Here is a 54334-nt window from a genome sequence, read left to right on the forward strand (position 1 = left end):
CCGCCCCAGCATCTTGCGGTCCGGTTGCGGCTCCGTCGCGAATCCGCTATAGTCCAAGTCCCGTGATGCTGGGGCGCGCGCGCCCCGAATCCAGCAAACATTCGAGCATTAGTCACGGGAGACTCCAGCCACATGGCACGCTTCATTTTCATCACGGGCGGGGTTGTGTCGTCGCTGGGCAAGGGCCTGGCTTCGGCCGCGCTGGGGGCTCTGCTGCAGGCCCGCGGCTTTACCGTCCGGCTGCGCAAGCTGGACCCCTACCTGAACGTCGACCCCGGCACGATGAGCCCGTTCGAACATGGCGAGGTCTTCGTCACCGATGACGGGGCCGAGACAGACCTCGATCTGGGGCATTACGAACGCTTCACCGGGGTCGCCGCGCGATCCACGGACTCGATCTCGTCGGGGCGGATCTATTCCAACGTGCTGGAGAAAGAGCGCCGCGGCGACTATCTGGGCAAGACCATTCAGGTCATTCCGCACGTCACCAACGAAATCAAGGACTTCATCGCCGCCGGCGAGGACGAGGTCGATTTCATGCTGTGCGAGATCGGCGGCACGGTCGGCGATATCGAGGGGCTGCCCTTCTTCGAGGCGATCCGCCAGTTCAGCCAGGACAAGCCGCGCGGCCAGTGCATCTTCATGCATCTGACGCTGTTGCCCTACATCAAGGCCAGCGGCGAGCTGAAGACCAAGCCGACCCAGCACTCGGTCAAGGAGTTGCGCTCGATCGGCATTGCGCCCGATGTGCTGGTCTGCCGCTCGGAAGGCCCAATCCCTGCGAAGGAACGCGAAAAGCTGGCGCTGTTCTGCAACGTGCGCCCCGACAGCGTGATCGCGGCGCAGGATCTCAAGTCGATCTACGAGGCGCCGCTGGCCTATCACCGCGAGGGGCTGGACCAGGCGGTGCTGGATGCCTTCCAGATCAACCCGGCGCCGAAGCCCGATCTTTCGAAATGGGAAGACGTCTCCGACCGGATCTTCAACGCCGAGGGCGAGGTACGGGTCGCCATCGTCGGCAAGTATACCCAGCTGGAAGACGCCTACAAATCCATCGCCGAGGCGCTGACCCATGGCGGCATGGCGAACCGGGTCCGGGTCAAGGCCGAATGGATCGACGCCGAGATCTTCGAACGCGAGGACCCGGGTCCCTGGCTGGAGGGCTTCCACGCGATCCTGGTGCCCGGCGGCTTCGGCGAGCGCGGCACCGAGGGCAAGATGAAGGCCGCCCAGTTCGCCCGCACCCGCGGTGTGCCCTATCTGGGGATCTGCCTCGGCATGCAGATGGCGGTGATCGAGGCAGCCCGGAACGTCGCCGAGCTGTCCGATGCGGGGTCGGAGGAGTTCGACCACGAGGCCGGCAAGAAGCGGTTCACCCCCGTCGTCTACCACCTCAAGGAATGGGTGCAGGGCAATGCGATGGTGAAACGCAAGCTTGGCGACGACAAGGGCGGCACCATGCGGCTGGGCGCCTATACCGCGCATCTGCTGAAGGGCTCGAAGGTGGCCGAGATCTACGGCTCGACCGTGATCGAGGAGCGCCACCGCCACCGCTACGAGGTCGACATCAAGTACCGCAAGCAGCTCGAGGCCTGCGGGATGGTGTTCTCGGGCATGTCGCCCGACGGCCGCCTGCCCGAGATCGTCGAGTGGAAGGACCATCCCTGGTTCATCGGCGTGCAGTTCCACCCCGAGCTGAAATCGAAGCCCTTCGCGCCGCATCCGCTGTTTGCCGATTTCGTGCGCGCCGCGGTCGAGGTCTCGCGCCTGGTCTGAGGACCGCGCGCGGGGCCGCCACGCCATGCTGTCCTATCAGCATATCTATCACGCGGGAAACCTCGCCGATGTGCACAAGCACGCGCTGCTGTGCGCGATGCTCGACTACCTCACCCGCAAGGACAAGCCGCTGAGCTATATCGAGACCCATGCCGGGCGGGGCCTTTACGATCTGGCCGCGGCGGAGGCGGTCCGGACCGGCGAGGCGGCCGCGGGCATCGGCGTGATGGAGCGGCGCTTGCCCGAGGCCCATCCCTACCGGCAACGGCTGGCCGAGGTCCGCGAACGCTTCGGCGCCACGGCCTATCCGGGCTCGCCCCTGCTGGCGGCGCTGTCGCTGAGGCCCGGCGACGCGCTCCATCTGGCCGAGCTGCACCCGCAGGAGCGCGCCGCACTGGAAGCCGCGATGGCCCCGTTCGGCGCGCATGTGCTGGCCCGGGACGGATTCGAGACGGCGCAGGCGCTGACCCCGCCCACGCCCCGGCGGGGCCTGATGCTGATCGACCCAAGCTACGAGGTGAAGGCCGATTACGCGGCAATCCCTCGGCATATGGCGGCGCTTCACCGCAAATGGAACGTAGGCACGCTGGCGCTGTGGTATCCGATCCTGCCCGCGGGCGCCCATGCGCCGATGACGGCGGCCTTGCGCGCGGCCTTCCCCGAGGCGCTTTGCCACGAGGTGCGGTTTCCACCCGCGCGCGACGGTCACGGGCTGATCGGTTCGGGGCTTTTCGTGGTCAACCCGCCCTGGGGGCTCGACGCCGAGGCGGCGACCCTCGGACGGCTGTTTTCGGCGCTCTCCGGCACGACCGGCTGAACCGCAGGGCCCCGACCGGGTGCAAAACGCCTTTCCCGGCGCGCGACACAGGCCTATATCCCCCCCATGTTCGCAGACTTCCTCAACCGCCTGATCGGCCCCGACCCCGACCGGCTCGACGATCCCGACGCCCGGCTGGCGCTGGCGGCCCTTCTGGTGCGAATCGCGCGGACCGATGGCGACTATGCCCGCGAGGAGGCCGCGCGGATCTCGCGCATTCTCGCGGCGCGCTATACGCTGAGCCCCGACCAGGCGCTGGAGCTGCGCAGCCGTGCCGAAACGCTGGAGGCGCAGGCCCCCGATACCGTCCGCTTTACCCGCGCGATCAAGGACGCCGTGCCCTACGAGCACCGCGAAGGCGTGGTCGAAGCACTGTGGGAAGTGGTTCTGGCCGACGGTGTGCGCGACGACGAGGAGGACGGCCTGCTGCGGCTGGTGGCAAGCCTTCTCGGCGTCAACGACCGCGACAGCGCGCTGGCCCGCCAGCGGGCCGAGGCGAAACACGCCGACTGACACCCGTTCCCGGCGCGACGCGCGACAGGCGCACCGCCACCACAACCCCTATGCGCGAACGGCCGGGACACATTGCCCAAATCCTGTGCGTTCGCCTCTCGGGGCGCCGTTTCCCCGTTGCAATCAGGTCCGAATTGCGCCCTACTCCGAGCCCGTACAATGACAAGGCAGCTGTTTTCGCGTGACTGAACCTACCCCGCCCGTTCTCGACATTCGCGATCTGCGCAAGAGCTATGGCGATCTTGAGGTCCTGAAAGGCGTGTCGATCAGCGCGCCGAAAGGGCATGTGGTCTCGCTGATCGGGTCCTCGGGTTCGGGCAAATCGACGCTTCTGCGCTGCGCCAATCTTCTGGAAGACAGCCAGCAGGGCGAGATCCTCTTCGAGGGCGAACCGGTCAAGTGGCGCGGCACCGGCCCCGCGCGCCATCCCGCCGACCGCCACCAGGTGATCCGCATCCGCACCAACCTGTCGATGGTGTTCCAGCAATTCAATCTCTGGTCCCACATGACGATCCTGCAGAACGTGATGGAGGCCCCCGTCACCGTCCTGGGCGAGGACCGGCACGAGGTCGAGGGCCGCGCGCGGTCTTTGCTCGACAAGGTCGGCATCGGCGACAAATGCGACGCCTTTCCCGCCCAGCTTTCGGGCGGCCAGCAGCAGCGCGCCGCCATCGCCCGGGCGCTGGCGATGCAACCCCGCGCGCTGCTGTTCGATGAACCCACCTCGGCGCTCGATCCCGAGTTGCAACAGGAAGTCGTGCGGGTCATCAAGGTGCTGGCGGAAGAGGGGCGCACGATGATCCTTGTGACCCATGACATGCGGCTCGCGGCCGATGTCTCGGACCACGTCGTCTTCCTCCATCAGGGCCTGATCGAGGAACAGGGTCCGCCCCAGAAGGTGTTCGGCGCGCCGTCCTCGACCCGCCTTCAGCAATTCCTGAGTGCAACGGCCGCCTGAACGGCCTCACGTAAGACAACATGGGAGATATCCGATGAAAAAGCTGATCCTTGGCACCGCCGCCCTGGCCCTTTCGGTCGGCATGGCGCTGGCGCAGGACGTGGTGCGTCTGGGCACCGAGGGCGCCTACCCTCCCTACAACTTCATCAACGATGCGGGCGAGGTCGACGGCCTCGAGCGCGAGCTGGGCGACGAGCTTTGCAAACGCGCCGAACTGACCTGCACCTGGGTCACCAATGACTGGGATTCGATCATTCCGAACCTTGTCTCGGGCAATTACGACAGCATCATCGCCGGCATGAGCATCACGCCCGAGCGCGAGGAAGTCGTCGCCTTCACCCAGCCCTACACGCCCCCCTCGATGTCGTCCTATGCGGCGCTGAGCGACGATGTCGATCTTGAAGGCGGCGTGATCTCGGCCCAGACCGGCACGATCCAGGCCAACCACGTGGTCGATACCGGCGCGACGCTGCTGGAATACCCCACCTCCGACGAATGCATCGCCGCGGTGCGCAACGGCGAGGCCGATGCGGTCCTGGCCGACAAGGACGTGCTGGTGCCGGTCGTGAACGAGGGCGACATGGTCTTCGTCGGCGAGGACACTCCGCTTGGCAACGGCATCGGCATGGCCTTCCGCAAGTCCGACCCCGAGATGAAGGACAAGTTCGACGCCGCGATCCAGTCCATGAAGGATGACGGCACCATGAACGCGCTCATCATCAAGTGGATGGGCGAAGACTCGCCCCGCTGGTAAGACAGATGCGGGCGGGGCGGCCGTTTCGCCCCGCCTCGCCAGTCCCAAATGTTCGCGTCCTGCGCAGATCCCTCCACCCTCGAAGGTCTAAACTGGCTTGCCTGCTATCTCACCAGCGGCAAGCACATGGCGTTCTACCAGTCCTTCCTGGTCGTGCTCGCCCTGCTGGCGATCACCGCCCCGGCAGCCCTGCTGTTCGGTTTCGGCGGCGCCATGGCCGCGCGCTCGCGGATCTGGCCCCTGCGGATGGTCGGGCGGGCCTATACCGCGATGGTCCGGGGCATTCCCGATATCGTCTTCTTCCTCTTCGTCCCGGTCGCGATGGATCAGGGGTTCGAGTGGCTGCGCCACAAGATCAAATGCCCCGACTGGACCGATCCGGTCCGGCAGGGCAGCGATTTCGTGGTCTGCCCGGCGGCCAAGCTGCCGCTGTCGACCAGCCCGCAATGGGCGCATGAAACCTACGGTTTCGCGCTGGCGGTGCTGGCCTTTGCCGTGGTCTTCGGCGCCTTCGCCGCCAATGTGCTTTACGGCGCGATGCGCGCGGTGCCGCGCGCCCAGATCGAGACCGCCGAGGCCTATGGCATGACCCTGCGCCAGTCCTTCTGGCGGGTCCTGGTGCCGCAGATGTGGATCTATGCGCTGCCGGGCCTGTCAAACCTCTGGATGATCCTGATCAAGGCCACGCCGCTGCTGTTCCTGCTGGGCGTGCAGGACATTGTCTACTGGGCGCGAGAGCTGGGCGGCTCGAAGACCTCGATCTTCGCCTATCCGCATCCCGACTGGCGGCTCTACTACTTCCTCGGCCTGCTGATCTTCTACCTGATGCTGACCCGGGTCTCCGAGGCGGTGCTGAGCAGGCTGACGGCGCGGCTTTCGCATGGCCAGGCGACGCTGGCGGGCGAAGCCCAGCGAAAGGCCGCGCAATGAGCTGCGTGCAGACATTCCAGGATTACGCCTTCCGCTCGCTCGGCTATGGCGAGCGGCTGCTGCCGCGATCGGACTTCACCCTGTGCGAGCAGTTCACCCTGATCGGCTCGGGGCTGGTCTGGAACATCTATTTCGGGGCGCTTGCGCTGTTCTTCGGCTTCTTTCTCGCAACCGCGGTCGCGGTGGCGCGCAACAGTGGCGCCTGGGTCGTCCGCAAGCCCGCCGAATGGTTCATCTTCGTCTTCCGCGGCTCGCCGCTCTTCATCCAGTTCTTCCTGGCCTACCAGGCCTTCGTGCTGCTGCCGAGGAACGGGATCGAGCTGAACCTGATCTTCACCCACATCACCGCCGAGACGGGCTGGCTGACCCGCGCCTGGGCGGGCGCGCTGGTCGTGCTGTTCCTGAACACCGCCGCCTATTCCGGCGAGATCTTCTACGGCGCGCTTCGCTCGGTGCCCAAGGGCGATATCGAGGCCGCCGATGCCTATGGCATGGCGGGCTGGACCAGGTTCCGGCGGATCGTCTGGCCGACCATGCTGCGGCTGGCCTGGCCCGCCTATACCAACGAGGCGATCTTTCTGTTCCATGCCACGACGCTGGTTTACTTTTCCGGCTTTCCGGCCTGGCAGCAGAAGGGCGACGCGCTCTATTATGCGAACTACTTCGCCGACAAGACCTTCAACCCCTTCATCCCCTATCCCATCGTGGCCTTCTATTTCATCCTCGTGACCCTTGCGATCATCGGCCTCTTCGGGCTGATCAACCGCCGCCTGAACCGCCACATGCCGTCCGAAAACCGGCCGCGCCTGAGGATCCGCCCGCAGGTCATCCGATGAGCCCCTGGCTTCGCGACAATCCCGAGATCCGCACCATCCGGATGGCCGCCTGCGACCTGAACGGTCAGGCGCGCGGCAAGCGTGTGCCCTCGCGCTTTGCGGGAAAGATCGAGGAGGAAGGCACCCGCTTTCCGCTGTCGGTGCTGAATCTCGACATCTGGGGCGAGGATATCGAGGGCAGCCCGCTCGTCTTCGAAACCGGCGATGCCGATGGCGTGCTGCGCCCGACCGGGCGCGGCTTCGTGCCGATGCCCTGGCTCGACGCGCCGACCGCGCTTTTGCCCTTGTGGATGTTCGACGAACAGGGCCGGCCCTTCGAGGGTTGTCCGCGCCATGCGCTGGCGGTGGTGCTTGACGAATACGAGCGCCGGGGCTGGGCACCGCAGGTGGCGACCGAGCTTGAATTCTACCTGATCGACGACAGCGACGAGGTGCTGCACCCGCCGCGCTCGCCGCGCTCGGGCAAGCGCCGCGAGGCGGGCGAGATCCTGTCGCTGCGCACGCTCGACGCCTTCGACGCCTTCTTCACCGATCTTTACGACGCCTGCGAGGCGATGGACATTCCCGCCGATGCCGCGATCTCGGAGGCCGGGACCGGCCAGTTCGAGATCAACATGATGCACGGCCCCGCGATGAAGGCCGCCGACGACGCCTGGCTGTTCAAGCTGCTGGTGCGCGGCATGGCCCGGCGCCACGGCTTTGCCGCCAGCTTCATGGCCAAGCCCTATGCCGATGATGTCGGCAACGGGTTGCATACCCATTTCTCCGTACTCGACGCGCGCGGCAACAACATCTTCGACGATGCCAGCCCCGAGGGCTCGGGGTTTCTGCGCCAGTCCGTGGCGGGCTGTCTTGCCGCCCTGCCCGACATGACGCTGATCCTCGCGCCCCATGCCAACAGCTATGACCGGCTGGTGCCCGGCAACCACGCCCCCACCGGCATCTGCTGGGCGCATGAGAACCGCACCGCCGCCATCCGCATTCCCGGCGGCAGCCCCCGCGCCCGCCGGATCGAGCACCGCGTCGCGGGCGGCGACATCAACCCCTATCTGATGATCGCGGCGATCCTCGGCGCGGCGTTGCAGGGCGTCGAGGAACAGCTTGAACCGCCGCCGCCTATCACCGGCAATGCCTATGAACTCGACCTGCCGCAGATCCCGACCTGCTGGCAGGGCGCGATCGACGCCTTCGAACATAGCCCGCGCATGGCTCGGATCTTCCGCCGCGGGCTGATCCGCAACCTGACCATGACCAAGCGGCAGGAAGCGCGCCGTATCGCCGGGCTCGACGAGGACGCGCAGATGGCGCTTTATCTCGACACTGTCTGAGCCCGGTCCGGGCGCGGCGGGGGGCTTGCCCGCCGCACGCGGCAAGACTACGTTAAGCGCACATAATCAAGAGACTCCCATGCAGATCGGTATCCTGCAGACAGGCCACGCGCCCGACGCGCTTCGCGCGGCGCATGGCGACTATCCCGACATGTTCGTGCGGCTGCTCGAAGGCCACGGCTTCACCTTCCACACCTGGCCCGTGCTCGACATGCAGTTCCCGCCCTCGATCCACGCCGCCGAAGGCTGGCTGATCACCGGGTCGCGCTTTGGCGCCTATGAGGATCACGCCTTCATCCACCCGCTGGAAGAGTTCATCCGGCAGGCCTATTCGGGCGGCGTGCCGCTGGTCGGCATCTGTTTCGGCCACCAGATCATCGCCCAGGCGCTGGGCGGCCGGGTCGAGAAATTCGCGGGCGGCTGGTCGGTCGGCCCGCGCGATTACCGGATCGAGGGGCAGGACTACCGGCTGAACGCCTGGCACCAGGACCAGGTGGTCGAGCCGCCGCATGACGCCGAAACGGTCGGCAGCGCGCCCGGCTGCGCCCATGCCGCGCTGATCTATGGCGAGCATGCCTATACGGTGCAGCCGCATCCGGAATTCGCCCCGGCCTTCGAGAAGGGCCTGATCGAAGAGCGCGGCCCCGGCGTGGTGCCCGACGAGACCCTGGCCGAGGCCCGCGCCCGGCTGGACCTGCCCACCGACTCGGCCGCGATGGCCGCGCGGATCGCCCGTTTCTTCACCGAAAGGCGCTGAGCCATGAAAGACTGGCGCGACCAGCTTCCCGAGGCCGCCCGCGCGTATCTCGAGGGGCGCCGCCTCGACGAGGTCGAGTGCATCGTGGCCGATCTCGCGGGCGTCGCCCGCGGCAAGGCCATGCCCGCGGGCAAGTTCGTGACGCAGACCCGGTTCTATCTGCCCAACTCGATCTTCCAGCAGACCATCACCGGCGACTGGGCCGATATCGAGGGCCGGGCCTTCACCGAGCCCGACATGATCCTGACGCCGGATTTCAGCACCGCTTCGGCCGCGCCCTGGGCCGCCGACTGTTCGCTGCAGGTCATTCACGACGTCTTCGACCAGCAGGGCGAGATGGTGCCGACGGCGCCCCGCAACGTGCTGAAACGGATCGTCAAACTGTACAACGACCGTGGCTGGATGCCGATCGTGGCGCCCGAGATGGAGTTCTTCCTCGTCGCCCGCAACACCAACCCGTCGGAACCGGTGCAGCCGCCGATGGGCCGCTCGGGCCGGCGCGCGGCGGGGCGTCAGGCCTATTCGCTGAGCGCGGTCGACGAATACGGCCCCGTCATCGACGACATCTACGATTTCGCCGAGGCGCAGGGGCTGGAAATCGACGGCATCCTGCAGGAAGGCGGCGCGGGGCAGGTGGAACTGAACCTGCGCCATGGCGACCCGGTGAAGCTCGCTGACGAGATCTTCTATTTCAAGCGGCTGATCCGCGAGGCGGCGATGCGGCATGACTGCTACGCCACCTTCATGGCCAAGCCCATCGAGGACGAGCCCGGCTCGGCCATGCATATCCACCATTCGGTGGTCGATGCGCGGACCGGGCTGAACATCTTCTCGAACGCCGATGGCAGCGAAAGCCCGGCCTTCCTGCATTTCATCGCAGGCATGCAGACCCACATGCCCTCGGTGATCGCGCTGCTGGCGCCCTATGTGAACAGCTATCGCCGCTACGTCCCGGACTTCGCGGCCCCCATCAATTTGCTTTGGGGGCGCGACAACCGCACCACCGGGCTGAGGGTCCCGGTCGCCGAACCCGAGGCGCGGCGGGTCGAGAACCGGCTGGCGGGGATGGATTGCAACCCCTATCTGGGCATCGCGGCCTCGCTCGCCTGCGGCTATCTGGGGCTCGTCGAAGAGCTGCTGCCCCGGCCGGAATTCACCGGCGACGCCTATTCGGGCGACGAGGACATTCCCCGCAACGTGGCCGAGGCGCTCGATCTCTTCGAGGCGGCCTCGCCGATGCGCGAGGTGCTGGGCGAGGAATTCTGCACCGTCTATTCGGCGGTCAAGGAGCTGGAATACAAGCAGTTCCTGCAGGTCATCAGCCCCTGGGAACGCGAACATCTGCTGCTGAACGTATGAACCTTCTCTTCGCCAACGACCGCCGCGGGGCCTATCCCGCCAGCTGGTATGCCGAAACCACCCCGCCGCTGCCGCCTTTCGCGCCGCTTGACGGCGACCGGCGCGCCGATGTCTGCATCGTCGGCGGCGGCTATACCGGGTTGTCGGCAGCGCTGCATCTGGCCCGGGCCGGGCTCGACACCGTGCTGGTCGAGGCCCACCGGGTGGGCTTTGGCGCCTCGGGGCGGAATGGCGGACAGGTCGGCTCGGGCCAGCGGCTGCATCAGGACGCGCTCGAGGCGATGCTGGGCGACGGCCCCGCGGCAAAGCTGTGGCATCTGGCCGAGGCGGCGCGCGGGCTGGTCTCGGACCTGATCCGCGATCACGCCATCGCCTGCGACTTTCGCCCCGGCATCGTCTATGCCGAATGGTCCGACCGGGGCACGCGCGAGGCCCATGCCTATGCCGAAAAGCTGCGCCGCGACTACGATTACGATCTGGTCGAGCCGCTGACCCGCGACCAGCTGCACGCCATCGTCGCCGCCCCCGGCTATCGGGGCGGGGTGATCGACTGGGGCGCGGGCCATCTCAACCCGCTGGCCTACGCGCTGGGGCTTGCCCGCGCCGCGGCCGCGGCGGGCGCCACGATCCACGAGACGACGCTGGTCGAGCGGGTCGATGCGGGCGCCGTGGTGGTGACGGATCGCGGACGGATCATCGCCGACCGGGTGATCCTTGCAGCCAACGGCTATCTCGGGGGGCTCGACCGCCGGGTCGCGGCCCGGGTCATGCCGATCAACAATTACATGGTCGCGACCGAACCGCTTGGGCCGCGCGCGGCCTCGGTGCTGGCCCGCGACGTGGCGGTCGCCGACAGCAAGTTCGTGGTCAACTACTTCCGGCTGTCGCCCGACGGGCGGCTTCTGTTCGGCGGCGGCGAAAGCTATGGCTACCGCTTCCCCGAAGACATCCGGGCGCTGGTGCGCAAGCCGATGCTGCAGGTCTTCCCGCAGCTTTCGGATGTCGCGCTGACCCATGCCTGGGGCGGCACGCTGGCGATCACCCGGTCGCGGCTGCCCTATCTTGGTACGCCCGCGCCGGGCATCTATTCAGCCTCGGGCTTTTCCGGCCACGGGGTGGCGATGGCCACGCTTGCGGGCCGGGTACTGGCCGAGGCGGTGCGGGGCGAGGCCGAGGCCTTCGAGACCTTCGCCCGCCTGCCCTGCCCGCCCTTCCCCGGCGGCGCGGCGCTGCGCGCGCCGCTTCTGGCGATGGCGATGGCCTGGTATGCTTTGCGGGACACAGTCGGGCTCTGATTTCCAATCGTCGCCATCCTGTCACATCTCTGAGTCACTTCCGGTCGGATAGGGTCGTCCATCGAGACGACGTCGGATAAGGTGACCGCATGACCCGCTCCCGCACTGTCTACGATGCCGAACCGATCCCGGAAAGCGCCCGCGCCGAGATCGACCGCCTGCTGCGCACCGGGGACCTGTTCCGCTATACCGCTGCCGCCGACGCGCCGGTCACGCTGCTTGAACGCGATTTCGCGGCGCTTCTGGGCGTTCCCTATGCGCTGGCGGTCTCGTCCTGTTCGGCGGCGCTGTTTCTGGCCCTGAAGGCGCTGGACCTGCCGCGCGAGGCGCGGGTGCTGATCCCGGCCTTCACCTTCGCGGCCGTCCCCTCGGCGGTGATCCATGCCGATTGCGTCCCGGTGCTGACCGAGGTCGGCGCCGATTTCCGGCTTGATATCGAGGATTTCGAGGCCCGGCTGGACGAGGACATCTCTGCCGTCCTGATCAGCCACATGCGCGGCCACACCTCGGACATGGACGCCATCGCCGCCGCCTGCGACGCCCGTGGCATCCCGCTGATCGAGGATGCGGCGCATTCGCTGGGCACGCTCTGGCACGGCCGCAAGATCGGCACGCTGGGCCGGATCGGCTGTTTCTCGTTCCAGTCCTACAAGCTGGTGAATGGCGGAGAGGGCGGGATGCTGGTCACCGAAGACCCCGACCTTCTGGCCCGCGCCGTCATCATGTCGGGCGCCTACGAACATAACTGGAAAAAGCATGACGGGCTTGCCGCGGCCTTTGCCCGCTGGCAGAACCGCCTGCCGCTTTACAACATGCGGATGCAGAACCTCTCGGCCGCGGTGATCCGCCCGCAGCTGCCCGAGGTCGCCCGCCGGGTGCGCGAGGGCCGGGCCAATCACGACCACGTCGCCGCGCTGTTGAACCGGTCGCCCTGGCTGTCGGTGCCGCCGCCCCTGCTGCCCGAGACGCGCGCCCCGGATTCGATCCAGTTCAACCTCGTCGGCTTCGAGACCGACGACGAAGCGCGCGCCTTTCAGGACGCCGCGGCCGCGCTTGGGGTTCAGGTGCAGGTCTTCGGGCTGAGCACCGACAATGCGCGCGCGTTCTGGAACTGGGGGTTTCTCGACGATCTTCCGGGCGGGCCGCGGCGCGATCTGCCCAAGACCCGGGCGATGCTGATGCGGGCCTGCGACGCACGGCTGCCCGCCCATCTGTCAAGGGCCGAACTGGACCGGATCGCAGGGGCGCTGGTGGCCGCCGCCGAGACGGTGAAAACCGCCGAGGCGCGGGCCTATGGGACCTGAGTGCGCTTGACTCGGCCCGGCCCGGCGGCGAGAAGGCACGAACGTTAAAAAAAGGCGCCCGGAATTTCCGGGCGCCAGTCGCGGAACGAGGGACAGTGAAGCAGGACGAAGGCGTTCCGGGCCTCCGCCCTTCGCCTAAAACATGGGACCGCAGCGCGGTCTTTTCCAGCCCGCTCATGGAACTGTGATCCGAAGGCCCGTGGCCGCGTCGGTGTCAGCCGCCGGACGCGGTCTCCGGGCGCACCGCCGCCGCATAAAGCGCGACCGCCGCCGCGTTCGAGACATTGAGCGACCCGAACCCGCCCGCCGCGGGGATACGCACCAGCCTGTCGCAGGTGGCACGGGTCAGTTCGCGCAGGCCCGGCCCTTCGGCCCCCAGAACCAGCCCGACCGGGGCCGCGCCAATCCCGGCAAGCCCCTCGGCCAGCGTGGAGGGCGCCTCGCCGTCCAGCCCGATCAGGCTGTAGCCCAGCTCTTTCAGCTCTTCCATCGCCCGCGCCAGGTTCGGCACCCGCAGATAGGGCTGGCGTTCCAGCGCGCCCGAGGCGGTCTTGGCCAGCGCTCCGGTCTCGGGCGCCGAATGGCGGTGCGGCGCGATCACCGCCCGGGCCCCGAACACCTCGGCCGAGCGCAGGATCGCCCCCACATTATGCGGATCGGTCACCCGGTCGAGCAGCACCGTCAGCGCGGGCCCCGTCCCCGGGTCGCAGACATCGCCAAGCTTGCCCCAGTCCAGCGGCCGCACCTCGAGCGCCGCCCCCTGATGCACCGACTCGGGGTCGAGCGGCGCGGCAAAGCGGCGCGGATCGCATAGTTCGGGCTCGATCCCGGCGGCGGCGATGGCCGGGGCCAGCCGGTCGGCGGCATTCTTCGTCACCACCAGCCGCAGCTTGTCGCGGCGGGGGTTTTCCAGCGCATCGCGCACCGCGTGCATCCCGAAAAGCCAGACTGTCTCGGCCGCGGCGGCCCGCCGCCCGCGTTCCTTCTCGATCACCCAGGTGGGTTTCTTGGCCACGTCATCGCCCCTGTTCCGACAGGCGGCGACCATGGCGTCTCGGCGCGGCCGCCGCAAGGGATTTTCCTGTTGACGCGCCCCCACAGCTTGCGTATCCAGCGCCTCACTCAGGGCGACGTGCTGCAAGGTGCGGCAGCGGACTGTAACTCCGCCGGGGAGACCCACGCCTGGTTCGATTCCAGGGTCGCCCACCATTCTCCTCGCTTTTCAAAGAGTTACGCTCTCTCGTGTACGGGAGATTTACCGACGTGACCTTTACAGTTCGGCCCAAGGGCGTCTTCAAGCGCGGCGCTGTCTACGCCTTGCGATTCACCGTTCCTGTCGAGTTGAGACCGGCGGTCGGCAAGCGGGAAATCATCCGATCCCTGGGCTCCTCCGACCTTGGGGAAGCCCTGAGCCGACGCAGGGAGACCCTTGAGGAAATCAAGGCGCGCTCTTCGCGAAATACGACGGCCCCCAAGCGGTCAGCACACCGGAGACATCGCAAGACACCACCGTTCGAGCAACCGCCAACCGCTGGCTGGCCCAGAGTGACGGCATCAAGCCTTCGACCAAGCAGCGCTATCGACGTATCCTCCAACGCTTCGAGACATTCACCGGCAATGCCGAGGTCTCGAAGATCACCCGCCGCGTGGCCCTCGCCTACATGGACGACCTCCGCTCGACACCCTCGGAGCGCACCGGCCAGCCCCTCTCGCAACGCTCGCTGTCCACACACCAGCCTTGCCTCGCCTCCCACTGGCGCGTCCTCGACTACTGGGGTCTTGTCGATCCCGACCTGCCCAATCCCTTCTCGTCGCTCATGCGGCGCGTGGCGGGGCAAAAGAAGAAGGCGGACCCGAGGGCCAAGAACCTGCGCCCGGTGACACGGGAGGAGGCCGAGGCGCTCCTGAGGTACATCGTCGGGCATTTCCGGCTGAAATACCGGATGGAGATGTTCGTCACCGTCAGGCTGCTCTGGGTCACCGCTTGCCGCCTGCCCGGAAACCCTCTTCTCCGCTATCGCCCTAGCAGCAACCGTCATGGTCTGGCTCTGAAACTCAATGAGTCTGGAGCCTGGCAGTGTCAGGGGTGTTCGCGGGCGGCGGCGACCGTCGCCCGTTGGGCCGCAGGCAGCACCCACAGAGGCACGCAGAGGCAGGCCACGGCAGCAAGGTCAAGGTCGCCCAGCCCTTCCCCGCACAGAACGTCCATGTCGCTCTGTGCGGGCGACGACAGAGCCACGATCAGCACGTCGGGCAGGTCTACCCCTGGCCGGTGCCCGAACAGGTGCGCCACGCGCTCTGCGGGCGACCGAAGCCCGTCTACGGCCCGTGGCAGGCGGTCAGCGCCGAAGGTGGCGGCAAGCTGGCCCGTCGGCATGAAAAACACCAAGCCGCCGTCGGCAAGGTCGGATAGGTCGTGCTGCGGCCCTGCGGGCGCTCGGGGTCAACCGGCAACAGCGCGGCGAAGGGCGCGGGCCAAATCCAGTCGCCACCCATGGGTGCCCGGACACGCGCCGGGCTGGACGCTTCGGCCTATGCGGCAATTGCCGCCATATCCTGCGCCGCCTGTGCCATTACTGCACAACCGACGCTTCGGCTTCGGCGACCATTTCCGGGTGACAATACGAACGCTGAACCTCGTAGTTCGTGCGGTCGTAGTTTTTCAGCACGCCGCCAATATCAACGCCTTCGTCGAGCATGCCCGGCCTCGCGCGTAGGCTCGGGGCAATGGGGCTGGTCGCGCCCTGCACGGTACGGGTCCGGCCGCTTCTGACCCGGGCCGATCTGCACCGCGCCGGTGCCATGATCCCCTGCGACCGCTCTGAGGCAGGCGCAAGACCGGAAGCCGCCCGTTGCGGAGTCTGATCGTCCAGCGTCGCCCGGGTCCGGGCGGGTCAAGGGCCGGTCAGACCGTGGCGGCCGAATAGCCCGCGTCTTCGATCGCGGCCGCGATCTCGGCCTCGGGCAGCGCGGTTTTGGTCTCGACCGTATGGGTTCCCAGGTCGCAGGAAATCTCGGCCGACGGGTCGCGCTGGCGAATGGCCTTCTCGATGGCGGCGGTGCAATGGCCGCAGGTCATGTCGGGCACGCTGAAATTCATCTGGGCATCCTCCTGAGATCCGGAATTTCCCCCTTCATGCAGCTTCCAGCGGCGGGAAGGTCAAGCCCCGAATTGACATTGACGCGGATCGCGCCCGGCCGGGTGGCAAGGACCCTCCGCCGGGACTGGACATCGCGGCGGTCGGCCACATTTTGACCCTGGCGGCCGCGGGGCGCCTTGCGCCACGGGCAGGACCGGCAGGAGACCCGACATGAGCTGGAACCCGACCCAGGACCCCGAAAGCGGCGCGGCGGCCTGCGCCGCGCTGGAAACCCTCATCATTCCGCGCGCCCGCGACATCGGCGGCTTCGAGGTGCGCCGCGCGCTGCCCTCGCCAAAGCGGCAGATGGTCGGCCCGTTCATCTTCTTCGACCAGATGGGCCCCGCCGAATTCCTCACCGCGGGCGGGATCGACGTGCGCCCGCACCCGCATATCGGGCTTGGGACCGTGACCTATCTGTATCGCGGCGAATTCGAGCATCGCGACAGCATCGGCAGCCATCAGATGATCTATCCGGGCGAGGTGAACTGGATGGTCGCGGGCTGCGGCGTGACCCATTCCGAACGGACGAGCGCAGCCACGCGCGGCACCCGGCACAGCCTGTTCGGCATCCAGACCTGGATCGCCCTGCCCGAGGATCGCGAAGAGACCGCGCCGTCTTTCGAACATCACGGCAAGGACGCGCTGCCGGTGATCGAGGCGGGTGGCGTCGAGGCGCGGTTGATCCTCGGCCGGGCCTATGGCGCCGAAAGCCCGGTGACGCTGCCGTCGGAAACCTTCTACCTCGATGTCGTGCTGGCCCCCGGCGCGCGCTTTCCGCTGCCCGACGATCACGAAGATCGCGGCATCCATGTCGCCGAGGGCTCGATCGAGGTGGCGGGCGATCGGTTCGAGGCCGGGCGCATGATGATCTTCCGCCCCGGCGATGCGATTTCCGTCATGGCCGGACCGCAGGGCGCGCGGCTGATGGCGCTGGGTGGCGCGACGCTGAACGGGCCGCGCTATATCTGGTGGAACTTCGTCTCGTCCTCGAAGGACCGCATCGCCCAGGCCCGGGCCGACTGGCAGGCCGCCGACTGGGCCAATGGCCCGTTCCACCTGCCGCCGGGGGACGAGGCCGAGTTCATCCCGATCCCGCCGGAACTGGACCGGACCCGCCCGCGCGCGTGGAAATAAGCGCGCGCTCAGGCCGGGCGCCGGTCCGGCGCCGCTGCGCGGGATCGGCGCGGCGCCAGCACGGCCCCGGTGCCGATGCCCAGCAAGAGCGCCCAGAAGGGCGCGCCGATGCCCAGAAAGCCGATCCCCGACACAGTGGTCATGAAGGTCACCAGCGCCGCCTCGCGCCGCTCGGGCGCGGCCAGCGCCGCATGCAGGCTGGTGCCGATGGTGTTCAGAAGCGCAAGCCCGGCCACGGTGACCACCAGCGCCTTCGGCGCGATCAGGAAAAGGCTGATCACCGCCGCCCCCATCAACCCCACGAGGCAGTAAAGCAGCCCCGCCACCACCACCGCGCGGTAACGGGTGTCGGGGTCTTCGTCCGCCTCCGGCCCCGCACAGATCGCCGCCGTGATGGCCGCCAGGTTGAACGCATAGCCCCCGAAGGGCGCCAGCAGCAAGGTCGTCAGCCCGGTCACCGTCACGCAGGCCGAGACCGGCGGCGCGTAGCCCGCGGCCTTGAGGGTCACGATGCCGGGCGTGTTCTGCGAGGCCATGGTGACGATGAAAAGCGGCAGCCCGACCCCAATCAGCACCGGCAGCGACAGCGCGGGCATCACGAAGGCCGGGCGCGCCAGCGACAGATCGACCGCCGCGCCGCTGTCGAAGGCGCCGGTCACGGCACAGAAGAGGCAGCCCGCCAGCAGCACCGCGGGGATCGCAAAGCGCGGGAAAAGGCGCCGCCCGGCCAGATAGACCGCGCCCATGACCGCGACCAGCGGCAGGTTGTCCTCTGTCGAGGCGAAGATGCCCAGCCCGAACTGGAAAAGGATGCCCGCCAGCATCGCATTGCCGATGGCATCGGGGATCAGATGCGACAGCCTCTCGAACCAGCCGGTCAGCCCGGTCAGCGTCAGCAGCAGCCCGCAGAAGACAAAGGCACCGATGGCCTCGTTCATCGGCACGCCGTCGAGGCTGATCACCAGCAGCGCTGCGCCCGGCGTCGACCAGGCGGTCAGGATCGGCATCCGGTAGCGCAGCGACAGGATCAGGCCGCTGGCCCCCATCCCGAGCCCCAGCGCCAGCATCCAGCTGTTGGCCTGGGCCTGGCTGGCCCCCAGCACGTCAATGGCCTGAAAGATGATCGCGACGCTGCTGGTATAGCCCAACAGGACCGCAATGAAGCCCGCGACCAGATGCGAGATTTTCAGCCCGAAAATCATTCCGCTCGTGCCTTTCCTGTGCCCCGGGGCTAGGACTGTGACGGAGGAGGCCCGGGTTCGGCCGTTATAACGGTCGGACGCTATAGCGCACAAGAGCCGCGACAGGGATGACAGAGACGAAGATCCGGATCAATCTCAGGGCCGCCCGCGCCCGGGCGGGGCTGAGCCTGGCGCAGGCCGCCGACCTGACCGGCGTCAGCAAGGCCATGCTGGGCCAGATCGAACGCGGCGAATCGAGCCCCACCATCGCCACGCTCTGGAAGCTGGCGCGCGGCTTCCAGCTGCCCCTGACGGCGCTGATCGAGGATCTGGTGCAGACCACGGGCAGCTTCACGCCCGCCGCGGCCCGGCCCATGCGCTTCGAGGGCAGCATCGCCATGCGCACGATCTTTCCCTTCGACCCGGTCTTCGGGTCCGAAACCTTTCTGGTGACGCTCGACCCGGGGCAGGTCCACCTGTCGGCCGCGCATGATACCGGCGTGGTCGAGGACATCTTCGTCACGGAAGGCCAGGTCGAGGTGCTGCTGGACGACATCTGGAAGACATGCCAGGCGGGCGACGGGCTGCGCTTTCCGGCCGACCGGGCACATGGCTATCGCAATCGGGCCGACAGCCCGGCCCTGTTCCACAATACCCTGCACTATCCCGGAACCGCACTTTTCGGACCGCCCGAAGACGCCTGACCGAACGGCGCGGCGCCTGACGCCAAAACGGCGGCCCCGTCGGGACCGCCGCGCCTTGCCGGACAGGACCGCCCGGCCGGGTTACTTGCCGAGGGTGATGAAGCGGCTGTCATCCTCGATGAAGGTCTTGGGACCGATCTCGCCCGCATGGGACCCGAAGGGCATCTGCGCGATCAGCTTCCAGCTGGAGGGCACGCCATAGGCCTCGGCCAGCGCGGCATCGGCCACCGGATTGTAGTGCTGAAGGCTCGCGCCGATGCCTTCTTCGGCCAGAGCGGTCCAGACCGCCAGCTGCGCCATCCCGGCGGAATGGTTCGCAAACCCCGGGAACGCGTCGGCATAAAGCGGGAACTGCTCCTGCAGGCCGCGGATCGTATCCTGATCCTCGTAGAACAGCACCGTGCCGGCGCCAGCGGCAAATCCGGCCATCTTGGCGGCGGTCGGCGCGAAGGCGTCTTCGGGAACGATCTTGCGCAGTTCGGCCTCGATCAGCGACCAGGCCTTCTCGCTTTCGGCCCCGAACAGGATGACCGCCCGCGAGCTTTGCGAGTTGAACGAGGAGGGCGCGTGGCGGATCGCGGTCTTGATCAGCTCTTCGACCGCATCGGCCGGGATCGGAAGGGTCTTGCCAAGGGCGTATTGCGTTCGGCGCTTGGACAGCAGGTCGAGCGTCTTGTTGGACATGGGGGAGCTCCTGAGGGGGAATGGCTTCGGGTCTCTGTATTTCGCGAACCGAAACCCGCTTCAATGGCAACTCTTGTTCCATTGCGCACAGCGGACGTGCTTTCGGGGGCCGGAAGAGCGGCCAGCGGCTCTTGACAGGCGACATCACGGGTCCCTGCCATGGGCCGTTATGCTGGCTGTCCAGTTGCGCGCTTGCCCGAAGCGGCCCGACCGACGGCCTAAAGCAGCCGGCGCAGCAGCCAGAACGGCCCGGCGACGAGGCCAAGCAGCAGCGCCGCCTCGACCGGACGCCCCTCGGCCAGAACCGCCATGCTGCCTGCGGCCAGCGCCGCCGGGGTCAGCGCCGGTGCCCTTCGGAGCCGCAACGCCAGCGCCCCGGCCAGCGCCAGCAACACCAGACCGAGGCCCATGGCCAGCAGCTGCGCCAGCGCCCTCAGTTCCGGCGACACGGCGATCTCGGGTCCAAGGGGTTCCAGAAGCCCCGACAGCAGCAGACCGCCGCCAGCCGCGAAGGCAAGACCCGCCGCGATGGCGGGGGCGGCGGGCCGGAGGCGCGCGCCGGCCCGCCGCGCGGTCCGGGCCAGCGCGGCGCGGTTGGTGCGCAGCTCGAACACCCCGGCCGCGACAAGGGCCGCCAGGAACGGCAAAAGCGTATAGACCGCGCGATAAAGGATCAGCGCGGCCAGCGCATCGGCCCGGCCATGCGCCCCGGTCGCGGTCAGGATCGTGGCCTCGAAAACGCCAAGGCCGCCCGGCGAATGGCTGAGAATCCCCAGACTGATGGCAATGCCGAAAACCGCCAGGAATTCGAGAAAGCCGATGGACAGGTCGGGCGGGTAAAGCACGTGCAGCACCAGCCCCGACGCGACCAGATCGAACACCACCGCGCCGGTCAGCGCCACCGCCGTGCCGAAGCCGGGCATCGGAATGCGCCGCCCGAAAACCCGGACCGGCCGGCCCGCGCGGAGGCGGATCGCCCCCCAGATCAGCGCCGTCAGCGCCAGCAGCGACAGACCGATCACCGTCTGCAGCAGCGGCGAAAGCGGCAGAACGCCCTCGATACTGGCCGGATGCACGGCAAGGACCGCGCCATAAAGCACCAGCGCCCCAAGCGAATAGGCGAGACTGTTATGGGCAAACAGCACCGCCACCTGCGAGGCGCCCAGACCGAAGACAGAATAGACCCGGTAGCGCACCCCGACGCCGGTCACATAGGCGGCGCCCAGCAGGTTCGAGACCGCCGTCGCCGCCGCCCCGGTGGCCACCGACACCCGCCCCGGCACCCGACCCGGAGCGATCTCTTTAAGGCACAGCAGATCGAGCGCCCCGATAAAGACGAAACTGACGAGCGTTCCCAGCACCGCAAGCGCGATCTGCGGCCGCGTCACGGCCTGCAAGCCATCGGTGATCTCGGAGAACTCGATCTGGCGCGTGGCTTCGCGCAGCAGCCAGACCGCGATACCGATGAAGGCCGCGGTCAGCAACAGGCGGCCCGTGCGCGCCAGTTTCCTGCGCGGGGCCGGATCGGGCCGGCTTGTCATGCGCTCTGTCACCCGCGCTCCCTCGTTCTCGTCTCACTGGCCTCAGAACGGCCGGGCTCGTCCCTTTTCGCCCCCGGATCGAAGACCGGACCGAAGACCGGATCGGTCGCGGCAAGGCTGTCTGCGGCGCGCTATGACATGCACCGCTTTCGGGGCGTCTCAACCCCTGTTGCGTCATTCCCGGGTGATGGCGAAAGGAAAAACACCCCCTCCGGCCGGGCATGGCCCCGTCCCCGCCCCCCCGCCCCGGCGGGCGACTTTGTCCCCGTGAATTTTCGGGCTGGACCTGCACGCGGCAAACCGCCACTGACATTTCCGCTTGCATCGCCCCATATCCAGTCCGAAACCCCAGCTAGCTATCAGTCAGAGAGGTGCAACATGCCGTCCCTACGGAAGCTCATCGGCCAGGGAGGCCGGATCGCGCTCTTTTTGCTGGCGCTCTATCTTGTCGTGCTGTGCGGACTGCTGATCGGTCCGACCTTCACGGCGGTCTGTCTTGTGGTGCTGGCCGTGGTCGGGGGCTGTGTGCTGTACCTGCGCAACCCGGACCGCGCGGATCGCTGGAAGAGCGCCCTGCCGCGACGCACCCGCCGCGAGACCGCGCCCGCCGCCACCCCGGTCGTGGCTGCATCCGCGACCGACCTGCAGGACCGGCCGGTCCAGCTGCCCGCGCTCCGCGACCCCGCGCTCGACCGCGAGGACGAGCGGCCCCCGCGACTGACCATGCTCGATACGCTGGGCTGGGAAACCCCCGCCGCGATGGCGCGGGACTTCGCCGTGCTGGGCCTAGCGGGCCTCGGGCTGGCGATCGTGGGCTACACCCTGCCGGCCTGGCCGGTCCTGTCCTGGATCGCCGGATTGCTGAAGGTGGTGGGCGTGCTGCTGGTGCTGTTCAGCTCGGGCGTGCTCTATTCCTTCGGGCGCGAACTGTTCTGGCGCGGCCGCGGCTAGACCGTCGGCCTGCCTCACACCCACAGCACGCGGCCCAAGGGCCGCGGACCACGTGGTCAGGTTGCGCGCCGGTGCGGTGTGCGTTAGCCATAATGACGACTAAGCCCTGGGCACATGCCACTGAATTCAAAGGGAGTTTCTATATACCATTTAACTACAAACTATAATCATTATAGAAAAAGAAACGCTTCCGGCTTAAGCCCTCTGTCAACCTATGCGTTTGGAGGAGGTTCACGATGTTCGGCCGGTCAAAGCGAAACAGCGCGGCGAAGGATGAAGCCGATCTGGCGAAGGCATTCTTCGCGGTGATCGACCGCACGCAGGCGACGATCCAGTTCAGGCCGGACGGCACGATCATCACCGCCAATGCGAACTTTCTCAACGCGCTCGGCTATACCGAGGCCGAGATCGCCGGGCGTCACCATTCGATGTTCGTGGACCCCGACCATGTCAAGACACCGGCCTACAAGGCCTTCTGGGACGGGCTGGGCAACGGTCAATCCTTCACCGACCAGTTCCCGCGGGTCCGGAAGAACGGTTCGATCATCTGGATCCAGGCGACCTATGCCCCCTGCCTCGACGAGAACGGCCACACCACCCGGGTGATCAAGATCGCGACCGACATCACCGAGCGCCATGATGGCATCGACGAAATCGCCAAGGGGCTGGAACGGCTTCAGTCGGGCGATCTTTCGCACCGCGTGCCGGGATCGAGCCTGCCGGACATCGCCGCGCTGGCCGATGCCTATAACAGCGCCGTCGGTCAGCTTTCCACCACCATCGCCACCGTCAAGGACGTCTCCAGCATCGTCGAACGGACCGCTCAGGAAGTCGGCCAGGCCTCGTCCGACCTGTCGCGGCGGACCGAAACCCAGGCCGCCACGCTGGAAGAAACCGCCGCCGCCATCGACGAACTGACGGCAACGGTCCGGAGCGCGGCCAGCGCCATCAAGGATGTCGAACAGTCGGCCGACCGCGCCATGGCCACGGCCGAAAGCGGCGGGCGGGTCGTCAGCGACGCGGTCGAGGCGATGGCCCGGATCGACGGCTCGTCCAAGAAGATCTCGCAGATCCTCACGGTGATGAAGGATATCGCCTTCCAGACCAATCTTCTGGCGCTGAATGCCGGGGTCGAGGCCGCCCGCGCGGGCGAAGCCGGGCGCGGCTTTGCCGTGGTCGCCTCCGAGGTGCGGGCCCTGGCCCAGCGCTCGGGCGAGGCCTCGGGGGAAATCAGCGTGCTGGTTCGGGAAAGCACCGAAAACGTCAAGCTCGGGGTCGGCCTGGTGAACAATGCCGGCAGCGAACTGACCCGGATCATCGACGCCATGTCCGGCATGCGCGAACATATCTCGCAAATCGCAACAGGCGCCTCGGAACAGGCGATCACGCTGAACGAGATCAACACCGGAGTCGGTCAACTCGACACCGTGACCCAGCAAAACGCGGCGATGGTCGAACAGGCGACCGCGGCCAGCCAGGGTCTGGCATCGGAGGCGCGCGAGCTTGCGGCGCAGGTGTCGATTTTCCGCACCGCCAATGACGGATATCCGGCGGCCGGCTCGGTCGTGCCGTTCCGCTCGTCGAACGCCGCCTAGGATCGGAAAAGTGAATGATTCCGGCGGCGTGCCTGCCGGGATCGCGTCGGGGCAGAGGGGAGGCCCTGCCCGCCTGATGTGCCGCGCTTCGGCGGCCCGGGCATTGTCGCTTCCCCTATGCACGATCCCGGTCATCACCGGGATGGCGGCCCCTCAGGCGCCTGAGCCCAGGATACCGGCCCCCGACGGCGCCAGCAGGTCTGTCCTGTCGGCCGGAGCGCGCAATCCCGGTCAGGGCAGCCCCGGCAGGATCGGGCGCGGCGCCCTCTGCTAGAGAACCCGGAAAAGCTTGTCGCGGGCGGTCTGGCCGCGCACCAGGTCCAGCCGGGATTTCGGAATGCCCAGCGCCTTGGCCAGAAGCTTCGTCACCGCGGCATTGGCCTTGCCGTCCTCGGGAACCACGGTGACGTAGACCCTGATCTGCCCCTCCTCGGCCAGAATCCGGTCGCGCGAGGCGCGGGGCGTCACCCGCACCGCGATTTCGGTGCCGGGCACCGCCAGATGGGTCAGATCGGTCATGCCCGCCTTGCTGCCCCGGCCACGGCGGCGCGTCAAGCCGGGCTTGAACCCCGCCCCCGACCGCCGCCATATAGGCGTAAAGAGGAGGTGGCCCATGCCCGACCCGCGCCCCGAGGTGCTCGACTTCCTGCTGACCCGCCGGTCGCGCCCCGCCAAGACCCTGGCCGAACCCGGCCCGACCCGCGACGCGCTGATCCCGATCCTGACCGCCGCCGCCCGCAGCCCCGATCACGGCAAGCTTGAACCCTGGCGCTTCATCGTGCTGGAAAAGCCCGCGCTGACCCGGCTCGAAGCGCTGGTCCGGACGCGGGGAGCCGCCCTTGGCCAGCCCGAGGAGGCCATCGCCAAGGCCGCCTCGGCCTATGCGCAAAGCCCGCTGGCCGTGGTCGTCGTCTCGGCGCCGAAACCCTCGTCCAAGGTGCCCGAGATCGAGCAGATCCATTCCGCCGGCGCCGTGTGCCTGGCGCTGCTGAATGCCGCGCTTGCCTCGGGCTGGGGCGCCAACTGGCTGACCGGCTGGCCCGCCCATGACCGCGGCTTCCTGGCCGAGGGTCTGGGGCTGGCCGAGACCGAAACCGTCGCGGGGATCGTCCATATCGGCACCGAAACGGCGGCACCGCCCGACCGGCCGCGCCCCGACATCACCGCAATCACCGAATGGGTATCCGAATGATCCTGACCGCCTTTCTCAAGACGCTGGGCCAGATCGGCGACCGGGCGTTCCGCCGGGTGCTGTTTCTGGGCGTCGGCCTGTCGGTGCTGCTGCTGGCCGCGATCTATGCCGCGATCTTCTTCCTGATCGGCTGGCTCGTCCCCGACAGCTTTACACTGCCCTGGATCGGCGAGGTCAATTGGGTCGACGAGATCCTGTCGGGCGCCTCGTTCCTGCTGATGATCGTGATGTCGGTGTTCCTGATGGTGCCGGTGGCCTCGGCCTTCACGGGTATCTTCCTTGACGACGTGGCCGAGGCGGTCGAGGCGCGGCACTATCCGACCCTGCCGCCGGTCGCCCCAATCCCGGTCTTCGACCAGATCCGCGACAGTCTTGGCTTTCTTGGCGTCGTGCTGGCGGTCAACCTCGTGGCGCTGGTGCTTTACTTCTTCGTCGGACCGTTCGCGCCGTTCCTTTTCTGGGCGGTGAACGGGTTCCTTCTGGGGCGAGAATATTTCCAGATGGCGGCGATGCGGCGGCTCGGCCGTCAGGGCGCGCGCGAGCTGCGCAGCCGCCATGGCGCGACGATCTTCCTGGCCGGGCTGCTGATGGCGGTGCCGCTGAGCCTGCCCTTGGTGAACCTCGTCATCCCGATCCTCGGCGCGGCGGTCTTCACCCATCTGGTCAACCGCCTGATCGCCGCCCGCCCGGCAGCGGCCTGAAAACCGCCCTTCGCCGTTGCGGCGCCCCCCGGCGATTGGTAATGGCAGCTTACCAAAGCGAGGGAAGGCAATGCCCGTCATCACCACGATCGAAGACCTGCACCGGATTTACAGACGCCGCGTACCCAAGATGTTCTACGACTACTGCGAGACGGGCAGCTGGACCGAACAGACCTTCCGCGACAACAGTTCGGATTTCGCGAAGATCCGGCTGCGCCAGCGGGTCGCGGTCGACATGGAGGGCCGCTCGACCGCCACGCGGATGATCGGGCAGGATGTGGCGATGCCGGTGGCCCTGGCGCCGGTCGGGCTGACCGGCATGCAGGCCGCCGATGGCGAGATCAAGGCCGCCCGCGCCGCCGAAAAATTCGGCGTGCCTTTTACCCTGTCGACCATGTCGATCTGTTCCATCGAGGACGTCGCGGCCCATACCGAAAAGCCGTTCTGGTTCCAGCTTTACGTGATGCGCGACCAGGACTACCTCGCCAACCTGATCGAGCGGGCCAGGGCCGCGAACTGCTCGGCGCTGGTGTTGACGCTCGATCTGCAGATCCTCGGCCAGCGCCACAAGGATCTTAAGAACGGCCTGTCGGCCCCGCCCAAGATGACCCTCCCGACCATGGCGAACCTGGCCACCAAATGGGGCTGGGGGCTTGAGATGCTGCAAACGAAACGCCGCTTCTTCGGCAACATCATCGGGCACGCCAAGGGCGTCACCGACGCCTCGTCGCTGGTCGACTGGACGGCCGGCAATTTCGACCCGCGGCTCGACTGGTCGCAGGTGAAGAAGCTGAAAGACGACTGGGGCGGCAAGCTGATCCTCAAGGGAATTCTCGATGCCGAGGACGCACGCCGCGCGCTCGATGTCGGGGCCGATGCCATCGTCGTGTCGAACCATGGCGGGCGGCAGCTCGACGGCGCACTCAGCTCGATCCGCGCGCTGCCCTCGATCCTGCGGGCCGTGGGCGACCAGATCGAGGTGCATGTCGATGGCGGCATCCGGTCCGGGCAGGACGTGCTGAAGGCGGTCGCGCTGGGGGCCAAGGGCACCTATATCGGCCGCGCTTTCATCTACGGGCTGGGCGCGATGGGCGAGGTGGGCGTGACCCGGGCGCTGGAGGTGATCCACAAGGAGCTCGACACCACCATGGCGCTGTGCGGTCGCAAGACCATCGCCGGGCTCGACCGCGACATCCTGCTGGTGCCGAGGGATTTCGAGGGCGACTGGGTCTGAACGAGGCCTGACTTGGGCCTGAGCGGCCCATTTTCCCCCTTTCAATCCGGCCCCGGCTCGGCTATGGGCACGGCTTCATCGGGCATACACCCTTGGAGGATGCCCACAACCTTAGGAGAATAGACCAATGGCTGGTGAGATCCCTGATCTTAACGCCACGGTACGGACGGGGACAGGCAAGGGGGCCGCTCGTCAAGCACGCCGTGAGAACCTCGTCCCCGGTATCGTCTATGGCGGCGGCGCCGAGCCGCTTCCGATCAACCTCAAGTACAACGAGCTGCTGAAGCGCCTGAAGGCGGGCCGCTTCCTCTCGACGCTGTTCAACCTGAAGGTCGACGGTCAGGAAGACGTGCGGGTGATCTGCCGCGGCGTTCAGCGCGACGTGGTCAAGGACCTGCCGACCCATGTGGACCTGATGCGGCTGCGCCGCACCTCGCGGATCAACCTCTTCATCCCGGTCGAGTTCGTGGGCGAAGAGAAATCCCCGGGCCTCAAGCGCGGCGGTGTTCTGACCGTGGTCCGTCCCGAGGTCGAACTGGTGGTCACCGCCGGCGACATCCCGGAGAAACTGACGGTCGACGTCTCGGCGCTGAACATCGGGGACATTGTCCACATCTCGGACATTGCGCTGCCCGAAGGCACCACGCCGACCATCACCGGCCGCGACTTCGTGATCGCCAACATCTCGGCCCCGTCGGGCCTGCGCTCGGCGGATAACGAGGAAGAGGCGGTCGAGGAATAATCGGCTGCCGCTGGCGGATCGCCGCAAGCTTTCGACGAACGGGGCCCGCTGGGCCCCGTTTTCCTTTGACGGCTAGCGCAGCATCGCAGGGTCGCCCGGCGGGGCATCGGGGTCGATCGACCCGAACAGCCCCGGCAGGCGCAGGCAAAGCCGGTGAATCTGCCCCGCCTCGGAACTGCCTGCAGGGGTCGAGACGCCCCCGGGCCACCAGGCGGCCTGCAGGGCCTGCTGGCTTTCGGCATCGATCCGGGGGCGAAGATAGCGCCGCTCGAATTCGTCGATCCAGCCCAGCTGAAACCACAGCGTCTGGCGATCCGCCGACCAGGTGCCGGGGCCATCCTCATGATCGAGGCGGCGCCAGTGCTGGCCGATCATGTCGCGCGCCCAGGCCGCACAAAGGATGCCCGCCTGCAGCCGCGCCGTCGCCACCCCGTCCGTCAGCGTGGCAGGATCGGCGCCCCAGTCACCCGTCACGGCAGCCTCGAACTGCGGGTCCATCGCAAGCGGCACGGCCCGCGCATCGCCGACCCCGCCAAGGACCGTCATCAGTACGATCAGGCTGTGCAGGGGAAACCACAGGAAGAGAACTCGGACCGGGTCACGCATGGGAATGCCTCGCCGTCTGGATCGACCCCAGCCATGGGGCTTGACAGACAGGGTAGGCACGGGGGCGTTGCCAAAGGGTTTCCCCCCCGGCCCCGGAGCAACGCGCGCGGTTTGGGGCGCGCCCGCGATGCCCGCGCCCCCTCTACAAGCCTGAGTCCGAAGACTATTCGAGAAGATCGGTGGCCCCCGCAGCACTGCGGGGCCCCCCGGTGGGGCCGGTCTAGCTCAGGGCCTGGACCGATTCGAAGATCTCCAGTTCGGGCGGCTCCAGATACATGTCGGACGGCCCCTTGGCGCCCTTATGCGCCGCGCGGAAGGCCTCGGATTTCGTCAAGGCCGCAAAGGCGGCCTCGCTCTCCCAGAAGGTATGCGAGGCGTAAAGCCGGTAGGTCTCCTTGTCGGGACCCTTCAGCAGGTGAAACCCGACGAACCCCGGCACCGTCTTCAGATGGCTGTCGCGGGTCTTCCAGACCTCCTCGAACGCCTCTTCACAGCCCGGCCTCACCTTGAAACGGTTCATCGTCAGATACATGGGTCGCCTCCTCGTTCCCGATCCGGCCGGTTCTGGCCTTTTGCCGCAGTTCAGGGCATCAAGGACAAAAGAGCAAGCGGCAGGAGATCACGAATGCGTCTCTTCGTGGGCCTCGGGAATCCGGGCGCGCAATATGCGGGCAACCGGCACAATATCGGCTTCATGGCGGTCGACCGGATCGCCGACGACCATCACTTCTCGCCCTGGCGGGCCAAGTTCAAGGGCCAGACCGCCGAGGGGCGGCTGGGCCCCGAGAAGGTGATCCTGCTCAAGCCCGAAACCTACATGAACCTGTCGGGCGACGCGGTGCAGGCGGCGGTGCAGTTCTACAAGCTTACCCCCGCCGATGTGACCGTGTTTCATGACGAGCTGGACCTCGCCCCGGGCAAATGCCGGTTGAAGTCGGGCGGCGGGCATGCGGGCCATAACGGGCTGCGCTCGATCCACCAGCATCTGGGGCCGGATTACCAGCGCGTGCGGCTGGGCATCGGCCATCCGGGGCACAAGGACCGGGTTTCGGGCTATGTGCTGTCCGATTTCGCCAAGGCCGACCGCGACTGGCTGGACGATCTGCTGCGCGGCCTCTCGGACGGTGCCGCCGATCTGGCGCGGGGCGAGGGCGCGAAATTTCTCAACGCAGTGGCGCTGCGGGTTGCGCCCGCGCGGAACGGCCCCCCGGCCGAAGCCCCCGCACCGGCGCCGAAATCCGCCGCCCCGCCGCCCGAGCCGGCAGAGGACCCGCGCTCGGCGCTGCAAAAACTCGCCGACCGGTTCCGCTAGATGGACCTGCGGGCCGCCTGCACCGATCAGGCCGCGGCCTGCGCGCGGCTGGGATCGCCCTTCACCGCCGGGCTTCTGCGGCTTGCGGCCGAGCGGTTGCGGCCCGGCGGCGCTGTCGCGGACCGGCTGCTGGGCTGGAAGGGCGCGCTTGGCGCGGGCGGACAGTCGGTGCCGCTAAGGCTCGCGGGTGCGCTGCACGGGCTGGTGCTGTCGGGCGCGGCGTCCGGTCTGGCGGCGCTTTACCCGCCCGAAGATCCCGACCCGGACGGCCTCTGGGCAGAGATCGAGGCCGCCTTCACGACCCATGAGGCCCAACTGATGCGCTGGCTCGACAGCCCGCCCCAGACCAACGAGGTGCGCCGCTCGGCGGTGCTGATCGCGGCGGGGCACTGGCTGACGGCGGCGACGGGGTTGCCGCTGGTGCTGTCCGAGATCGGCGCCAGCGCCGGGCTGAACCTGAACTGGGACCGCTACGCGCTGGATCTGCCCGAGGGGTCCTATGGACCGGCCGATGCCCGGCTGCGCCTTGCCCCTGACTGGCAGGGCCCCGTCCCTCCGCAGGCCACGCCCCGGGTGATCGACCGGCGCGGCGTCGATCTGAACCCGATCGAGGGCAGCACGCCCGAGGGCGCGCTGCGGCTCCGGGCCTATCTCTGGCCCGACCAGCCCGACCGGCGGCGCCTGACCGATGCGGCCCTGGCCGAGCCCCCTGCCCCGGTCGACCGCGAGGATGCCCTGCCCTGGCTGGCCCGGCGGCTGGCTGACCCGTCCCCCGGCGCGCTGCACATGATCTTTCACACCGTGGCCTGGCAGTACCTGCCCGAAGAGGCGCGCGCCGAGGGCGACCGGCTGATCGCCGAAGCCGGCGCCCGGGCCACCGAGACCGCGCCGCTGGCCCGGGTCGAGATGGAGGCCGATGGCGGCGACGGCGCGGCGCTTCGGATCACGCTCTGGCCCGGCGGCCCCCCGCGCACCGTCGGCCGCGCCGATTTCCACGGCCGCTGGGTCCGCTGGACCGCGGCAGAGACACCCGACGACAGGGAAGGACGGATATGACAGACCGCAAGGCTCCCTCGCTGAACGTCCTGGGCGGTCGGCTCGACCCCTGTTCGGCCGTGCCGCTGACCGGGTTCTATCGCAACGGCTGTTGCGACACCGGCCCCGAGGATACCGGCAGCCATACGGTCTGCGCGGTGATGACCGCCGAATTCCTCGCCTATTCCAAATATGTCGGCAACGACCTGACCACGCCGCGCCCCGAATTCGGCTTTCCGGGCCTGACCCCGGGCGACTGCTGGTGCCTGTGCGCCGCGCGCTTCCTGCAGGCCCATGACGAGGGCTGCGCGCCGCGGGTCAAGCTGACCGCCACCCATCGCGCCGCGCTGGAGGTGGTGCCGCTCGAGGTGCTGACGCTGCACGCCGACGAAGGCTGACATTCGGGTCCCGAACGACACGGCGCCGAAACGGTCCGTGCGGGGCGCGACCAGCGCCTCTTGTCAGGCCTCATCCATGCCGAAGCCCAGATGGCGCGCCACGGCAAAGATGTCCTTGTCTCCCCTTCCGCACATGTTCATGCAGATCAGGTGATCGGCCGGCAGCCCGGGCGCGATCTTCATCACATGGGCCAGCGCGTGGCTGGGCTCCAGCGCGGGAATGATGCCCTCGGTCTCGCAGGACAGCTGGAACGCGGCCAGCGCCTCGCGGTCGGTGACCGAAACATATTCGGCCCGCCCGATATCGTGCAGCCAGGCATGTTCCGGCCCGATGCCCGGATAGTCGAGCCCGGCCGAGATCGAATGGCCTTCGAGGATCTGCCCGTCCTCGTCCTGCAACAGATAGGTCCGGTTGCCATGCAGCACGCCCGGACGCCCGCCAGTCAGCGAGGCGCAATGTTCCATCTTCTCGTCGACACCATGGCCCCCGGCCTCGACCCCGATGATCCGGACCGAGGCATCGTCGAGGAAGGGATAGAACAGTCCCATGGCATTCGACCCGCCGCCGATGGCCGCGATGATGGTGTCGGGCAGACGGCCCTCGGCCTCCAGCATCTGCGCCTTGGCCTCGGTGCCGATGATCGACTGGAAGTCGCGCACCATGGCCGGATAGGGATGCGGCCCCGCCACCGTGCCGATGCAATAGAACGTGTCGCGGACATTGGTCACCCAGTCCCGGAGCGCGTCGTTCATCGCGTCCTTCAGTGTGCCGCGGCCCGAGGTGACCGGCACCACCTCGGCGCCCAAGAGGCGCATGCGGAAGACGTTCGGCTTTTGCCGTTCGACATCGGTCGCGCCCATGTAGACTACGCATTTCAGACCGAACTTGGCGCAGACCGTCGCGGTCGCGACGCCGTGCTGCCCGGCGCCCGTCTCGGCGATGATCCGGGTCTTGCCCATGCGGCGGGCGAGGATGATCTGGCCCAGCACGTTGTTGATCTTGTGCGCGCCGGTATGGTTCAGCTCGTCGCGCTTGAAATAGACCTTGGCCCCGCCCAGCCGCTCGGTCAGCCTCTCAGCGAAATACAGGGGCGAGGGGCGGCCGACATAGTGCTTCCAGAGAAAGTCCATCTCGGCCCAGAAGCTGTCATCGGTCTTGGCGTGCTCGTATTGCGCCTCGAGCTCCAGGATCAGCGGCATCAGCGTCTCGGAGACGAAGCGGCCGCCGAAGATGCCGAACCGGCCGTTCTCGTCGGGGCCGGTCTTGTAGGAATTCAGGATGTCATCGGGCATGGGAGCCTCCCGCGCGGGTCAGTCGCCCTTGCCTACTGGCGCGGACCGCGCGCGGCAAGGGGTCAGCGCCCGTTTGCGGCCCCGTTTCCGGTCTCGCGGCAGAAGATCCGCGTCGCGGCGCCGTAACAGACCCCGCCCTCGCGCCCGCCCAGCGACACGTCGGCCACCGCGAACAGCACCTTGTCCCGATAGTCGAGCGAGATCATCGACCGGATCAGCTCGGCGCATTGGGTGCGGCCAAGCTTGCAGGTCGCCAGCAAAACGGCGCTGGCCGGATTGCTTTGCATGTCGGGCTCGGCCCGGTCGATCCGGTCCAGCAACTGCGTCTCGAGCGCGGCCTCGAAATCGGCCTCGGTCGGCTTGGTGAAGGCCAGCGCCAGCCCGGCCACCGCCAAAACCGCGATCAGTCCCAGAAGTCCCTTCATGTCTTCTCCTTGCCGCCCGCGGCGGCGATGAACCGGCCCATCAGGGCCTCGTCCTTGACCCCGGGCGCCGATTCGACCCCCGACGAGACATCGACCTGCCGCGCGCCGGTCAGCGCGATGGCCTCGGCGACATTGCCGGGCGTGAGCCCGCCCGCCAGCATCCAGGGCACCGGCCAGCGCCGTCCGGCGATCAGCCGCCAGTCGAAGGCCAGCCCGTTGCCGCCCGGCAGGGCCGCATCCTTCGGCGGCTTGGCATCGACGAGGATCTGGTCGGCGACCCGGGCATGATCGGCCAGGGCGGGCAAATCGGCCTCGTCCGCCACACCGACCGCCTTCATCACCGGCAGCCCGAACCGGGCGCGCAGCTCGGCCACCCGGTCGGGGCTTTCCTGCCCGTGCAGTTGCAGCATGTCGATCGGCACCCGGTCGAGCAGCGCCTCGAGCGCCGCGTCGTCGGCATCGACGGTCAGCGCGACCTTGGCAAGACCCGGCGGTACCGCCATGGCCAGCGTGCACGCCGTCTCGATCTCCAGATGACGGGGCGAGCGGGGGAAGAAGACGAAGCCCATATAGGACGCACCCAGCCGCGCCGCGGCCTCGATGGCGGCGGGCGAGGTCAGCCCGCAGATCTTGACCCGGATACTGTCAGACATGGCCGGCCCCTAGCGGGTGCTGCTGCCCTTCTCGATCAGGGCCAGCACGTCGTCATGCCCGTCGTTGCGGCGCTTTTCGGCCTGAAGCCGGTCAAGCTCGCGCTGCATCCGGGCGGCCTCGCGCCGCCGCCGCGACGCGTCCGTGCGGTGCTTGCTTTCGCGCAGCCACTCCCAGAAAAAGCCGATCAAGAGGCCCAGCAGCATGCCGCCGAAGCCCACCACGTAAAGCGGGACCTCCGCGGTAAACTGGACCCCCGAATAGGTGGCCAGTTCGCCGGGCAACAGCGTCACCGAGACCGGGTCGAGATTGGCGGTCGCCACGACCACGAGGCAGATGGCGAGAAGGACGAGAAACAGGTAGCGGATCAGGCGCATAGCGGAGACTCGGTTGTTATTTTCCGTTCAGCCGATCACGTAGCAGCTTGCCGGTCTTGAAGAAAGGCACGCATTTCTCGTCGACCTGCACCGACTCGCCGGTGCGCGGATTGCGCCCGGTGCGCGAGTCGCGCTGCTTGACCGAAAACGCGCCGAAACCGCGCAACTCCACCCGATCTCCCCGTGCCATGGCCGAGATGATCTCTTCGAAGATGGTATTCACAATTCTCTCGACATCCCGCTGATAAAGATGCGGGTTCTCTTCTGCAATTTTCTGGATCAATTCCGAACGGATCATTTGATGTCTGTCCCTAGGTCAAGGCCATTGCCGATTATGCGCAGCTGAGGCTTGCGGACTATAGCCGCGAAATGCGCGGCTGCGAAACAGAAACCCATTGAAAAGACGGGTGAAAGCCCCTGAAACACCTCAAGGTTGCAAAGCGGGGGCTGCCAATCCGGAATTGACTTCGCCAAGCACGGATGACGCCCGGGCAAAAGCCGCGACTCGGCGCCTGCGATTCGCAAAAAAGAACGGCTCCGCAAAGGTTGCGGAGCCGTTCCCGTTCAGCACTTGGTCGCGATCAGCGATCTTCGCCTTTCAGCGCGGCGCCCAGAATGTCGCCCAGCGAGGCGCCCGAATCCGAGCTGCCATACTGTTCGACGGCTTCCTTCTCTTCGGCAATCTCGCGCGCCTTGATCGACAGGCCCAGACGGCGGGTCTTGGTGTCGATGTTGGTCACGCGGACGTCGACATGGTCGCCCACCTGGAAGCGCTCGGGGCGCTGTTCGGACCGGTCACGCGACAGATCCGAGCGGCGGATGAAGGATTTCATGCCTTCGTATTCCACCTCGATGCCGCCATCCTCGATCGCCGTCACGGTGACGGTGATGATCGAGCCGCGCTTCACGCCGCCAACGGCTTCGGCAAAGGGGTCGCCTTCAAGCGCCTTGACCGACAGCGAGATGCGCTCCTTGTCGGTATCCACCTCGGTGACCACGGCACGCACCATGTCGCCCTTGCGGTAGTCCTGGATCGCCTCTTCGCCGCGCTGGTCCCAGCTGAGATCGGAGAGGTGAACCATGCCGTCGATGTCGTTGTCGAGACCGATGAACAGACCGAATTCGGTGATGTTCTTGACCTCGCCCTCGACCTCGGTGCCGATCGGGTGGGTCTCCGAGAAGACCTCCCACGGGTTGCGCATGGTCTGTTTCAGGCCCAGCGACACGCGGCGCTTGGCGGTGTCGATCTCGAGCACCATGACGTCGACTTCCTGCGAGGTCGAGACGATCTTGCCGGGATGGACGTTCTTCTTGGTCCAGGACATTTCCGAGACGTGGACCAGACCCTCGACACCGGGCTCCAGCTCGACGAAGGCGCCGTAGTCGGTGATGTTGGTCACGCGGCCCTTGTGGACGGTGCCCAGCGGGAATTTCCGCTCGACCGAATCCCACGGGTCGGCCTGCAGCTGTTTCATGCCGAGGCTGATACGGTGGGTTTCCTTGTTGATCTTGATGACCTGAACCTTGACGGTCTCGCCGATCGACAGGATTTCCGACGGGTGGTTGACCCGGCGCCAGGCCATGTCGGTGACGTGCAGCAGGCCGTCGACACCGCCGAGATCGACGAAGGCGCCGTATTCGGTGATGTTCTTGACCACGCCGTCAACGGCATCGCCCTCGTTGAGCTTGCCGATGATTTCGGCGCGCTGCTCGGCACGGGACTCTTCAAGGATCGCGCGGCGCGAGACCACGATATTGCCGCGGCGGCGGTCCATCTTCAGGATCTGGAACGGCTGTTTCAGACCCATCAGCGGGCCGGCATCGCGCACCGGACGCACATCGACCTGGCTGCCGGGCAGGAACGCCACGGCGCCGCCCAGATCGACCGTGAAGCCGCCCTTGACGCGACCGAAGATCGCGCCTTCGACGCGGGAATCCTCGGCATAGGCTTTTTCCAGACGGTCCCAGGCTTCTTCGCGGCGGGCCTTGTCACGGCTGATGACGGCTTCGCCCCGGGCGTTTTCGACGCGATCCAGGTAGACCTCGACCTCGTCGCCGACAGCGATTTCGGGGGCCTCGCCCGGATTGGAGAATTCCTTCAGATCGACGCGGCCTTCCATCTTGTAACCGACGTCGATGATGGCCTGACCCGCCTCGATGGCGATGATCTTGCCGCGGACAACGCTGCCTTCGGACGGCGTGTCGATTTCGAAGCTTTCGTTGAGGAGGGCTTCGAAGTCCTCCATGGATGCGCTTTGAGCCATGTGGTCTCAGGTTTCCTTTACGATCTGTTTTCTGGCCGGGCGGTTGTCTCCGCCGGTCTTGGATTGGTCAGTGCGGGCGCCGTTCCGTATAACAAAGAGGGCCGGAGAACGTCCGACCCCTGCTCGCCTTCGCCACCGGCGTTTTCGCCTTTTTCGACGGGCGCTCTAATATAGGGTTTTTGCCCATCCCGCAAGGGGGCAGCCCCCGCCCGACTCCATCCGGGCGGGGACCGGCAGTTGGTCGCCCCGATCCCGCCCTCACATCCAGCGCGGCGGTTCGGACCGACGGGGCGGCAGCGGCGGCAGGCCGATGTCGCGCCGCAGGTGGTTGTCGAGCCGTCCCAGCCGGGCATCGCCCGGACGGCCGCGCCCGTCGAAGATTGCGGCGATCGCCGCAAACAGCACGCTCCAGGCGCCGTGCTGCTCGATGACGATCGCGATGGGTATCGGCGGTTCGATCCGGCCCGCCCGCCGGTCTGCGAGGATGTTCATGATTTGTCTCCGCAGGCCTCCCCCTGCGGGGACGCCCATTGAATGGTGTCGTGATGAAAAGGGAGTCCGGACGAAAGCACGCGCAGCGCGGCCGGGATCTGGACAGCGGATGGTCGGAGGGTGCGGGCTCAGGCCTGACGGGTCAGGCCGACCGGATCATCGGTGCGAATAAGTTCGCTGCGATACGCCAGTGCCGACAAGGGAGCCGAATCGCCAGAAGGACGCGCGATAGGTGATCTGCATGTCACGCCCCCTGTTGCTTGCGTGTTTCGGACCGCGGCTCCATCGCACGGATCGGCCGAATCGGCAAGCCTTTTGGCGCAGAGCCACGCCAACCGAGGCCGATCCGCCACAGCGTCTGACCGACGGCCCGGACCGGCTCAGTCCGGCTGCCGGGTCCGGATGGTCTCGATTGCCGCCGCCACCGCCTCGTCGATCGTCAGGCGCGAGGTGTCGAGGATCACCGCATCTGCAGCAGGGCGCAGCGGGGCCGCGGCGCGCGCGCTGTCCCGGGCATCGCGTTCGCGCATCTCGGCCAGGACGTCCTCGAGGCTGGTCTCGACGCCCTTGTCCGACAATTCGCGGAACCGCCGCCCGGCCCGGACGGTATCCGAGGCGGTAACGAACAGCTTCGCCGCTGCCTCGGGGCAGATCACCGTGCCGATGTCGCGCCCGTCGAGCACCGCGCCGCCCGCGCGCATCGCGAAGGCGCGCTGGAAATCGACCAGCGCCGCGCGGACCTCGGGGATCGCCGCGACCTTGCTGGCGGCTTGGGCCACCTCGGGGGCACGCAGATCGCCACGCTCCAGCGCCTCGGGATCCAGCGTCCGCGCCGCCTCGACCGGGTCGAGCCCGTCCAGCATCCGCGCGCCCACCGCCCGGTACAGCAACCCGGTATCGAGATGGGCAAAGCCGAAATGCGCGGCGACCGCGCGGCTGATCGTCCCCTTGCCCGCTGCCGCCGGACCGTCGATGGCCACCGTAAAGCTCATGCGATGTCCTCCGGCAGACCGGACCGCCCCGCCGAGGCCTGCGGCAGCCCGTCCGCGATCTCGTAATAGGCCCCCTTGTCGGCGCAGAAGATATGGGCCACCAGCCGGACGCCCGGATCGCCGTCGAAGCTGCCAGCATGGATCGCCATGTCGGGGCCCTGCCCGTCCCAGAACAGGTTAGACCCGCAGACCGGGCAGAAGCCCCGCCGCGCCCTCGCCGACGAGGCGAACCAGCGCAGCTCGCCCGCGACGGCGATGCTGTCGCGCGGGGCCGAGGCCGAGGCGACATGGTGGCCGCTTGCCTTGCGGCACTGGCTGCAATGGCAGGCGACGACCGGACTCAGAGGCCCGTCGATCCGGTAGCGGACCGCGCCGCACAGGCACCCGCCGGTCACGCTCATGCGTCGCCCCTGTCGAATTCGGCGCCGAGCGCCGTCATGAGCCCCTCGAAGATCGGGAAAGAGGTTGCGATCGGCCCGGCATCGTCGACCGAGACCGGCTTTTGCGCCGCCAGCCCCGCGCAGAGGAAGGACATCGCGATCCGGTGATCGAGATGGGTGGCGCAGGCCGCCCCCCCGGGCAGCCCGCCCGCGCCCAGGCCATGGACGATCATCCAGTCCTCGCCCTCCTCGACCTCGGCGCCGCAGGCCCGAAGCCCGGCGGCCATCGCCGCGATCCGGTCGCTTTCCTTGACCCGCAATTCGCCGATCCCGCGCATCATCGTCGGGCCGCTGGCAAAGGCCGCGACCACCGCCAGGATCGGGTATTCGTCGATCATCGAGGGCGCGCGCTCGGGCGGCACCTCGATCCCGGTCATTGCGGGTGAGAACCGCGCGCGCAGATCGGCGACCGGCTCGCCCCCCTCATCGCGTTCGTTTTCATAGACCAGATCGGCGCCCATCTCGCGCAGCGTGGTAAAAAGCCCCGCCCGGGTCGGGTTCAGCCCGATCCCCGGCACCAGCACGTCCGAGCCCTCGACGATCAGCGCGGCCGCCACCGGGAAGGCCGCCGAACTCGGGTCGCGCGGCACCGCGATCGTCTGGGGCACCAGCTCGGGCTGGCCCGTCAGCACGATGGCCCGGCCCTCCGGCGCCTCTTCGATCCGAAGCGTCGCGCCGAAACCCGCCAGCATCCGCTCGGTATGGTCGCGCGTCGCCTCGCGCTCGATCACCACGGTTTCGCCCGGCGCATTCAGCCCGGCCAGCAGCACGGCCGATTTCACCTGCGCCGACGGCACCGGCACGACATAGCGGACCGGGACCGGATCGGCCGCGCCGATCAGCGTCATCGGCAGCCGCCCGCCCTGTCGCCCGAAGGCGCGCGTTCCAAACAGCGCCAGGGGATCTGTCACCCGCCCCATCGGCCGCTTTCTCAGCGAGGCATCGCCGGTAAAGGTGGCACTCACGGGCGAAGTCGCCATCGCCCCCATGATCAGCCGCACCCCGGTGCCCGAATTGCCGCAGTCGATCACATCGGCGGGTTCGGCAAAGCCGCCCACGCCCACGCCCTGCACGGTCCAGTCGCCGGGAGCCTCATGGGTGACCTCGGCCCCGAAGGCCCGCATCGCTTTCGCGGTATCCAGCACGTCCTGCCCCTCGAGCAGCCCCGAGATCCGGGTCTCGCCGACCGCCAGCGCGCCCAGGATCAGCGCACGGTGGCTGATCGACTTGTCGCCGGGCACCACGGCCTCGCCCCGCAGCGGGCCGGATCTGCGCGCGGTCATCGGGATCGGATCGCCATGGGCGGACATGCGGAAGGCTCCTCGGACTGGGTCCCTGCGGCTTACCCAATGCGGGCCAAGCCGTCCAGCCTCTGGCCTGCCGCGTCCGCTAGCGCTCGCCCAGCCAGGTTTCGGGATTGGTCTCGGCAATCTGGCGGAACCGCGCCTCGCCCAGCGCCGCGCGCAGCCGGATCGAGACCGCCTTTTCCGACAGATCCTCCTGCCGAAGCATGTAGAAATCCGACCCGAAAAGGATGCGCGCGGCCAGCCGCTCGCTTTCCATGAAGAGCGTAAGCAGCGGCATGCAGGCCGGGACCTTGAAGACCGTATAGGAGATGTCGGTATAAAGATTGGGATAGACCCCGCTCTCGATCATGTCGGCGATCTTCGTGACCCAGTTCCGCCGCCGCGCCTCGGGATCGAGCGGGTCGAGCCCTTCGGCCAGAAACGACAGCCAGTCCGCGTCGCCCCCGAAATGCGCGAGACACAGCCTGAGCTCGGGAAAGGCGCGCAACACCGGCACATGCGCCGCCGGATCGGTGACCGCATCGACCCGGGCCGGGGTCCAGCGCCGGTGCCGCACGCCCCCGCGCGAACAATGCGAGACGACCGGCAGTCCGCGCTCGACGCAAAGCGGATAGACCTCGCGCATCAGGATCTCGTGGCTCGGGGCATAGCCGAGCCGGGGATAGATCTTCACCCCCCGGAAGCCGTACTCGTCGAGGCAGCGCCGAAGCTCGGCCACCGCATCCGGCCGGTCGGGATGAAGGGTGGCGAAGGGAATGACCCGATGCCCCAGCCCGGGGTCGCGGCTCAGCTCGTAAAGCTCGCGATGCTGGGCCTTCAGCCCCACCGGCACCGGGCCGTGGCCGCAATATTCCAGATCCATCGGCAGAACGACGAAGCGCGCGCTGGCCGGATAGTGCCGCAGCGCCTCGAGAAACACGGCGCGCTGGCTTTCGCGACAACCGGTCTTGCGGAAATGATCAAGCTGCAGGACCGCCTCATGGGGTCCTTCCCAGGGCTGCAGCCGTGCCGCGTGGCGCAACCCGTGCAACAGCCCCGGCCAGGCCCGGATCGCGGCGACCGGCGGCGCAGGATAGTAAAGCGGCGCATGGGCGGCGGTTAAGGTGTGGATGTGGCAGTTGGTGATCCGGATATCGGACATGACGTCCCCTTCCGCGTCCGGAGGCGGCGCTCCGGCCCCTGCCGGCGGCCCCTGCCCGGATCGCTTGCGGGTTTCTTCTTGGTCCAAATACCCTGACGCGACCCTGCCCCGGCGCGCGGCGCGCGGGTCGGGGGCGCAACGGCTCAGCGCCGGCGGAAGGTCAGGTAATGCGGCGCCCGCCCCTCACGCAGCGCCTTCTGCTCGTAACGGGTCGAAATCCAGTCGTCCCAGGGCGCACGCCAGTCCTCGGGGCACTCGGCCAGCCACTCGAACCCCGCCCTCGGCACCTCGACCAGCGTCTGGCGCACATAGTCGGGAATGTCGGTCGCGACCCGGAAGGTGCTGCCCGGTTTCAGCACCCGCGCCAGCGGCGCCAGGAATTCGGGCGTGACAAAGCGCCGCCGGTGATGGCGCGCCTTCGGCCAGGGGTCGGGATACAGCAGAAAGGCGCGCGAGATGCTGGCCTCGGGCAACACATCGAAGAGATCGCGCGCATCGCCCGGATGCACCGCCAGATTGTCGACCCCGGCCTCGCGGATCTTGCCCAGAAGCATCGCGACCCCGTTGATGAAGGGCTCGCAGCCGATGATCGCCGCCTCGGGATGGGTCGCGGCCTGATGCACCATGTGCTCGCCGCCGCCAAAGCCCACCTCCAGCCAGACCTCACGCCCGCCGAAGCGCGCCTGAAGATCCAGCGGCGCGCGGTCTGGGTTCTCGTCCCAGCCGACCGGTCCCGGCGCCAGCGCCGCCAGATCGCTGTCGAGATAGCCCTTCTGGGTCTGCCGCAGGGTCTTGCCGTGGCGGCGGCCGTAGAAATTGCGCCAGGCGCGCGCGGGCGCACCCTCGGCGGGGCCGGAGCTCTGGTCGGGGCTTTTGCGGGTGTCGTCGCTCATCGGCCGCGCCATAGGCCGCGCCCGCGCGGCGGTCAAGCTCTGACCGAAACGGTCTTGCGAGAGGGGCGCGCACCGGCCGGCACGCGCCCCCCAAAAAAATGCGCTCCCGGACCCGGAAAGGCCCGGCGCGGTCCCGCCTCAGAACGCCTTCTTCAGCGCCTCGGCCAGATCGGTCCGCTCCCAGGAAAAGCCGCCATCCTCCTCGGGCATCCGGCCGAAATGGCCATAGGCCGAGGTCCGGGCATAGATCGGACGGTCCAGACCCAGATGCTGACGGATGCCGCGCGGGGTCAGGTCCATCACCTGCCCGACCGCCTTCTCGATCTCGGCCTCCGGCACCTTGCCGGTGCCATGGGCGTCGACATAGATCGACAGCGGCTTGGCCACGCCGATGGCGTAGGACAGCTGCAGCGTGCATTTCGAGGCCAGACCCGCCGCGACCACGTTCTTGGCCAGATAGCGCGCCGCATAGGCCGCCGACCGGTCCACCTTGGTCGGGTCCTTGCCCGAGAAGGCACCGCCCCCATGGGGGGCCGCCCCGCCATAGGTGTCGACGATGATCTTGCGCCCGGTCAGACCGGCATCGCCGTCGGGACCGCCGATCACGAAGGTCCCGGTGGGGTTGACCCACCATTCGGTGCCCTCATGCAGCCAGCCCTCGGGCAGGACCTCGCGGATATAGGGCTCGACGATGGCGCGGATGTCGTCCGAGGTCTGGTCCTCGCTCGCATGCTGGGTCGAGAGCACGATCGAGTCGACCGCGACCGGGCGGCCATGCTCATAACGCACGCTCAGCTGCGACTTGGCATCGGGCCTCAGCGTCGGCTCGGCGCCCGATTTGCGGGCCTCGGTCAGGCGGCGCAGGATCGCATGGGCGTACTGGATCGGCGCGGGCATCAGCTCGGGCGTCTCGTCGGTGGCGTAACCGAACATGATCCCCTGGTCGCCGGCGCCGTCCTTGTCCACGCCTTGCGCGATATGGGCGGATTGCTCGTGCAGGAAGTTCAGCACATGGCAGGTGTTCCAGTGGAACTTGTCCTGCTCGTAGCCGATATCCCGGATGCACTCGCGGGCGATTTCGCCGATCGAGCCCATCAGCTGTTTCAGGCGGGTCTTGTCGGAAAGCCCGACCTCGCCGCCGATCACCACAAGCGACGAGGTCGCGAAGGTCTCGCAGGCAACGCGGGCATTGGGTTCCTCGGCGAGGAAGGCATCCAGAACCGCGTCGGAAATGCGGTCGCAGACCTTGTCGGGGTGTCCTTCCGAAACGGATTCGGAGGTGAAGACGTAGTTTTGACGTGTCATGGAAAGGCGCTCCGTTGATGCTATCCCCGCCACGCCAGGAAGCCGTTGTGACGGTTCGACCGGTCGGGCTTACGCCGCCACCTGTCAGGAATCAATGTCTATTTCAGGGCGCGGGTTGCGACGAAAGCGGCCAGCCCCAGACAAAGCACCAGAAAGACCGGCCAGTCGCCGGTGCGCGCATAGGGCGTTTGGGCCAGCGCCGGGGGCAACGGGGCGGTGATCTGGCCCTGCTGCCCCAGCGGCAGGCTGGCCAGCACCCGCCCATGCCCGTCGATCACCGCCGAGACCCCGGTATTGGCCGCGCGCAGGAAGGGCAGCCCGGTCTCGACCGCCCGCAGCCGCGCCAAGGCCAGATGCTGATAGGGGCCGGTGCTGGTGCCGAACCAGGCGTCGTTGGTGATCTGCAACAGCCAGCGCGGCCGCGCGGTCCCGCGCAGATCCTGCGGAAACACCGCCTCGTAGCAGATCAGCGGCAGCGCCTTCCCGAGCCGCGCGCCCAGATCGAGCAGCCGCGGCCCCGGCCCCGGCGCATAGCCATAGACATCGTTCGCCGCGAGCCCCCGGATGCCGAACCGCCCGAGCAGAGCCGCCCCGGGGATGTACTCGCCGAAGGGCACCAGATGATGCTTGTCGTAAAGCCCAAGAAGCCGACCGCCCGCGCCGATCACCGCGAGGCTGTTATAGGCCAGCGGCCCGTCGGCACGCTGGATGCCCGCCGCAACCGGCACCCCGCCCGCCGCCTCTGCGATGGTCTCCAGCCCGTCCCCGGCGGTCTCGAGCCAGAAAGGCACGGCGGTTTCGGGCCAGACGATCAGATCGGGCAGCGGGTCGCCCGGTTCGGCGGTATAGGCCAGCTGGCGCTCCCAGAAGACCGGGATCATGTCGCGGCGCCATTTCAGATGCTGCGCCGCATTCGGCTGAATCAGCCGCACCTGCGGCGGATCGGCCTCCGTCGGCACCGGCACCGCCTGCCGCGCCGCCCCCCACAGCCCGAGCCCCGCCACCGCTGCCACGGCAAACCCGGCGCCAAGGCTCCGGCCCGGCCCGACCGGCAGCAGGACCGGCAGCGCCGCGACCAGAAGCGTGACGAGGGTCAGCCCGTATTGCCCTGTGAGGGCGGCCAGCTGCATCTGCGGCGCCCCGATCCAGACATGGCCGGGCAGCGCCCAGGGAAAGCCGGTCAGGACATAGCCGCGCGCCAGTTCCGCCGCGGACAGCGCCAGCACGAAGGCCAGCGCCCGGGCGCGCGGACCGCGCCCTGCCCATCCGGCAAAGGCCCCGGCCGCGCCCCAGAACAGCGCCAGCCCTCCGGCCATCAGCACCAGCGCAAAGGGCGCCATCCAGCCGTCCTGGCGGATATCGACAAGGAAGGGATCGACGATCCAGGACAGCGCCAGCGCAAACTGCCCCGCGCCGCCAGCCCAGGCGATCCGCGCCGCACGTCCGGGCGTTTCCGCCCGGGCCACCAGCCAGATCAGGGCGGCCAGCGCGCACAGCGCCAGCGGCCAGAGCGACCAAGGGGCCTGCCCCAGCGCAAGACCCACCCCCAGCCCGAAGGCCACCCAGGCGGGCCGGGCCAGCACCCGGCGGAACGGACCGGCCCGCATTCGGGTCAGGCAGAGGCCGCAGCGGCGGCGGTCACAGCGGGCAGACGCACCCGCAGCCGCTTGATCCGGCGCGGATCGGCGTCGACCACCTCGAACTCGGCGCCCGAGGCATGGCGGATCACCTCGCCCCGCGCGGGCACCCGACCGACCATCATGAAGATCAGACCGCCAAGCGAATCGACCTCTTCCTCTTCCTCGGCATCGAGCAGCCGCAGGCCGATCTCGTCCTCGAAGGCATCCAGCGGCGCGCGGGCCTGCACAAGATAGATCCCGGGCTTCTCGACGGTCCAGAGCGCGCCCTCGTCGATGTCGTGTTCGTCCTCGATCTCGCCGACGACCTGCTCGATCAGATCCTCGATGGTCACCAGACCGTCGACCCCGCCATATTCGTCGATCACCAGCGCCATGTGCATCCGCTGGCTCTGCATCTTCTGCAAGAGCACCCCGATCGGCATCGAGGGCGGCGCATACAGCAGCGGCCGGATCATGTCCTTCAGCACGAAGGGCGTGTCCTTGCCGTTGAACCCGTGGCGCAGGGCGAAATCCTTGAGGTGAATCATGCCGATGGGCGAGTCGAGTGTGCCGTCATAGACCGGCAGCCGGGTCAGCCCGGATTCGCGGAAGACCTGCACCAGATCCTCCATCGAGATGTCCAGCGGCACGGCGTCGATCTCGGCCTTGGGAATGGCCACATCCTCGACCCGCATTTTGGCAAGGTTGCCGATGCCATGGGTCAAGGCCGGTCGCGCGACCCCGTTGGCCGCGACGCTGTCCCCGCCTTCTTCGTACTCTTCGGCGCCTGCAGGCAGGATCGCCGCTACCAGCCGGCCCAGAAGGCCCCGGCTGTCCAGATTGTCGGTGTCTAGCGCGCCTTGCGCGGCCCTAGACGACCCGTCCGTCTCGTCGCCCATCAATCCTTACCGAAACTCCCGGGCATTTGGGCCCGTCTCAGTCATATGGGTCAGCCAGACCGAGTTTGGCAAGTATTTCCACCTCGATCCCCTCCATCCGGGCGGCATCCCGCGGACGAATGTGGTCGTATCCCAACAGATGCAGGCATCCGTGTACCATCAGATGCGTTACATGATCATTAAACGCCTTGCCCTGCTCGCGGGCCTCGCGGGCGCAGGTCTCCCAGGCGATGGCGATATCGCCAAGCTCCACAGGCTCGCCCTCGAAATCCGGCTCGGGCAGCAGCGGCGCCTCGCCATCCTCCTCGGCCGCCAGATCCTCGGCGGGCCAGGACAGCACGTTGGTCGGCGCAGGCTTGTCGCGGAACTCGGCGTTCAGGATGGCGATGCGCGCATCGTCGCAGGCCAGGACGCTGATCTCGTGGATCTCGGGATCGAACTCCAGATGCGTCAGCGTCTCGCGGCAGGCACTCTCGGCCAGCTGCGCCAGACCTGCAGCGGCCCAGCGGTCGTCCTCGAAGAGAATCTCGATGCTCATGGCCGCGTCGTCTACCGCGAAACCCGGCGGCGTTACAGTCCGTTCGCAACCGGGTCAGGCTTTCGCATCGTCGGCGTCGTAAGCTTCGATGATCCGGGCCACCAGCGGGTGCCGCACCACATCCTTGGCGGTGAAATAGTTGAACGAAATGTTGTCGATGTCCTTCAGCAGCCGTTCGGCATCGGCCAGCCCGCTCGACACGCCGCGTGGCAGATCGACCTGGCTCCGGTCGCCGGTGATGACCATGCGGCTGCCCTCGCCCAGTCGGGTCAGGAACATCTTCATCTGCATGGTGGTCGCGTTCTGCGCCTCGTCGAGCACCACGAAGGCATTGGCCAGCGTGCGGCCGCGCATGAAGGCCAGCGGCGCGATCTCGATCCGTTTCTCCTCGATCAGCTTGGCCAGCTGCCGCCCCGGCAGGAAATCGTGCAGCGCGTCGTAAAGCGGCTGCATGTAGGGGTCGACCTTCTCCTTCATGTCGCCGGGCAGAAAGCCCAGCCTCTCGCCCGCCTCGACCGCAGGACGGCTGAGAACGATCCGGTCGACATGGCCGCCGATGAACATGTTCACCGCCACCGCCACCGCGATATAGGTCTTGCCGGTCCCGGCCGGACCGATCCCGAAGCAAAGCTCGTTCTCGAACAGCGCCTTCACATAGGCCTTTTGCGCCTCGGTCCGCGGTTCGACCATCTTCTTGCGGGTATGGACCTCGGTCCGCCCGCCATGGAACATCTCCAGCTGGTCGCCCGCCCGCGCACCGGTGCCATCGGCGGAATCGCCCAGCCGGAGCGCCCCGTCGATATCGCCCGCCTCAAGCGGCTTGCCGCCCTCGAGCCGGGCGTAAAGCTGTTGCAGCACCATCGCCGCCTGCCCGCGGGCCGCGCCTTCGCCAACGATCGCCAGCCGGTTGCCCCGTCGGAGGATGTGAACGCCGAGCTTGTGCTCGATCTGCGCGAGATTGCGGTCGAATTCGCCGCAAAGGTCGATCAGAAGGCGGTTGTCCGGAAACTCGAGAAACGTCTCGTGGACGTCTTCGACCTTCGGCGGGGGGGTCAGAGCGCTGATGCCCAATAAAGACTCCGTCGGTTGAATCCCGTGCAGATATGGTGCCAACGCCCCGGTAAGGGCGCAAGCGATAGCTGCGATGTTTCACCTCGTTGAAACAAAAAAGACCTAACCCCGCGTGCGCGGCGACCAGGGCTTGTGCAGAACGCGCCTGCGCTTCTTGCCCGGACTTGGCTTCGCACTGACCGAACCGGCGACCGGCCGGATCGGTTCCCGGCGGTCTTTTCCGGCGTGCTCGGTCTCCGCGCGCGTCACCCGGCCAGGACGCCCGCCAGCGAGTTCGGCGCGGTTCCGGTGATCGCCACCTCGGCGATCCGGCCCAGAAGCGTCTCGGGCGCCTCGACATGAACCGCCTGCAGGTGATCGGACTTGCCGACGAGCTGGCCCGGCATCCGCCCGGCCTTCTCGAACAGCACGCCCACCCGGCGCCCGACCATCGCCGCCTGCGCCGCCACTTGCTGGTCGGTCAGCAGCGCCTGCAGCCGCAACAGCCGGTCGGTCTTGACGTCCTCGTCGATCTGGTCGCGCTCGGCCGCGGGGGTGCCGGGGCGGGGCGAATACTTGAAGGAATAGCACTGGCCGTAACTGACCGCGCGCACCAGCGCCAGCGTGTCCTCGAAATCGGCCTCGGTCTCGCCCGGGAAACCCACGATGAAATCGCCCGACATCAGGATATCGGGGCGGGCCGCGCGGACGCGCTCGACCAGGCGCAGGTAGTCCTCGGCCGTGTGCTTGCGGTTCATCGCCTTCAGCATCCGGTCGGACCCCGACTGCACCGGCAGATGCAGGTAAGGCATCAGTTCGGGCAGTTCGCCATGGGCGGCGATCAGGTCGTCCGACATGTCGTTCGGATGCGAGGTGGTATAACGCAACCGTTCGATCCCGTCGATCGCGGCCAGTTCGCGGATCAGCCGGGCCAGCCCCCAGTCGCCGCCGGGACCGGCGCCGTGATAGGCATTGACGTTCTGGCCCAGCAGCGTGATCTCGCGCACGCCGCGTTCGGCCAGATCGCGGGCCTCGGCCAGCACCTGCGACGCCGGGCGCGAGGCTTCGGCGCCGCGCGTATAGGGCACCACGCAGAAGGCACAGAACTTGTCGCAGCCCTCCTGCACGGTCAGGAAAGCACTCGGGCCGCGCGGCGCCTTCGGGCGCCCGCCCAGACGGTCGAACTTGTCCTCTTCGGGGAAATCTGTGTCGAGCGCCTTGGCGCCGCCGCGCGCCCGCGCCTCGAGCTCGGGCAGGCGGTGATAGCTTTGCGGTCCCACCACCAGATCGACCAGCGGCTGGCGGCGCAGGATCTCTTCGCCCTCGGCCTGGGCGACGCAGCCCGCCACGCCGATCTTCAGGTCCGGGTTCTCGACCTTCAGCGCCCGCAGCCGCCCGAGTTCGGAATAGACCTTCTCGGCCGCCTTCTCGCGGATATGGCAGGTGTTCAGCAGGATCAGGTCGGCGCCCTCGGCGCTGTCCGTCAGCTCATATCCCGACGGGCCCAGCGCCTCGGCCATCCGTTCGCTGTCATAGACGTTCATCTGACAGCCATAGGTCCGGATGAACAGCTTGCGGGTCGGAGGAGTGGGGGAGGTCATGCGCGCGTCCTTCCGGTCTGCGGACCGGTCTGCCGGGTCGGTTGCGCGCTGTCCTACACGAAACCGGGCGCGGGCCGCAACGCTTGCATCCCGCTTGCATATGGGCGCGCCCTGCCCGACCCTGCGCCCAAGGCCGAGGAGGACCGCCATGGCGGGGCAATATGCGGGGCTGGCAGAGTTTCTGGGACGGGCGCGCGGCGCGCTCGGCCCGCGCCCGGTCGCGCTGATCTTCGTCGAGGACGAGATCGAGGTCGAAAGCACCGTCGACCATCTCGATGCGCTGGGCTTCGGCACGCTGGTCCTGTTCACGCCCGAGGGGCTGGATCTGTCGCCCGGTGCGGCAGAGCGGGTGCACCGCGTGACCTACGACACCCTGGCCGAGGGCGCCCTGCCCCGGGCTGTCACCGCGGTGATCGCCAAGGCCCCCGGGGTCTGGCTGCATTACTGCTATAATGCCGAATACCTGTTCTTCCCGTTCTGCGAAAACCGCAGCATCGGCGAGATGCTGGCCTTCCATGCCGAAGAAAGGCGCGAGGCGATGCTGACCTATGTGGTCGATCTCTATGCCGCCGATCTCGACCTGTGCCCCAACGGGGTCTCGCGCGACGGCGCCATGCTGGACCGCACGGGCTATTTCGCCCGGCCCCGAACCGATCCTGCGACCGGCCGGTTGCTCGAGCGGCAACTCGACTTCTTCGGCGGGCTGCGCTGGCGGTTCGAGGAACACATCCCCGAGGACCGGCGGCGAATCGACCGGATCGGCCTGTTTCGCGCGCGGCCGGGGCTGCGGCTGCTTGACGGGCATCTTCTGAACGAGCCCGAGATGAACACCTATGCCTGCCCTTGGCACAACACCCTGACGGCGGCGATCTGTTCGTTCCGGGCCGCCAAGGCACTGCGCACCAATCCCGGCTCGCGGTTCGAGATCGCGCGGTTCCGCTGGCCGATGTCGGACGCGTTTCGCTGGGAGTCCCAGCAACTGATGGATCTGGGGCTGATGGAGCCCGGGCAGTGGTTCTGAGACCAGATGGGCGCGGTCCCCGGCAGCCCCAAATACAAAGAGCCCGGGAAAGAACCCCTTCCCGGACGCCATATTTCCTTTTCGTCGCCGGGGCCGCTCCCTTGCGGAACCGGCTCCGGGGTCAGATCCGCCGCAGCCGGATCACGACGTCGATCTTCGAGATCTCGGCGCCTTCGGGCGCCTTGGGAAGCTTGGTGATCTCCAGCTCGCCCGCCGGGGCATCGCTCAGCCGGTGCTCGTCTTCCCAGAAGAAGTGCGGATGGTCGTCGACCCGGGTGTCGAAATAGCTTTTCGTCCCGTCGACCATGACTTCCTGCATCAGGCCTGCATCGCAGAAGGCCCGAAGCGTGTTGTAAACCGTCGCCAGCGACACCTTTTCGCCGGTCGCGCAGGACGCCGTATACAGCGTTTCCGCCGTGACGTGGCGGTTGTTGCCGTCGCCGATCAGCAGCGAGGCAAGGCTCACCCGCTGACGGGTCGGGCGCAGACCGGCCTTGGAAAGCCAGCGGCTGCCGCGCTCGATGGCGTCGGGATTATTGGGGTTTTCATTCAGCTGTGCCATGGGCGATATATGGTGCGATCAACCCTGTAATTCAAATGATTCTGATCTGCAGCGACGCTTTGGCGCGGCATCGGGGCACTATTGCCACTTCGCAAGGCGCGGTGATAGAGGGGGCGGGACGCGAAACAGGCCAATCCAAAGGGGGGGACGGGTCCCGTATGACCGATTTTCCGACGAGCTTCGACAAGGACGAGCTCCTGAAATGCGCGCGGGGAGAGCTGTTCGGCCCCGGCAACGCGCAGCTGCCGGAACCGCCCATGCTGATGATGGACCGCATCACCGACATCAGCGCCGAGGGCGGCGAGCACGGCAAGGGGCATGTCGTGGCCGAGTTCGATATACGTCCGGACCTGTGGTTCTTTTCGTGCCATTTCCCCGGCAACCCGATCATGCCGGGCTGCCTCGGGCTTGACGGGCTCTGGCAGCTGACCGGCTTCAACCTCGGCTGGCGCGGCTGGAAAGGCCGCGGCTACGCCCTGGGCGTGGGCGAGGTCAAGCTGACCGGCATGGTCCGCCCCGAGCGCAAGCTGATCCGCTATTTCGTCGATTTCACCAAGGCCATCCAGACCCGTCGGCTGACGATGGGTGTGGCCGATGGCAGGGTCGAGGCCGATGGCGAAACGATTTATCATGTCAAGGACATGAAGGTCGCTCTGTCTGAAAGCTGATCCATCTTAGGAAAGGAGACCGCCATGCGCCGCGTCGTCATCACGGGCATGGGCATCATCTCGCCCATCGGCAATTCCACCGCCGAGGTCGAGGCGTCCCTGCGCGCCGGCCGCTCTGGCATCCGCTTCGAACCCGTCTATGCCGAGAACGGCTTCCGCAGTCAGGTCGCGGGCATCCCGCAGATCGACCTCGAAGCCTCGATCGACAAGCGTCAGCTGCGCTTCATGGGCGCGGGCGCAGCCTATAACTACCTCGCCATGGAACAGGCCATCGCCGATGCCGGGCTTGAACCGGGCGAGGTGTCGAACCCGCGCACCGGGCTGATCATGGGCTCGGGCGGCCCGTCGACGGCGAACTTCTTCGTCGCGCACTCGACCGTCAAGGACAAGGGCAGCCCCAAGCGGATGGGCCCGTTCATGGTCACGCGCTGCATGTCCTCGACCAACTCGGCCTGCCTGGCCACGCCCTTCAAGATCAAGGGCGTGAACTACTCGATCACCTCGGCCTGCTCGACCTCGGCGCATTGCATCGGCAACGGGACCGAGCTGATCCAGATGGGCAAGCAGGACGTGGTCTTCGCGGGCGGCGGCGAAGAGGTCGACTGGACGCTGTCCTGCCTCTTCGACGCGATGAACGCGATGTCGTCGAAGTACAACGACACCCCCGAAACCGCCTCGCGCCCGTTCGACGCGACCCGCGACGGCTTCGTGATCGCCGGAGGCGGCGGGGTCGTGGTTCTGGAAGAGCTGGAACATGCCAAGGCCCGGGGCGCCACGATCTATGCCGAAGTCACCGGCTACGGCGCGACCTCGGACGGCTACGACATGGTCGCCCCCTCGGGCGAGGGCGGCGTGCGGTCGATGAAGCTGGCGCTCGGCACCCTGCCCGAAGGCCGCAGGATCGACTACATCAACGCCCACGGCACCTCGACCGTCGCGGGCGACATCGTCGAGGTCAGGGGCGTGCGCGAGGTCTTCGGCGAGGACAGCATGCCGCCCATCGGCTCGACCAAGTCGCTGACCGGGCACAGCCTTGGCGCGACCGGCGTGCATGAGGCGATCTATTCGCTGATCATGATGCAGAAAGGGTTCATGGCGGCTTCGGCGAATGTCACCGAACTCGACCCCGAAATCCGGCCGGGCGAGATCGTGACCGAACTGCGCGACGGCATCGAGATCGACAGCGTGCTGTCGAACAGTTTCGGGTTCGGCGGCACCAACGCGACCCTGGTGATGAGCAAATATCACGGATGACCTGCAATGCCTGAGTTGATGAAAGGAAAGCGCGGCCTCGTCATGGGCGTCGCCAATGACCGGTCGATTGCCTGGGGCATTGCCAAGGCAATGGCCGACGAGGGGGCAGAGCTGGCCTTCTCGCATCAGGGCGAAGCCTTCGGCAAGCGGGTCGAGCCGCTGGCCGAAAGCGTGGGGTCGAACTTCCTGGTCGATGTCGACGTGACCGACGACGCCTCGCTCGATGCCGCCTTCGGCCGGATCGCCGAGGAATGGGGCAGCCTCGATTTTCTGGTTCATGCCATCGCCTATTCCGACAAGACCGAGCTGACCGGCCGGTTCATCAACACCTCGCGCGAGAACTTCAGGAACTCGCTGACGATCTCGTGCTACTCGCTGATCGAGGTGGCACGGCGCGCCCAGCCGCTGATGCCCAATGGCGGCACCATCCTGACGCTGACCTATCAGGGTTCGAACCGGGTGACGCCCTTCTACAACGTCATGGGCGTGGCCAAGGCCGCGCTGGAATCCGCGGTGCGGTATCTCGCCAACGATCTCGGCCCCGAAGGCATCCGCGTGAACGCGATCTCGCCCGGCCCGATGAAGACCCTGGCCGGCGCCGCGATTTCGGGCGGGCGCAAGACCTTCCGCCATACCGAAATGAACGCGCCGCTCGGCCGGAACGCGACGCTGGACTGCATCGGCGGCACCGCGGTCTATCTGGCCTCGGACTACGGCGCCTGCACGACCGGCGAGATCGTCACCGTCGACGGCGGCTACCACGTCCTCGGCATGCCGCGGTTCGAGAACCTCTGAGGACGCACGGTCTTTTCCCCGACCATCGGGGCACGGACCCGGGCCAGGCCCGGGTCTTCGCGTTTCCAGGGGCGCTCAGCCGATCGAGACCAGCTCGATTTCGAAGGTCAGATCCTTGCCCGCCAGCGGGTGGTTTCCGTCCAGCACCACTGTCTCTTCGGTCACTTCGGCCACGGTCACCGGCAGCACCTCGCCCTCGGAGGTCTGCACATTGAGCCGGGTGCCGATTTCCAGCGGAACCGAGTCGGGCACCTGCGCGCGCGGAATCGCCTGGGTGGCATCGGGATTATGCGCGCCATAGGCCTCGGCGCAGGGCACCTCGACAGTCTTTCTGTCGCCCTCGGACATGCCCGGCAGGGCGGCGTCGAGCCCGGGGATGATCTGCCCCGAACCCACGGTGAATTCGAGAGGGTCGCGACCCTCGGAGCTGTCGAAGGTCGAGCCGTCGGCCAGGGTGCCGGTGTAATGGATACGGACCTTGTCACCCGTTTGAACCTGGGTCATGCACGGTTCCTTTCACTGAGGCGGGTGGATTTGCGGAGGCCGCGCGCATCGCGCGGGTACTCCGGACGTGGCACAAGCCTAGACTGTCGGTCCCAGATGTAAACCCTGTCGCCCGGACACGCCGCGCCGGTTCAGCGTGCCGGCGTGATCAGCCCCATCGCCGCGCCGGTCGGGTCCAGGACGATGGCGATGCGTCCGATCCCGGGCACGTCGAAGGGCTCGCGCAGAACCGAACCGCCCCGGCTGCGGGTGTCCTCCAGCGCCTTGTCCAGGCGGTCGACCGCGAAATAGCTGAACCAGTCCGCGGGCGCGGTCTCCATGCCCGGCAGCATAGCCATGTCCATGACCCCCGCCACCGGCTGAGCGCCGCAATGGGCGACATGGTAGACCCCCGCCCCCATCGGCATCGGCTGGAAATGCCAGCCGCAGACCGCCTTGTAGTATTTCAGTGCGCCCGGAACGTCATGGGTCATCAGTTCCGTCCACCAGACCTTGCCGTGGTTCTGCGACATCGTTTCCTCCTCCGGTTGCCGCCCGCAGCCTAACCGGATTCGTGCGTCAGCGGCATGGCGGAACCTTCCACCCGTCACATCGCTGTGCCAATCTCGCCCCGCGAGGGAGGACGACATGCCGATCACCACCTGTATTTTCGACGCCTACGGGACGCTTTTCGACGTGGCCGCCGCCGCCCGCCGCGCCGCGTCCGAGCCCGATCACGCCTGTCTGGCGGACAGCTGGCCCGCCCTGGCCACCGCCTGGCGCGCCAAGCAGCTGCAATATACCTGGCTCCGGGCAATCACCGGGGCCCATGCCGATTTCGGGCAGGTCACCGGCGAGGCGCTCGACTGGGCGCTCGAGGCGCAGGGGCTGGCGGGCGATGCGGGGCTGCGTGCCCGGCTGATGGCGCTTTATCGCGAACTCGACGCCTATGCCGAGGTCCCCGCCATGCTCGAGGCCCTCAAGCGCGCGGGCAAGGCGACGGCGATCCTGTCGAACGGCACGCCCGACATGCTGGCTGACGCGGTCGAGGCCGCCGGGATCGGCGCCCTGCTCGACGATCTGCTGTCGGTCGAAAGCGTCGGCATCTACAAGCCCCACCCCTCGGTCTACGACCTTGTGGGCCAGCGCTTCGGATGCGACCGGTCCGAGGTCCTGTTCGTCTCGTCGAACGGGTGGGACGCGGGCGCCGCGGCGGGCTACGGTTTCGTGTCCGCCTGGGTCAACCGCGCGAACGAGCCGGTCGACCGCCTGCCCTGGCGTCCGGCCCATGTGCTGGCCGATCTTTCCGGGATTCCGCACCTGGCGGAGGCCATAGCATGATCCGGTTCGCGGCCGATGACGGCAGGATGCTGGCCTATGACGAGTGCGGCACCGGCACGCCGCTGCTTTGCCTCGCGGGACTTACCCGCAACATGGACGATTTCGAACCGGTGGTCGACGCCTTCGCCGACCGCGCCCGGGTC

General features: G+C 67.6%; 61 protein-coding genes, 1 tRNA gene and 1 riboswitch (1 of these 63 cut by a window edge). Of the genes, 31 read left to right on the forward strand and 31 right to left on the reverse strand.

Annotated elements, in window-relative coordinates; all coding sequences use genetic code 11:
• Nucleotides 1-132: 132 nt before the first annotated feature.
• The 12 genes from DSD19_RS18895 to DSD19_RS18950 all read left to right on the forward strand — a co-directional run bounded on the left by DSD19_RS18895 (nt 133) and on the right by DSD19_RS18950 (nt 12627).
• Nucleotides 133-1776 carry a CTP synthase gene (locus DSD19_RS18895; RefSeq protein ID WP_113670731.1) on the forward strand — a complete coding sequence of 548 codons (1644 nt, stop codon included), beginning with the start codon at nt 133-135 and terminating at the stop codon, nt 1774-1776.
• Between the two features lie 25 nt (nt 1777-1801).
• Nucleotides 1802-2593: a 23S rRNA (adenine(2030)-N(6))-methyltransferase RlmJ gene (locus tag DSD19_RS18900; RefSeq protein WP_075786741.1), complete on the forward strand. Its 792-nt coding sequence runs from the start codon at nt 1802-1804 to the stop codon at nt 2591-2593.
• A gap of 66 nt (nt 2594-2659) precedes the next feature.
• On the forward strand, nt 2660-3106 hold the full coding sequence (locus tag DSD19_RS18905) for a TerB family tellurite resistance protein (RefSeq protein ID WP_113670732.1): 447 nt from the start codon (nt 2660-2662) through the stop codon (nt 3104-3106).
• 181 nt (nt 3107-3287) lie between these two features.
• A complete protein-coding gene (locus tag DSD19_RS18910; protein WP_113670733.1) occupies nt 3288-4064 on the forward strand; it encodes an ABC transporter ATP-binding protein in 777 nt (258 codons plus the stop codon).
• Between the two features lie 34 nt (nt 4065-4098).
• The gene (locus tag DSD19_RS18915) at nt 4099-4818 is read left to right on the forward strand and encodes a transporter substrate-binding domain-containing protein (RefSeq protein WP_113670734.1); all 720 of its coding nucleotides are present in this window, start codon (nt 4099-4101) and stop codon (nt 4816-4818) included.
• Nucleotides 4819-4866: 48 nt separating this feature from the next.
• Nucleotides 4867-5748 carry an ABC transporter permease gene (locus DSD19_RS18920; RefSeq protein ID WP_113670735.1) on the forward strand — a complete coding sequence of 294 codons (882 nt, stop codon included), beginning with the start codon at nt 4867-4869 and terminating at the stop codon, nt 5746-5748.
• Entirely contained in the window at nt 5745-6584 is an 840-nt protein-coding gene (locus DSD19_RS18925) for an ABC transporter permease (RefSeq protein ID WP_075786746.1), read from the forward strand. Before DSD19_RS18920 ends, DSD19_RS18925 begins: the two co-directional genes overlap by 4 nt.
• Nucleotides 6581-7912: a glutamine synthetase family protein gene (locus DSD19_RS18930; RefSeq protein ID WP_113670736.1), complete on the forward strand. Its 1332-nt coding sequence runs from the start codon at nt 6581-6583 to the stop codon at nt 7910-7912. Before DSD19_RS18925 ends, DSD19_RS18930 begins: the two co-directional genes overlap by 4 nt.
• A 79-nt stretch (nt 7913-7991) precedes the next feature.
• Complete coding sequence (locus tag DSD19_RS18935; RefSeq protein ID WP_075786748.1) at nt 7992-8669, forward strand: type 1 glutamine amidotransferase; 678 nt, start codon at nt 7992-7994, stop codon at nt 8667-8669.
• A 3-nt stretch (nt 8670-8672) separates the two neighbouring features.
• Complete coding sequence (locus DSD19_RS18940; RefSeq protein WP_075786749.1) at nt 8673-10028, forward strand: glutamine synthetase family protein; 1356 nt, start codon at nt 8673-8675, stop codon at nt 10026-10028.
• Nucleotides 10025-11323, forward strand: coding sequence for an FAD-binding oxidoreductase (locus tag DSD19_RS18945; protein WP_113670737.1), 1299 nt, complete (start codon nt 10025-10027; stop codon nt 11321-11323). The genes DSD19_RS18940 and DSD19_RS18945 overlap by 4 nt, the downstream gene beginning before the upstream one ends.
• 89 nt (nt 11324-11412) lie before the next feature.
• Nucleotides 11413-12627 (forward strand): DegT/DnrJ/EryC1/StrS aminotransferase family protein, encoded by a 1215-nt coding sequence (locus DSD19_RS18950; protein ID WP_113670738.1) that lies wholly within the window; start codon nt 11413-11415, stop codon nt 12625-12627.
• A gap of 214 nt (nt 12628-12841) precedes the next feature.
• Here DSD19_RS18950 and rlmB read toward each other — a convergent pair whose 3' ends face one another.
• Entirely contained in the window at nt 12842-13675 is an 834-nt protein-coding gene (gene rlmB, locus DSD19_RS18955; RefSeq protein WP_113670739.1) for a 23S rRNA (guanosine(2251)-2'-O)-methyltransferase RlmB, read from the reverse strand.
• A 77-nt stretch (nt 13676-13752) separates the two neighbouring features.
• On the opposite strand from rlmB, the gene DSD19_RS18960 reads away from it, so the two are divergent.
• A tRNA-Tyr gene (locus DSD19_RS18960) sits at nt 13753-13836 on the forward strand.
• Between the two features lie 54 nt (nt 13837-13890).
• Nucleotides 13891-14508 carry a DUF6538 domain-containing protein gene (locus DSD19_RS22790; protein WP_371412636.1) on the forward strand — a complete coding sequence of 206 codons (618 nt, stop codon included), beginning with the start codon at nt 13891-13893 and terminating at the stop codon, nt 14506-14508.
• A 199-nt stretch (nt 14509-14707) separates the two neighbouring features.
• Here the strand turns inward: DSD19_RS22790 and DSD19_RS18975 are convergent, their stop codons facing one another.
• The 3 genes from DSD19_RS18975 to DSD19_RS18980 all read right to left on the reverse strand — a co-directional run bounded on the left by DSD19_RS18975 (nt 14708) and on the right by DSD19_RS18980 (nt 15727).
• On the reverse strand, nt 14708-15013 hold the full coding sequence (locus DSD19_RS18975; protein WP_113670742.1) for a hypothetical protein: 306 nt from the start codon (nt 15011-15013) through the stop codon (nt 14708-14710).
• Nucleotides 15014-15200: 187 nt separating this feature from the next.
• Nucleotides 15201-15326, reverse strand: coding sequence for a hypothetical protein (locus DSD19_RS22605; RefSeq protein ID WP_256359800.1), 126 nt, complete (start codon nt 15324-15326; stop codon nt 15201-15203).
• A 206-nt stretch (nt 15327-15532) separates the two neighbouring features.
• Nucleotides 15533-15727: a heavy-metal-associated domain-containing protein gene (locus DSD19_RS18980; protein ID WP_113670743.1), complete on the reverse strand. Its 195-nt coding sequence runs from the start codon at nt 15725-15727 to the stop codon at nt 15533-15535.
• Between the two features lie 211 nt (nt 15728-15938).
• Between DSD19_RS18980 and DSD19_RS18985 the strand changes: the two genes are divergently transcribed.
• Nucleotides 15939-16904: a pirin family protein gene (locus DSD19_RS18985; RefSeq protein ID WP_113670744.1), complete on the forward strand. Its 966-nt coding sequence runs from the start codon at nt 15939-15941 to the stop codon at nt 16902-16904.
• Nucleotides 16905-16912: 8 nt separating this feature from the next.
• Here DSD19_RS18985 and DSD19_RS18990 read toward each other — a convergent pair whose 3' ends face one another.
• Nucleotides 16913-18106 (reverse strand): benzoate/H(+) symporter BenE family transporter, encoded by a 1194-nt coding sequence (locus DSD19_RS18990; protein ID WP_113670745.1) that lies wholly within the window; start codon nt 18104-18106, stop codon nt 16913-16915.
• Between the two features lie 107 nt (nt 18107-18213).
• Between DSD19_RS18990 and DSD19_RS18995 the strand changes: the two genes are divergently transcribed.
• A complete protein-coding gene (locus DSD19_RS18995; RefSeq protein ID WP_113670746.1) occupies nt 18214-18789 on the forward strand; it encodes a helix-turn-helix domain-containing protein in 576 nt (191 codons plus the stop codon).
• Nucleotides 18790-18870: 81 nt separating this feature from the next.
• Here DSD19_RS18995 and DSD19_RS19000 read toward each other — a convergent pair whose 3' ends face one another.
• Together DSD19_RS19000 and DSD19_RS19005 are read right to left on the reverse strand one after the other, a co-directional pair.
• A complete protein-coding gene (locus DSD19_RS19000) occupies nt 18871-19473 on the reverse strand; it encodes a nitroreductase family protein (RefSeq protein WP_113670747.1) in 603 nt (200 codons plus the stop codon).
• A 218-nt stretch (nt 19474-19691) separates the two neighbouring features.
• Nucleotides 19692-21026, reverse strand: coding sequence for a YbhN family protein (locus DSD19_RS19005; RefSeq protein WP_133260475.1), 1335 nt, complete (start codon nt 21024-21026; stop codon nt 19692-19694).
• 366 nt (nt 21027-21392) lie between these two features.
• Here DSD19_RS19005 and DSD19_RS19010 point away from each other — a divergent pair, with 366 nt between their 5' ends.
• A complete protein-coding gene (locus DSD19_RS19010; protein ID WP_113670749.1) occupies nt 21393-21965 on the forward strand; it encodes a hypothetical protein in 573 nt (190 codons plus the stop codon).
• Nucleotides 21966-22201: 236 nt separating this feature from the next.
• Nucleotides 22202-23560 carry a PAS domain-containing methyl-accepting chemotaxis protein gene (locus DSD19_RS19015; RefSeq protein ID WP_113670750.1) on the forward strand — a complete coding sequence of 453 codons (1359 nt, stop codon included), beginning with the start codon at nt 22202-22204 and terminating at the stop codon, nt 23558-23560.
• A gap of 270 nt (nt 23561-23830) precedes the next feature.
• On the opposite strand, the gene DSD19_RS19020 is transcribed toward DSD19_RS19015, so the two are convergent.
• Nucleotides 23831-24079, reverse strand: coding sequence for a DUF167 domain-containing protein (locus DSD19_RS19020; RefSeq protein WP_113670751.1), 249 nt, complete (start codon nt 24077-24079; stop codon nt 23831-23833).
• 94 nt (nt 24080-24173) lie between these two features.
• Between DSD19_RS19020 and DSD19_RS19025 the strand changes: the two genes are divergently transcribed.
• From DSD19_RS19025 to DSD19_RS19040, 4 genes are all read left to right on the forward strand, one after another.
• Nucleotides 24174-24752: a nitroreductase family protein gene (locus DSD19_RS19025; protein ID WP_113670752.1), complete on the forward strand. Its 579-nt coding sequence runs from the start codon at nt 24174-24176 to the stop codon at nt 24750-24752.
• Complete coding sequence (locus DSD19_RS19030) at nt 24737-25453, forward strand: EI24 domain-containing protein (RefSeq protein ID WP_243628122.1); 717 nt, start codon at nt 24737-24739, stop codon at nt 25451-25453. Before DSD19_RS19025 ends, DSD19_RS19030 begins: the two co-directional genes overlap by 16 nt.
• Before the next feature lie 70 nt (nt 25454-25523).
• Nucleotides 25524-26687 carry an alpha-hydroxy acid oxidase gene (locus DSD19_RS19035; protein WP_113670754.1) on the forward strand — a complete coding sequence of 388 codons (1164 nt, stop codon included), beginning with the start codon at nt 25524-25526 and terminating at the stop codon, nt 26685-26687.
• A gap of 127 nt (nt 26688-26814) precedes the next feature.
• Entirely contained in the window at nt 26815-27429 is a 615-nt protein-coding gene (locus DSD19_RS19040) for a 50S ribosomal protein L25/general stress protein Ctc (protein ID WP_113670755.1), read from the forward strand.
• 72 nt (nt 27430-27501) lie between these two features.
• Here the strand turns inward: DSD19_RS19040 and DSD19_RS19045 are convergent, their stop codons facing one another.
• Together DSD19_RS19045 and DSD19_RS19050 are read right to left on the reverse strand one after the other, a co-directional pair.
• Entirely contained in the window at nt 27502-28035 is a 534-nt protein-coding gene (locus tag DSD19_RS19045) for a hypothetical protein (RefSeq protein WP_133260476.1), read from the reverse strand.
• 220 nt (nt 28036-28255) lie between these two features.
• Entirely contained in the window at nt 28256-28567 is a 312-nt protein-coding gene (locus DSD19_RS19050; protein ID WP_113670757.1) for an antibiotic biosynthesis monooxygenase, read from the reverse strand.
• Nucleotides 28568-28660: 93 nt separating this feature from the next.
• On the opposite strand from DSD19_RS19050, the gene pth reads away from it, so the two are divergent.
• From pth to DSD19_RS19065, 3 genes are read left to right on the forward strand one after another with little or no spacing between them, the layout of a single operon-like run.
• Nucleotides 28661-29347 (forward strand): aminoacyl-tRNA hydrolase, encoded by a 687-nt coding sequence (gene pth / locus DSD19_RS19055; RefSeq protein ID WP_113670758.1) that lies wholly within the window; start codon nt 28661-28663, stop codon nt 29345-29347.
• On the forward strand, nt 29348-30403 hold the full coding sequence (locus tag DSD19_RS19060; protein WP_113670759.1) for a DUF2332 domain-containing protein: 1056 nt from the start codon (nt 29348-29350) through the stop codon (nt 30401-30403).
• A complete protein-coding gene (locus DSD19_RS19065) occupies nt 30400-30780 on the forward strand; it encodes a DUF2237 family protein (RefSeq protein ID WP_113670760.1) in 381 nt (126 codons plus the stop codon). The genes DSD19_RS19060 and DSD19_RS19065 overlap by 4 nt, the downstream gene beginning before the upstream one ends.
• A gap of 63 nt (nt 30781-30843) precedes the next feature.
• Here DSD19_RS19065 and trpB read toward each other — a convergent pair whose 3' ends face one another.
• The 18 genes from trpB to miaB form a co-directional block, all read right to left on the reverse strand.
• Nucleotides 30844-32073, reverse strand: coding sequence for a tryptophan synthase subunit beta (gene trpB, locus DSD19_RS19070; protein ID WP_075786773.1), 1230 nt, complete (start codon nt 32071-32073; stop codon nt 30844-30846).
• 62 nt (nt 32074-32135) lie between these two features.
• On the reverse strand, nt 32136-32498 hold the full coding sequence (locus DSD19_RS19075; RefSeq protein WP_075786774.1) for a hypothetical protein: 363 nt from the start codon (nt 32496-32498) through the stop codon (nt 32136-32138).
• A complete protein-coding gene (locus DSD19_RS19080) occupies nt 32495-33151 on the reverse strand; it encodes a phosphoribosylanthranilate isomerase (protein WP_113670761.1) in 657 nt (218 codons plus the stop codon). The genes DSD19_RS19075 and DSD19_RS19080 overlap by 4 nt, the downstream gene beginning before the upstream one ends.
• A gap of 9 nt (nt 33152-33160) precedes the next feature.
• Nucleotides 33161-33526 carry a lipopolysaccharide assembly protein LapA domain-containing protein gene (locus DSD19_RS19085; RefSeq protein WP_075786776.1) on the reverse strand — a complete coding sequence of 122 codons (366 nt, stop codon included), beginning with the start codon at nt 33524-33526 and terminating at the stop codon, nt 33161-33163.
• A gap of 16 nt (nt 33527-33542) precedes the next feature.
• Complete coding sequence (ihfB, locus tag DSD19_RS19090) at nt 33543-33824, reverse strand: integration host factor subunit beta (RefSeq protein ID WP_075786777.1); 282 nt, start codon at nt 33822-33824, stop codon at nt 33543-33545.
• Nucleotides 33825-34107: 283 nt separating this feature from the next.
• Complete coding sequence (gene rpsA, locus DSD19_RS19095) at nt 34108-35790, reverse strand: 30S ribosomal protein S1 (RefSeq protein ID WP_075786778.1); 1683 nt, start codon at nt 35788-35790, stop codon at nt 34108-34110.
• 258 nt (nt 35791-36048) lie between these two features.
• Complete coding sequence (locus DSD19_RS19100) at nt 36049-36282, reverse strand: hypothetical protein (RefSeq protein WP_113670762.1); 234 nt, start codon at nt 36280-36282, stop codon at nt 36049-36051.
• Nucleotides 36283-36662: 380 nt separating this feature from the next.
• Complete coding sequence (locus DSD19_RS19105; RefSeq protein WP_075786780.1) at nt 36663-37274, reverse strand: d(CMP) kinase; 612 nt, start codon at nt 37272-37274, stop codon at nt 36663-36665.
• Nucleotides 37271-37675, reverse strand: a complete 405-nt coding sequence (locus DSD19_RS19110) for a GFA family protein (RefSeq protein WP_113670763.1) — start codon at nt 37673-37675, stop codon at nt 37271-37273. The genes DSD19_RS19105 and DSD19_RS19110 overlap by 4 nt, the downstream gene beginning before the upstream one ends.
• Nucleotides 37672-39024, reverse strand: coding sequence for a 3-phosphoshikimate 1-carboxyvinyltransferase (gene aroA / locus DSD19_RS19115; RefSeq protein ID WP_113670764.1), 1353 nt, complete (start codon nt 39022-39024; stop codon nt 37672-37674). Before aroA ends, DSD19_RS19110 begins: the two co-directional genes overlap by 4 nt.
• Before the next feature lie 79 nt (nt 39025-39103).
• A complete protein-coding gene (locus tag DSD19_RS19120; protein WP_113670765.1) occupies nt 39104-40162 on the reverse strand; it encodes an amidohydrolase family protein in 1059 nt (352 codons plus the stop codon).
• 143 nt (nt 40163-40305) lie between these two features.
• Nucleotides 40306-41055, reverse strand: coding sequence for a tRNA (guanosine(46)-N(7))-methyltransferase TrmB (locus DSD19_RS19125; protein ID WP_075787653.1), 750 nt, complete (start codon nt 41053-41055; stop codon nt 40306-40308).
• 138 nt (nt 41056-41193) lie between these two features.
• Nucleotides 41194-42360 (reverse strand): methionine adenosyltransferase, encoded by a 1167-nt coding sequence (gene metK, locus DSD19_RS19130; RefSeq protein WP_075786784.1) that lies wholly within the window; start codon nt 42358-42360, stop codon nt 41194-41196.
• A gap of 7 nt (nt 42361-42367) precedes the next feature.
• Nucleotides 42368-42417, reverse strand: a riboswitch (SAM-SAH riboswitch).
• 41 nt (nt 42418-42458) lie between these two features.
• A complete protein-coding gene (gene lnt, locus DSD19_RS19135; RefSeq protein WP_113670766.1) occupies nt 42459-43967 on the reverse strand; it encodes an apolipoprotein N-acyltransferase in 1509 nt (502 codons plus the stop codon).
• A gap of 5 nt (nt 43968-43972) precedes the next feature.
• Nucleotides 43973-44878, reverse strand: coding sequence for a hemolysin family protein (locus DSD19_RS19140; protein WP_075786786.1), 906 nt, complete (start codon nt 44876-44878; stop codon nt 43973-43975).
• 37 nt (nt 44879-44915) lie between these two features.
• Nucleotides 44916-45416, reverse strand: coding sequence for an rRNA maturation RNase YbeY (gene ybeY / locus DSD19_RS19145; RefSeq protein ID WP_075786787.1), 501 nt, complete (start codon nt 45414-45416; stop codon nt 44916-44918).
• 54 nt (nt 45417-45470) lie between these two features.
• Nucleotides 45471-46487, reverse strand: coding sequence for a PhoH family protein (locus DSD19_RS19150; RefSeq protein WP_113670767.1), 1017 nt, complete (start codon nt 46485-46487; stop codon nt 45471-45473).
• Nucleotides 46488-46732: 245 nt separating this feature from the next.
• Nucleotides 46733-48067: a tRNA (N6-isopentenyl adenosine(37)-C2)-methylthiotransferase MiaB gene (miaB, locus tag DSD19_RS19155; protein WP_113670768.1), complete on the reverse strand. Its 1335-nt coding sequence runs from the start codon at nt 48065-48067 to the stop codon at nt 46733-46735.
• A 148-nt stretch (nt 48068-48215) separates the two neighbouring features.
• On the opposite strand from miaB, the gene DSD19_RS19160 reads away from it, so the two are divergent.
• Nucleotides 48216-49088, forward strand: coding sequence for a hypothetical protein (locus tag DSD19_RS19160; protein WP_113670769.1), 873 nt, complete (start codon nt 48216-48218; stop codon nt 49086-49088).
• Between the two features lie 121 nt (nt 49089-49209).
• Here DSD19_RS19160 and irr read toward each other — a convergent pair whose 3' ends face one another.
• Nucleotides 49210-49650, reverse strand: coding sequence for a Fur family transcriptional regulator Irr (irr, locus tag DSD19_RS19165; protein WP_113670770.1), 441 nt, complete (start codon nt 49648-49650; stop codon nt 49210-49212).
• Between the two features lie 158 nt (nt 49651-49808).
• Here irr and fabA point away from each other — a divergent pair, with 158 nt between their 5' ends.
• The 3 genes from fabA to DSD19_RS19180 are packed head-to-tail and all read left to right on the forward strand — an operon-like array spanning nt 49809 to nt 52367.
• Nucleotides 49809-50318 carry a bifunctional 3-hydroxydecanoyl-ACP dehydratase/trans-2-decenoyl-ACP isomerase gene (gene fabA / locus DSD19_RS19170; RefSeq protein WP_075786792.1) on the forward strand — a complete coding sequence of 170 codons (510 nt, stop codon included), beginning with the start codon at nt 49809-49811 and terminating at the stop codon, nt 50316-50318.
• 24 nt (nt 50319-50342) lie between these two features.
• Nucleotides 50343-51572 (forward strand): beta-ketoacyl-ACP synthase I, encoded by a 1230-nt coding sequence (gene fabB / locus DSD19_RS19175; RefSeq protein WP_075786793.1) that lies wholly within the window; start codon nt 50343-50345, stop codon nt 51570-51572.
• Between the two features lie 6 nt (nt 51573-51578).
• Nucleotides 51579-52367 carry an enoyl-ACP reductase gene (locus DSD19_RS19180; RefSeq protein ID WP_113670771.1) on the forward strand — a complete coding sequence of 263 codons (789 nt, stop codon included), beginning with the start codon at nt 51579-51581 and terminating at the stop codon, nt 52365-52367.
• Nucleotides 52368-52442: 75 nt separating this feature from the next.
• Here the strand turns inward: DSD19_RS19180 and DSD19_RS19185 are convergent, their stop codons facing one another.
• Together DSD19_RS19185 and DSD19_RS19190 are read right to left on the reverse strand one after the other, a co-directional pair.
• A complete protein-coding gene (locus DSD19_RS19185) occupies nt 52443-52871 on the reverse strand; it encodes a peptidylprolyl isomerase (RefSeq protein ID WP_075786795.1) in 429 nt (142 codons plus the stop codon).
• 131 nt (nt 52872-53002) lie between these two features.
• Nucleotides 53003-53383 carry a VOC family protein gene (locus DSD19_RS19190; RefSeq protein WP_075786796.1) on the reverse strand — a complete coding sequence of 127 codons (381 nt, stop codon included), beginning with the start codon at nt 53381-53383 and terminating at the stop codon, nt 53003-53005.
• Between the two features lie 115 nt (nt 53384-53498).
• Between DSD19_RS19190 and DSD19_RS19195 the strand changes: the two genes are divergently transcribed.
• Both DSD19_RS19195 and DSD19_RS19200 read left to right on the forward strand, forming a co-directional pair.
• Nucleotides 53499-54191, forward strand: coding sequence for a haloacid dehalogenase type II (locus tag DSD19_RS19195; RefSeq protein ID WP_113670772.1), 693 nt, complete (start codon nt 53499-53501; stop codon nt 54189-54191).
• Nucleotides 54188-54334 carry the 5' portion of an alpha/beta fold hydrolase gene (locus tag DSD19_RS19200; protein ID WP_113670773.1) on the forward strand. 690 nt of this gene lie beyond the right edge of the window, so 147 of the gene's 837 nt are visible here — the first part of the coding sequence; the start codon lies at nt 54188-54190; the stop codon falls past the right edge of the window. Before DSD19_RS19195 ends, DSD19_RS19200 begins: the two co-directional genes overlap by 4 nt.

The organism is Rhodovulum sp. BSW8 (assembly GCF_003314725.1).
Lineage (GTDB): Bacteria > Pseudomonadota > Alphaproteobacteria > Rhodobacterales > Rhodobacteraceae > Rhodovulum > Rhodovulum visakhapatnamense.

Bases quoted from the DNA above. Each gene is read 5' to 3' on its own strand.
- DSD19_RS18895 (WP_113670731.1), top strand. From the start codon at position 133: ATGGCACGCTTCATTTTCATCACGGGCGGGGTTGTGTCGTCGCTGGGC.
- DSD19_RS18905 (WP_113670732.1), top strand. From the start codon at position 2,660: ATGTTCGCAGACTTCCTCAACCGCCTGATCGGCCCCGACCCCGACCGG.
- DSD19_RS19100 (WP_113670762.1), bottom strand. From the start codon at position 36,282: ATGAACATCCTCGCAGACCGGCGGGCGGGCCGGATCGAACCGCCGATA.
- DSD19_RS19110 (WP_113670763.1), bottom strand. From the start codon at position 37,675: ATGAGCGTGACCGGCGGGTGCCTGTGCGGCGCGGTCCGCTACCGGATC.
- DSD19_RS19185 (WP_075786795.1), bottom strand. From the start codon at position 52,871: ATGACCCAGGTTCAAACGGGTGACAAGGTCCGTATCCATTACACCGGC.
- DSD19_RS18925 (WP_075786746.1), top strand. From the start codon at position 5,745: ATGAGCTGCGTGCAGACATTCCAGGATTACGCCTTCCGCTCGCTCGGC.
- DSD19_RS19020 (WP_113670751.1), bottom strand. From the start codon at position 24,079: ATGACCGATCTGACCCATCTGGCGGTGCCCGGCACCGAAATCGCGGTG.
- DSD19_RS19040 (WP_113670755.1), top strand. From the start codon at position 26,815: ATGGCTGGTGAGATCCCTGATCTTAACGCCACGGTACGGACGGGGACA.
- DSD19_RS18945 (WP_113670737.1), top strand. From the start codon at position 10,025: ATGAACCTTCTCTTCGCCAACGACCGCCGCGGGGCCTATCCCGCCAGC.
- DSD19_RS19160 (WP_113670769.1), top strand. From the start codon at position 48,216: ATGGCGGGGCAATATGCGGGGCTGGCAGAGTTTCTGGGACGGGCGCGC.
- fabB (WP_075786793.1), top strand. From the start codon at position 50,343: ATGCGCCGCGTCGTCATCACGGGCATGGGCATCATCTCGCCCATCGGC.
- rlmB (WP_113670739.1), bottom strand. From the start codon at position 13,675: ATGGTCGCCGCCTGTCGGAACAGGGGCGATGACGTGGCCAAGAAACCC.
- DSD19_RS19030 (WP_243628122.1), top strand. From the start codon at position 24,737: ATGGGTATCCGAATGATCCTGACCGCCTTTCTCAAGACGCTGGGCCAG.
- aroA (WP_113670764.1), bottom strand. From the start codon at position 39,024: ATGTCCGCCCATGGCGATCCGATCCCGATGACCGCGCGCAGATCCGGC.
- fabA (WP_075786792.1), top strand. From the start codon at position 49,809: ATGACCGATTTTCCGACGAGCTTCGACAAGGACGAGCTCCTGAAATGC.
- trpB (WP_075786773.1), bottom strand. From the start codon at position 32,073: ATGCCCGATGACATCCTGAATTCCTACAAGACCGGCCCCGACGAGAAC.
- DSD19_RS19000 (WP_113670747.1), bottom strand. From the start codon at position 19,473: ATGTCCAACAAGACGCTCGACCTGCTGTCCAAGCGCCGAACGCAATAC.
- DSD19_RS18940 (WP_075786749.1), top strand. From the start codon at position 8,673: ATGAAAGACTGGCGCGACCAGCTTCCCGAGGCCGCCCGCGCGTATCTC.
- DSD19_RS19085 (WP_075786776.1), bottom strand. From the start codon at position 33,526: ATGCGCCTGATCCGCTACCTGTTTCTCGTCCTTCTCGCCATCTGCCTC.
- DSD19_RS19180 (WP_113670771.1), top strand. From the start codon at position 51,579: ATGCCTGAGTTGATGAAAGGAAAGCGCGGCCTCGTCATGGGCGTCGCC.
- metK (WP_075786784.1), bottom strand. From the start codon at position 42,360: ATGACACGTCAAAACTACGTCTTCACCTCCGAATCCGTTTCGGAAGGA.
- DSD19_RS18915 (WP_113670734.1), top strand. From the start codon at position 4,099: ATGAAAAAGCTGATCCTTGGCACCGCCGCCCTGGCCCTTTCGGTCGGC.
- DSD19_RS19060 (WP_113670759.1), top strand. From the start codon at position 29,348: ATGGACCTGCGGGCCGCCTGCACCGATCAGGCCGCGGCCTGCGCGCGG.
- DSD19_RS18990 (WP_113670745.1), bottom strand. From the start codon at position 18,106: ATGATTTTCGGGCTGAAAATCTCGCATCTGGTCGCGGGCTTCATTGCG.
- pth (WP_113670758.1), top strand. From the start codon at position 28,661: ATGCGTCTCTTCGTGGGCCTCGGGAATCCGGGCGCGCAATATGCGGGC.
- DSD19_RS18985 (WP_113670744.1), top strand. From the start codon at position 15,939: ATGAGCTGGAACCCGACCCAGGACCCCGAAAGCGGCGCGGCGGCCTGC.
- ybeY (WP_075786787.1), bottom strand. From the start codon at position 45,416: ATGAGCATCGAGATTCTCTTCGAGGACGACCGCTGGGCCGCTGCAGGT.
- DSD19_RS19010 (WP_113670749.1), top strand. From the start codon at position 21,393: ATGCCGTCCCTACGGAAGCTCATCGGCCAGGGAGGCCGGATCGCGCTC.
- DSD19_RS18930 (WP_113670736.1), top strand. From the start codon at position 6,581: ATGAGCCCCTGGCTTCGCGACAATCCCGAGATCCGCACCATCCGGATG.
- DSD19_RS19065 (WP_113670760.1), top strand. From the start codon at position 30,400: ATGACAGACCGCAAGGCTCCCTCGCTGAACGTCCTGGGCGGTCGGCTC.
- DSD19_RS18980 (WP_113670743.1), bottom strand. From the start codon at position 15,727: ATGAATTTCAGCGTGCCCGACATGACCTGCGGCCATTGCACCGCCGCC.
- lnt (WP_113670766.1), bottom strand. From the start codon at position 43,967: ATGCGGGCCGGTCCGTTCCGCCGGGTGCTGGCCCGGCCCGCCTGGGTG.
- DSD19_RS19015 (WP_113670750.1), top strand. From the start codon at position 22,202: ATGTTCGGCCGGTCAAAGCGAAACAGCGCGGCGAAGGATGAAGCCGAT.
- DSD19_RS19035 (WP_113670754.1), top strand. From the start codon at position 25,524: ATGCCCGTCATCACCACGATCGAAGACCTGCACCGGATTTACAGACGC.
- ihfB (WP_075786777.1), bottom strand. From the start codon at position 33,824: ATGATCCGTTCGGAATTGATCCAGAAAATTGCAGAAGAGAACCCGCAT.
- DSD19_RS18920 (WP_113670735.1), top strand. From the start codon at position 4,867: ATGTTCGCGTCCTGCGCAGATCCCTCCACCCTCGAAGGTCTAAACTGG.
- DSD19_RS18935 (WP_075786748.1), top strand. From the start codon at position 7,992: ATGCAGATCGGTATCCTGCAGACAGGCCACGCGCCCGACGCGCTTCGC.
- DSD19_RS22605 (WP_256359800.1), bottom strand. From the start codon at position 15,326: ATGCTCGACGAAGGCGTTGATATTGGCGGCGTGCTGAAAAACTACGAC.
- DSD19_RS19045 (WP_133260476.1), bottom strand. From the start codon at position 28,035: ATGCGTGACCCGGTCCGAGTTCTCTTCCTGTGGTTTCCCCTGCACAGC.
- DSD19_RS19125 (WP_075787653.1), bottom strand. From the start codon at position 41,055: ATGAGCGACGACACCCGCAAAAGCCCCGACCAGAGCTCCGGCCCCGCC.
- DSD19_RS19075 (WP_075786774.1), bottom strand. From the start codon at position 32,498: ATGAAGGGACTTCTGGGACTGATCGCGGTTTTGGCGGTGGCCGGGCTG.
- DSD19_RS19050 (WP_113670757.1), bottom strand. From the start codon at position 28,567: ATGTATCTGACGATGAACCGTTTCAAGGTGAGGCCGGGCTGTGAAGAG.
- DSD19_RS19140 (WP_075786786.1), bottom strand. From the start codon at position 44,878: ATGGGCGACGAGACGGACGGGTCGTCTAGGGCCGCGCAAGGCGCGCTA.
- DSD19_RS18950 (WP_113670738.1), top strand. From the start codon at position 11,413: ATGACCCGCTCCCGCACTGTCTACGATGCCGAACCGATCCCGGAAAGC.
- DSD19_RS19105 (WP_075786780.1), bottom strand. From the start codon at position 37,274: ATGAGCTTTACGGTGGCCATCGACGGTCCGGCGGCAGCGGGCAAGGGG.
- DSD19_RS19025 (WP_113670752.1), top strand. From the start codon at position 24,174: ATGCCCGACCCGCGCCCCGAGGTGCTCGACTTCCTGCTGACCCGCCGG.
- DSD19_RS18995 (WP_113670746.1), top strand. From the start codon at position 18,214: ATGACAGAGACGAAGATCCGGATCAATCTCAGGGCCGCCCGCGCCCGG.
- DSD19_RS19080 (WP_113670761.1), bottom strand. From the start codon at position 33,151: ATGTCTGACAGTATCCGGGTCAAGATCTGCGGGCTGACCTCGCCCGCC.
- DSD19_RS18900 (WP_075786741.1), top strand. From the start codon at position 1,802: ATGCTGTCCTATCAGCATATCTATCACGCGGGAAACCTCGCCGATGTG.
- DSD19_RS19195 (WP_113670772.1), top strand. From the start codon at position 53,499: ATGCCGATCACCACCTGTATTTTCGACGCCTACGGGACGCTTTTCGAC.
- DSD19_RS19120 (WP_113670765.1), bottom strand. From the start codon at position 40,162: ATGTCCGATATCCGGATCACCAACTGCCACATCCACACCTTAACCGCC.
- DSD19_RS19190 (WP_075786796.1), bottom strand. From the start codon at position 53,383: ATGTCGCAGAACCACGGCAAGGTCTGGTGGACGGAACTGATGACCCAT.
- rpsA (WP_075786778.1), bottom strand. From the start codon at position 35,790: ATGGCTCAAAGCGCATCCATGGAGGACTTCGAAGCCCTCCTCAACGAA.
- miaB (WP_113670768.1), bottom strand. From the start codon at position 48,067: ATGACCTCCCCCACTCCTCCGACCCGCAAGCTGTTCATCCGGACCTAT.
- irr (WP_113670770.1), bottom strand. From the start codon at position 49,650: ATGGCACAGCTGAATGAAAACCCCAATAATCCCGACGCCATCGAGCGC.